Source organism: Arthrobacter sp. HLT1-20, assembly GCF_054510895.1.
The window spans coordinates 1-56794 of the sequence record NZ_JBTNDR010000017.1 but is presented as its reverse complement, the minus strand read 5'-3'; the positions used below and the strand labels follow the sequence as shown (position 1 = coordinate 56794).

Genomic DNA, 56794 nt, shown 5'->3' with positions numbered 1-56794 from the left:
AGGTGGGCATGCCCAGGCGGACTCCGTTGAGGTCCTCGAGGCTGTACACCGGGTACGGCGCCTCGCCGTCGCCGCCGCGGAAGTACTTGTCCTCGTAGTAGCCCTCGGTGACCGGGATGTGCAGTTTCCGGGTTCGGCCCGCGAGTTCCCCGGCCGGCGAGACCAGGATGGCGGTATTGAATCCCAGCCCGTCTCCGGCCTCGGCCCTTTCATAGAGGGATGCATGCACGTGGACGCCGTTGGCCCGCGCCGCTTCCGCGGCGAAGGCAAAGGTGGGGCCGGTCGTCAGATCCTCAGCGGTGTTGCCCGGCGCCGACGTCGGAATGGCATCAGCCGGATAGCGGGACAAGGTGAGTTCGGGCAGGAACACAATCCTGGCCCCAAGCCCGGCGGCGCGGGCAATGCCCTGGCCCAGTTCGGTGCGCAGTGCAGCGGCATCAGCTTGCCATCGGTGTTGCACAACACCAACACGCAGCGGGATACGGCGGGGTTCATTGACGCGGGCGAACGAGGTTGGCGGAACAAGTGCGGTCATTTCGATCATGCTGGTGCTCCTGCGGAGTCGAGGGAAAAGAGAGGTGGATCACATAAAACGAATTGCATTCGTTTAGTATGGAGCCAATGGCCACAGGATGCAAGGTCTTGGCCCCGTAATTGGTAGATTCAACTCTGATACCCCCAACGGTAAGCAATTGCCGTTGGCCAGGAACCTAGTCAAGGAGAGCCATGGCCCGCCCGTTGATGCCCTTGTTATCTGTGGATCGAATCGCCAACGGCGCCTTGGAATTGGTCGACCGCGACGGGGAGTTCACCATCCCCGCCCTGGCCGCAAAGCTGGGAGTCCGGCCGTCCTCGCTCTACAACCACGTTTCTGGGCGAACGGAAATCGTCGAACTCATGCGCGGCTTGGCCTCCGATCACATTCGCCTGCCACGCCACGATTCCGACTGGTACGCAACCATCGCCGAGACCTGCCGCCAGTACCGCAACAGCTATGCCCGCCACCCCAGGCTGATACCGTTGCTGACCGCATATCCGGTTTCCCACCCGGCCACCACCCGGATGTACAACCTCATGGCTGAGGTGCTCACGGAGGCTGGGTTTGATCCGGCGGAAGTGTTGAAGGCCATCACCACCCTGGACAGCTTCGTGCTCGGCTCGGCGCTGGATGTTGCCGCGCCGGAAGTGGTGTGGACGCCGGGAGACCAGGCCGAACCCGCCTTGGCAGCCGCCCTGGCCACGCCACCTCCGGGCACGCAGCAGCGTGCGGATGAAGCGTTCGAATACGGGTTGCAAATAGTGATGAACGGGTTGGCTCGGCGGCTGGCGGAGGTTCAGCTCTTTCACTAGCCGTGTAGCGTCACCACCGCAAGCCGATTGGCAGCAAAAAGTGGTGTTTGCTTTGGTCGTCTAACAAAGCAAACACCACTTCCATTGCCAGCGGGCACCAGCCTGCAGGAGGTAGCTTGTGAAAAGCTGTTGGGCAACCCCGGCATCTCCACGACCATTACTCCATGACCATTGGCCAGCGGACTGTGCCTGGACGTGGGCACGGGAAGCGCCCTGGCCGGCTCCCTGCTGGCACAAGGGACCATCTTGGCAACCGCGGCCAGCCAGGAATGGACAGTCGAGGGGGAGGTGTAGCCCGGCCCTAGTCCCCCGCAGGGACAACGAGAAGGTCAAAGAAGCTGCGCAGACCTTGGGCCACATCCAGGGTTTCCGGCGCCAGCAGCCATTGGGTTTGGAGGCCATCCCACAGTGCCACGAGCTGTACTGCCGCTTGTGCAGGGTCAACACCGGGGCGCAAGCGGCCGTCGCGCGCCAATACCGCAAACTGGGACGTGTAGCTGGCGCGCAATCGTGCAAACCGTTCCGTGAAGTAGTGCCGACCGGGATGGCCTTCCGTTACGGATTCGGCGCACAGCACGGTGTACAGCTCAATGACCCCGGGGATGCCCTCGTTGTAGAGGGCGGTGCGGAGCACCGTGTCCATAAAGTCGTCGCGCGGCTCTGCGGGCATGGCTGCGGTGATCTCGTCCCGCCGCTCAAGCACCGCCATGAGGAGGGCGCTCTTGGACGGGAAGTGGTGCAGGAGGCTGGTCTGGCTCATGCCGGCGTGGCCGGCCACGTCTTGCAGTGAGCCCCCACGGTAGCCCTTGGCGGCAAACACGGCATGGGCGGCGTCAAGGATGGCACGGCGCCGTTCCTCGGACTTGGCGTAGGGCCCCCGGCGTCCCGGCCTGCCGGCATCTGATGTGCTCATGACAGGAGAGCCTACCGGAGCGGCCGTCACACAAACCCCAAACACGAGTGATCGTTCGTGTTTGGTGTTACGCTGGCCGCAACGAAGGAGCAAACCACCCATGATTCCCACCGCCGCCGCGGACGCCAGCTACATCACCGATCAGGGACCAGGCACCGGCAGGCGATGTCCGGCCCGCTCATGGCTGCACAGTGATGCTCCCTCACTACAGCTCAACGGCGAATGGGCGTTCCGCCTGTTGGCTGGGGCGCCTGGCACACCGGGTGGCCGCGGCGTACTCCCGGCCGGAGAGCCGCCGGAGGGTGTTGCCGATCCGGACCTTGATGACACGGACTGGGACCGGATCACTGTGCCTGCCCATTGGGTCCTGGAGAACGACGGACAGTACGGGCGCCCCATCTACACCAACGTCCAATTCCCCTTTCCCATCGATCCGCCGCACGTCCCCGATGAAAACCCCACCGGAGACTACCGCCGCACCTTTGACCTCCCCGCGGAGTGGTCAAGCGCGGAGCGGATTGTGCTGCGCTTTGATGGAGTGGAATCACGCTACAAGGTGTGGGTCAACGGAATCGAGATTGGTGTTGGCACCGGCAGCAGGTTGGCGCAGGAGTTCGACGTCAGCGATGCCGTCCAGCCCGGCTCAAACCTGGTGGCGGTCCGTGTCCACCAGTGGTCGGCTGGAAGCTACCTCGAAGACCAGGACCAGTGGTGGATGCCGGGCATTTTCCGGGATGTGACGCTGCAGGCCCGCCCGGCGGGAGGCATTGACGATCTCTGGCTGCGGACACACTTCGGCAGCGACGGGGCGGGAGTCATCGACCCGGAAATCACTGCACTCCCGGCGGCCTTTCCGATCCGTTTGTCAGTTCCGGAGCTTGGCCTTGATGTCCAGTGGCACTCCCCCGAGGATGTGGCACCCGTGTCCATTCCCGCCGTCGAGCCGTGGTCAGCTGAGATCCCCCGGCTGTATGCCGCCACGGTATCCAGTGCGAGTGAGGGCATTTCAGTGAATCTCGGTTTCCGCACGGTGGAGATTGTGGGTGATCAATTCCTGGTCAACGGCCGCCGGGTGGTCTTTCATGGCATGAACCGCCATGAAACCCATTCCGAGCGCGGACGCGTGTTCGACGAGGATTTTGCCCGGGCCGACCTTGCCCTGATGAAGCAATTCAATGTCAACGCGATCCGCACCAGCCACTACCCGCCACATCCGCGCCTCCTGGATCTGGCCGATGAACTAGGTTTCTGGGTGATCCTGGAGTGCGATCTGGAGACTCACGGCTTCCATCAGAACGACTGGGCCAACAACCCCAGCGACGATCCCGCCTGGCGCGAAGCCTTCGTGGACCGGATGGAGCGCACGGTGGAACGCGACAAGAACCACCCCAGCATTGTGATGTGGTCCCTGGGCAATGAGTCGGGCACCGGCGCCAACCTTGCCGCAATGTCCGCCTGGACCCACGCCCGGGACACGGGCCGACCCGTCCATTACGAGGGCGACTACACGGGCGCCTACACCGACGTCTACTCACGCATGTACTCCTCCATTCCGGAGACCGATTCGATCGGCCGCAACGACTCCGGCTCCCTGCTGCTTGGCTGCTCACCGGCTGAATCGGCCCGCCAGCGCACCAAGCCGTTCATCCTGTGCGAATACGTGCACGCGATGGGCAACGGCCCGGGCGCCATGGCCCAGTACGAGGATCTGGTGGACCGCTACCCGCGTCTGCATGGCGGGTTCGTCTGGGAGTGGCGCGATCACGGCATGCGTGCCACTACTGCCGACGGCACGGAATACTTAGCCTACGGCGGGGACTTCGGCGAGGCGGTCCACGACGGCAACTTCGTCATGGACGGCATGATCCTCTCCGACTCCACCCCCACACCGGGCTTGTACGAGTTCAAGCAGATCGTGGCACCCATCCGCTTGTCCTTTGAGTCAGCAACGTACGACGGCGGAACGCACCTGAGCGTGACTGTCACCAACCTGCGGCACTCGGCCGACGCCTCGGACATTGCCCTGCGGTGGCGCACCGAGGTGGCTGGGATGCCGCATGAATCCGGCTCCCTGAATGTGGCTGCCTCCACCGGCGGGCCTTTGGCTGCGGGAGAAACTGTGCGCATGGCACTGCCCCGGCTTGCTGAGGCGGCTGACGGTGAGCTATGGCTGACAGTGGAGGCGGTTCTGCGCCACGACACGGCGTGGGCCAAGGCTGGGCATAGTGTCTGCGCTGCCCAGCATGACCTTTCGTCAAGAGCCGCGCCAACTGGCCAGCAACGTGGACCCCGTCCCGTGCCGGCCGGGTGGGCGGGGGCAGCCACATCGTTGGCCGTGGCCAGTGGCACAGTGTCACTGGCCACGGCACTTTTTGAGAACGGCCGGCTGGTCTCCCTGGCGGGGCTGCCGGTCTCCGGGCCGCAGCTGGAGTTGTGGCGCGCCCCCACGGACAACGACAAGGGTGCGCACTTTGGCAGCTACAACCAAACGGACCCCTGGCTGAACAATGGCAACGGAACCCCCGCCCCGTCCAATGAAACAGTGTGGCGGGCCGCGGGCCTTGACCGGCTCACGGCCCGCGTGGAAAAGATCGCCGCCGATGAGGCAAACGTCCTTGTTCAAAACCGCTATGCCCCGGCCGACAGCCGGCACTGGGTGTCCGTCCAAGAGCACTGGCAACTGGCGGACGGCGAACTCTGGTTGCGCGTGGACATCGCCCCCAGTTCCGGCTGGGACATCGTGTGGCCACGGGTGGGTGTCAGCTTCGCGTTGCCCTCCACGGTGGACGGCGCCAGCTGGTTCGGTGCGGGACCACGGGAGTCCTACCCGGACAGTACTCATGCAGCAACGATTGGACGCTATACGGCGAGCATTGACGATCTGTCCGAGACCTATTCAATGCCACAGGAAACCGGCCACCGCAGCGCCATCCGGACACTGGAACTTAGCAGCGCCGGTGAACCGTGGCTGGGACTCCGTGCCATTGCCGATTCCCAGGGCCGGCTGCCGGGGTTCACACTGTCGCGGCACACCTCCCACCAAATCACGGCTGCGGCCCACCCCCATGAACTACCCGCCAGCCGGCACAGTCACCTCTACCTGGACGCCGCCCAGCACGGCCTGGGGTCGCGCTCCTGCGGGCCCGATGTGTGGCCAGACTACGCCCTTCGCCCCGAGGCCCGCACGCTGACGTTGCGGATTGCTGCGGCGCGCTAGGGGATGAACCTAGCTGAAGGTCTTGCCCAACAAGTCAACGAGCTGGGTGGAGCTGTAGTAGTCAAGGCGGAACGAGGTGGGACCCATGGCGTAGACAGAGCCGGACTTGACCGAGGGTAGGTTGGCGAGCACCTTTTCGCTTTCAAAAGTCTTCACGAGCGAATCGTCGGCGCTGAGCAGGAACACGGTGTTGCCATTGGCTGCCTTGGTCAGGTTCTCAAAGGAGACGAACGCAAAGTCTTGGCGTGCCTTCTCGCTGGTGTCCAGTCCTTCGGGGACGTCGGCAATCTTGAAGCCCAAGGACTCCAGGACGGCCGCGTGACTGCCGGTCTTCTTGGCGATGCCGTTGTCCTGGCCCGCGCCGTTGAAGCTGACAATGTTGGATTCGCCCGCAGGCAGCTTGATCTTGGCGGCTACGTCCTTGACGTGGACGTCGTAGTTGGCCACGGCGGCACCGGCAGAGCTCTCAGTTCCGGTGGCCTTGCCCAATTCCAGGGCCAGGTCCTGCCAGGACTGGCTGCCATAGTTCACCACAATGGTGGGGGCAATGGCGCTCAGTTCCTTGTAGTGATCGGCCGCACTGTCAGCACCCGAGGTGGACACCACAATCAAATCGGGGGCCGCGGCCACCACTGCTTCAAGATCGAACTCAAGGTTGGGGTAGAGCACGCCCACGTTGCGCTCGGTGGCCACATCGGCCCACTGGGAGAAGAAGCCCTGCTTGTCGGTGATATCGCTGGGGTTGGTGGCCGCCGAGGCGGTGACCGGGGCGTCAATGGCCAACAGCGTGCCCGTCACGCTCAGTGAGGTGGAGGCAATGTTTTTGGGCTTGGCGGGGATGACTGTTTCGCCGGCCTCATGGGTGATGGTGCGGGGCCATGACGCCTCACTGGCCACGGCGGTGGCGCCGGCATTGGCGGTGCTGGCCTCGCCTGCCCCGGAGCAGCCACTGAGGGCTATGCCGGCCGCAGCAAAGGCTGCGAACAGGGGAAGGATGGTGCGCTGGAACTTCACAGTAACGTCTCCTCGAAGGGTGGTGCGTGATGGGACTGATGTGTCCTGAAGGGTTCGAGCGCCGCATTCTCGCGCGCTCGCCGTTGAAAACTTAGCATAGCCTACCCTTACTTCCTAATGGGCCATATTCTTGTTGCGTAATTCGTGATGTGGGTAGCTGAGAATGACGCTTCATGACCTACGACGGCGGCAGCTCCCCTCACAGCCAACGCCGCCGAGTAGCCTGGCGGAGCCTGAACAAGCTGCACAGCAAGCAGCGGATGACCAGAAATTTCCGCGGTGGAGCAGGCGCCGGCAGCAACAAAGTCCAGCTGGGCAGGGTCTCGCAACAACCCCACCCCCAACGCCTTGAGCACGGCTTCCTTACGGACCCAAAAGTCCGCCCGCTGCCGGGCACGCAATCCTGGCGGCAGGCTGGCGACGAGCCGACGTTCCTGAGCGGAGAGTGCCACGTCATCGAAGCCGGCAAAGGATGTGGCTCGATGCTCCTCGACGTCCACACCAACACCGGCTCCCTGGGTCACGGCCACAATGATCTGCCTGCCGGCGTGGGAAACGTTGGCCTGGAGCGGCGTGGTCAGTCCGGGCACGGGGGCATGGCGGAGCACCGGCTTGCCGCCTGCCCCGGCCGGCGGCAGCAAGCTGACGCTGCATGGATCAACGTCAAACTCTTGGGCCAGCAGGAGTTTCAACAGCACCCGTGCGGTGGCCGAGCGGTCCCGGTCCACGGTGTCCCGTTTGGCCCCCACCATGGACCGTTCCGCCGGACTCAGAAGTAACGACTGGGCTGCCGATGGTTCAACGGCTGCTTGGGCAAACCACACGTGGCCAGACGGCAGGAATGCATCCTCGGTCATGGCGTTGCGGAAGCTGGAGTAGTGGAGAGAGCCGCCTGCCCGGGATCGGGGCCGAACGTCTGCGGCGAAGGTGCATCGAGGGACCCGGTGCGGCGTAGGGCACCGAATCCGATGAGTCCGGCGGTGCCCAGTACCGTGGCAACTGTGCCGAAGATCAGCACCGCCAGGGTGGCCGGTACGGCGCGGCCCAACCCGCCCAAGCCCAGTGCGCCCACGGAATCCCCGCCCACTTCCTGCGCCATCCACAGGGCATTGACCCGCCCCAGCAGGTGATCGGGCGTGTGGGCCTGTACCAGTGCGTATTGCAGAACGCCGCTGAGGGAACTCAGGGCCCCAAAAAGTGCCAAAAGAATCAAGGCACTGGCCAGATCCCGGCTCAAGCCCAAGGCGGCCAGGGAGACGAAGGAGGCAATGGAGAACACGGCCATGGCTCGGCCCGGATGCCGTGCCTGGCCGATCCAACCACTGAACAAGGTGGCCACAACCGCTCCGCACGGCACGGCCGCATACAGGAGCCCCGTGCCCTGGGCGCCCACACCCAAGGCCACAACACCGAGCGCGGGTAGCATGATGCGAATGCCCGAGGCCATGGTTTCCAGTGTCCCCAGCACCACGACGGCGCGGACAATTGGCTGCCGGTACACAAACGCGGCACCCTCGGCGGCAGCCCGCACGGGGTGGCTGCGCGGCCCTGCCTGCTCCGGCTTCAGCGACGGCAGGCCCGTCAACAACGTGATGGTCAGCAGGGTGGCCGCTGCAGCGCCAGCATAGGTCCAGCCCACCCCGGCCGCGGCAATGATGACCCCGGCCAGTGCGGGTGAGGCCATGGTGCCCAGCCGGACAGTCAGCATGTTCAGGGCACCCGCGGCAGCCAGTTTGTTCCGTGGCACCAGGGTGGGTGTGAGCGCCATGAGTGCCGTGACGCTGAGTGCTCCGAAGAAGCCGTCCACTCCGCCCACCACGTAAATGGCGGCCACGGAGGGATCCGGCAGCCACGCGTTGACTGCCAACAAGGCAAAGCCCGTGCCGCCGATCATGCGTGAGTAGAGGATGATTTTGCGCCGATCGAACCTGTCGGCCAGGTCGCCGCCCACCAGCAGCCCGGCAAAGGCGCAGAGCCCTTCCACGGTGGCTGCAATGCCCACCTGCAGCGTTGATCCGGTCAGTTCAAAGATCTGCACCGGCACGGCCACGGCCAGCATGCCCAGGCCAAAGATGGAGATGGTGCGGGCAATGAAGATGCGCCTGAATGCGGCACTGCTGCGCAGGGGGCTGGTGTCGATCACGAGCCCGGCGAGGAACCTGCTTGTGGCCGGTTCAGTCATCGTCGTCTTGCTCGTGGTGGTCCAGCCCGGCTGTCCCTTGCTTCCAGTAGCCGTCAATGTCCGCATGCTCCGCCGGGATTGCCAGTACGTCACGCACATGGCGGCGGATGGGTTTGATGGCAGCGGCCTCCCCCGCCACCCAAACGAACAGCTCCCCCTGGGGCCTGACAAAGTTCTCGATAGCGTCCAGCAATACGGCCGGACCCTGGGCTGAACGATCCAGATACGTGACCTCGATGCCCTGGCGATCCGCCAAAGCGATCCTTTCACCCGGGTTGGCGACACTGATGAACACCTGGGCCCGGGCGCCGCTGGGCAGTTCCTCAACCCAGCGTGCCATGGCCGGCAGGGCCGTCTCATCACCGGCTATCAGGTAGTTTTCAAAGTCGCCCGGGTAGAGCTGTGAGCCCCGCGGACCCAGCACCCCCAGCGGATCGCCCGTGGCTGCGTGCTGCGCCCAGCGCCCAGCAACCCCGTGGTCGTGGAGCACAAAGTCGAGCGTCAGGCGGCGGGCGGCGGCGTCGTACGAGCGAACAGTATAGTCACGGAAAATGGGCCGCGGCCGTCCCTGCGGCATCACCAAACGGTCATCGGTAACCGTGGGCAGATGAATTTCGCCCGACTCGAGTTCGGGAAACACCACCTTGACGTGGTCCGAGACCGTCAGGGGCTCAAAGGGGCACGGCTGCGCCAGATCCTCACCGCTCAACACTATCCGGCGCATGGCGGGGGCCAGGGTTTGCGCATCAACAACCCGGAGCAGGCGCGGCACCAAGGGATGCATGCGCAGTGTGATGCGGGGTTCGTTGGTGATGGGGGTTCTCATGCTGGAGCCTTTCGATGGGTGGGACTGGGGATCTGCGCTAACAACGCGGCCAGTTGCGGGCCGAGCACTGACAGGGTTGCCGGGGACAGGATGTCTTCGTGGGCGCAATCCACGGGGTGGACCCGCAAGCTGTCCACTCGCTGAGACCAGGCGCGTTCGGGGTCAAAGCCCTCCGGCACAGTTGCCATGGCCACGAAGAGCTCGGCCCGGCCGGGGAAATGGTCTGTGCTAGCGGCCGAGAGCAGCCGCACAGAGTCCTTGTAGTTGGCAATAATCTCCGCAGTCATGGCGGCCTGTTCCGCGCGGGACTCGCTGTCCCCGCCGTCGAGACCCAACTGTTCGCGTTGCGCCTCGGCGGCAATCTCCGCCTCCGCACCTGCGCCCCAGTCCTGGTCTTCCGGCGGGTAGGTGTCCAGCAGCCCCAGGAACGCCACCTGCTCCCCCTCGGCGGCGAGCCGTGCGGCCACGGCCTGGGCAATGGTGCCGCCCAGCGAGTAACCCAACAGCTTGTACGGCCCGTGCGGCTGCACGGAGCGAATGCTGTTGTAGTGCCTGGCGTGCACCTCTGCAAGATCGTGGGCTGTGGCGAGAGGGCCCGTGGGGCGCGGCGATTGCAAGCCAATGAGCGTCTGTTCAGGGTCCAGATAGGGTGCCAGGGACCTGTACTGCCAGGCGAATCCCGACGCCGGATGGATGCAGAACACCGGGTCGGTGCTGCCGCTGCGAATCGACAGGATCTCGGCAAAGGCTTCCCGCCCGTCCGAGGCGCCCTCGATCCGCCGCGCCAATGCCGCCACGGTGCCCGTTGTCATGATGGTGCCCACGGCCACTTTGCGGCCGAGGGTTCGGCCCAGCTCGGCGGCGAGCCGCATGGCCAGTAGCGAATGGCCGCCCAGGGCGAAGAAATCGTCCCCCGCACCTGCCACCGGAACACCCAACACCGTGGCGAAGGCGCCGGCGACGGTTTCCTCCAGCCAGCCGGCGGGTGCCCGTCCGCTCGATGCTGCCAGCGCTGGTAGGGGCAGGGCGTTGCGGTCCAGTTTTCCGTTGCTGGTCAGGGGCAGTGCCGCTAAAACCATGAACGACGCCGGGATCATGTGGGCGGGCAGCCTGCCGGCGCACTGCTCCCGACAGAGCGAAAGAAGCTCCTCCGGGCCGGCATCGCTGGCCGCGGCGCCGGGCACCACATAGGCAATGAGGGACCTGTTGTCCGCTCCCGCCAGAGCGGTGCCACCGCCCAGGGACTTCGCGGCCACGACTGCCGCCTCCACACCCGGGACGGATGCAAGCACGGCCTCGATCTCGCCGAGTTCAATGCGCTGGCCCCGGATCTTTATTTGGTCATCGCCGCGGCCCAGGTATTCCAGGTCCCCGCTGGGCAGGCGGCGCACAATGTCACCCGTGCGGTACATGCGGGTGCCGCTATCAAAGGGGTTGGCAATGTACCTGCTGGCAGTGAGGGACGGCCGGCCCAGATACGCCGTGGCCAGCTGCTGCCCGGCCAGGTACAGCTCCCCTGCCACCCCCTGGGGCACCTGGCGCAGCGTCCCGTCCAAAACGTGCAGCTGCGTGTTCCAGACCGGGGCGCCGATGGGCACCGAGGTGGAGACCTGGCCGTCAACTGGCTGGGCACCGGCAAAGAAGCTCACATCGATGGCTGCCTCCGTGGGGCCATACAGATTGTGGACGGGCACCCCAAAGCGATCCTGGGCTGCCGCGCTCAACTCACGCGAGAGCGCCTCGCCGCTGCAGAACACCTGGCGCAGCGCCGGCAACACGCCCGCTGGCACCGTACCGGGGGCATCAGCGAGGAAGGCGGCCAGCATGGACGGCACAAAGTGCACGCTGGTGACCGCCCCACGCTGCATCAGCGCCTGTAGTTCCACCGGATCCTTGTGAACCTCGGCGGGGGCCACCAGCTGGGCGGCACCGGCGATGAAGGGCCAGAAGAATTCCCAGACGGAGACGTCAAAACTGGAAGGCGTCTTTTGAATCACCACATCCGTGGCGTCCAGCGGATAGGCGTCCTGCATCCACAGCAGCCTGTTCACAATGGCGGCGTGCGACACCACCACTCCCTTGGGCAGGCCCGTGGATCCGGAGGTGTAGATGACGTAGGCAGGATGCGCCGGCGACAGCTCCGCAGCCACTTCCTCACACCACCGCAGATCAGTGTCCGTGGGCTGCATGCAGGGCTCCTCGGGGACCACAATGGTGACGACGGACGCGGGGAAACCAGCCGCCAGGGCAGGGGTCGTCAGCACCACTGCTGGCCCTGCGTCGGCCAGCATGTAATCCAGCCTCTCCCGGGGATAGCCGGTGTCCAGGGGCAGGTAGGCGGCGCCGGCCTCAACCACTGCCAACAACGCAATGCTCAATTGGGCGGAGCGCGGAATGCTGACGGCCACAAGGTCTCCGGTGCGCACCCCTGAACGGCGCAGGCGTGCGGCCAGCTGCGCCACGTGGTGGCGCAGCTCGGCATGGTTCAGCGTTGTCTCGCCGAAATGGAGGGCCGGAGCCGCGGGATGCGACAGTCCCCCCTGATTGAGTAGATCGCGCAGCGTCACCTGGGCCACTGGACGCCCGGTGGCGTTGACCTTGTCAAGGGCGGCTTTCTCCGCTGGCAGCAGCGCATCCATCGCCGCCAGACTTTCCGCAGCAGGGCAGGTGATGCGCGCCAGGGCGGCCAGGAAGCGCGGCAGCAGGGTGGAGCCGGTGGTGGCGCCCAGCCTGTGCTCCACAACCACCTTGTAGCCGTGGTTCTCGGGCAGGATCAGGACAGTGAGTGGGTAGTGGGTGTAGCCGCGGTTGCCCAGGGCCGCCACCCGCAGATCGGCGCTGCCCGCATCTGGCGATTCTTCATCGGCCGGATAGTTCTCCATGACAAACAGGGAGTCGAACAATGTGCCGGTGCCGGCCAGTTGCTGGATCTCGGCCAGGCCAAGGCGGGCGTGCTCGCGCAGTTCCACCTGGTGTTGTTGCAGCGGGGCCAGGTGCGCGGCCGGAGGCAGGGCCGGGTTGAAACGCACCCGCACGGGCACGGTGTTGGTGAACAGGCCAATGACGTTGTGGCTCTGTTCGTCTTCGCGCCCGGAGACTGTGGTGCCGAAGACGACGTCGGGCCTTCCCGTCAGCTCGGAAACCAGCAAGGCGTGGGCCAGGGCAAAGAGGGAATTGTGGGTCACGCCGTGCACTAACGCCGTGGCGGACAGTGCGGCACAGAGCGAAGCATCCAGCGTGTCGGAGGATTCCAGCGGTCCCCCCTCGACGGCGCGGGGAACCAGGGTGCCTTCCAGCAAGGTGGGTGTGGCGCCGGAAAGCGCCTGCTGCCAGGCTGTCCTGTCTGCCTCAACAACGCGGCGGGAGTTGGACGCGGCCACGTACTTTTGCAGGGCATTGGCGGTGCCCGTGCGGCCGGAGTTGTAGCACTCCAGCAACGCCGTGACGATCAGCGGCGTGGACCAGCCATCCACCAGGAGGTGGTGGGCGCTGAGCAGTAGCCGGGCCGAACCGTCGGTCCACCACACCAGCCGGGCGGCCAGCAGGGGCCCGCGCTCCACATCGAAGGCACGTGCAGCTTCCTTGCGTTCCAAGTCCAGCGTGGCGCCCGCGGGATCGGTGGTGTCGGCAATCAGGATTTCGGCGAAGTCGAGGGGCGCCCTGAACGCCGGGTGCGGTATGACTTGGACGGGGACGGGGCCCGCGCCCGTGTTGAAGGACGCACCCAGCTGCGGGTGGGCATCCAGCATCAGCTCCAACGCAACACGCATGCGCTCGCCGGACACTTTCCCGGCCAGTTCCAAAACAGTCACCGAGCTGTAGTTGCCACCCTGGGCGCCGAGCTGGTCGTGGAACAGCAGGCCCAACTGCAGCGGCCCCAGTGGCAGCACTGCCAGTGCGGGGCCGTGGCCGGACTCGATGCGGGCCACCGCTGCTGCGTCCAGGCCCGTGCCGGGTACATCGGCTGGCACCAGGGTTGCCGCCGCCAGCGCAGGCGTGGCACGGGCGCATTCCGCCAACGCGGCGGCGATGCTTTCCATGGCCGCTGTCACGGCCGCAACATCCGCTGCGTCCAGCAACCGGGCTGCCCAGGTCCAGCCCAGGGCGAGCTGTTCGCCGTCGAGGAAGGCATTGAGTTCCAGCGGGTGCGTCAGCGGCATGGCGCCGTCCTGGCTCACGGCAAAGGCATCGGCAAAAACCGTGCCCTGCTGGACGGGGGTGAAATGGCCCTCCGCTAGGGAGAACCGGCCCAGGCAATTCACCAGCAGGGACGGCGGGTTCTGTGCCGCGGCGGCGCGCAGTTCGGGCTGGTTCGTCCCGTCCAAGTAGCGCAGTATGCCGTACCCCATGCCGTCTGCAGGGGTGGAACGAACCGCCTGCTTGACCACACGCAGTAGGGGCGCGGGATGGCCCTTGCCCTCCGACAGCGGCTGGTCAACCATGCCTGCAACATCAAGGAACAGCGGGTGCTCATCCGTGAGCCAAGCAACGGTGCGTTCCAGATCGTCAACCTCACTGTGGCGGCCGTGGGATTCACGGGTCAGCTGCAGGGAATGCTGGCCAAAGTGGCTGGCAACTGCCAACGCCGTCACGGCCAGCAGGGTTTCCTCGACCGTTGCGGCGCAGGATTCTGGCAGCGTGTGCAAGATAGCAGTAGTGGCTTCTTCGCTGAGCAGGATGCGGGCAGTCCCGGCAGTGTGGTGGGTGTCCAGCGCCGGATCGAGGGCGCCGCGCCCCAAGGGATCCATGCCACCCTGCAACTGCGCCAACCAGTGGCCCAGTTCTGCGCGGCGTGACTCCTGCTGGGCACGCAGCCGGTGGCCCCACTGACGCAGGGAGGTTTGTTCCGCCTCAAGCTGCGGGCGCCGGCCGGCCAGCAAAGCCGTCACGGCCTGGTCCAGATCGGGGAGCAGGGTGCGCCAGGAGACGCCGTCCACCACCAGGTGATGAATGGCTAGCACCAGCTGCCGGTCCCCTTCGCCGGCGAGCAGCACGGCCTGGACCATGATGCCTTGGGCCGGATCCAGCCTGAGTGCCGCAGCCGGGAACTCAGTGTCCGCTGTGGCCAGGGGCTGGTCCGTGCGGTCCGTGACTGTGCCGCGGACGACGCCGGGAATCACCTCGGGGGACGGAATCACCATTTCCCCGCCGCGAGCCATTGCCCGCAGAGCCGGGTGGACACGGAAAAGTTCGGCCAGCGCTTCGCCGAGAAGATCCGCCGTGAGCCCCGCGGGCACGGCGACACAGACGCCTTGGGCGTAGTGGGCGTCCAGGCCAGCATTCTCGGCAAACCAGTGCTGGATGGGCAGCGCGTCAACAACACCAGTGGCGGCCACGGTGTGACGCTGCTGGGACTCCAACGGGACCAAGGCTGTTGCCATGGCTGCGGGCGTCCGCTGGGCGAACACGTCGCGGGGGCGCAGCTGGTAGCCGGCCCGCCGGGCGGCGCCGCACACTGCCATGGCAGAAATGCTGTCTCCACCAAGCACAAAGAAGTCATCGTCGGGCCCCACTGAAAGCTGGCCCACCACAGTGGCCACGGCCTCACACACCAGGGCCTCGAGGTCATTGGCCGGGGGCCTGCTGCGTCCCACCGCCGGGGCAGTGGGGGCAGGGAGTGCTGCGCGGTCAACTTTTCCGTTGACCGTCAGGGGCAGTGCCGTGATCCGCACCAGCACAGCGGGCACCATATAGTCCGGCAGCGACGCCGCCAGCAAGGCTCGCAGCTGCGCCTCGGGGGCCTGCGCACCGGCCAGATCGCTGCCGGCGGCCGGCACAAAGTAGCCGATGAGCCTGTTGGTGTGGCCCAATGCCTCGGCAATGACCACGGCCGAAGCCACATTGGGCAAGCAGCCCAGGGCGTCTTCCACCTCGCCCAACTCCACCCGGTGCCCGCGCACCTTAACCTGGTCATCTGCGCGGCTGAGGTAGTCAATGTGGCCGTCGTGCTGCCAACGGACAAGATCGCCGGTGCGGTACATGCGCCCGCCGGAGCCAAACGGGTCCGCCACAAAACGCGACGCCGTCAGCCCGGGGCGGCCCAGGTAGCCGCGGGCCAGGCCGTCGCCGGCAATGTACAACTCCCCCACCACCCCCACAGGCACCTGGCGAAGTTGATCGTCCAGAATGTGGACACGGGTATTGCCAATGGGCCGGCCCACCACGGGGTGGCTGGACTCAGCCACGGAGGCCCCCAGCGTGTCCACGGTGTATTCGGTGGGGCCATAGAAGTTGTGGCTGTGCGTGCCGGAGTTGCTGTGCGCGCGCAGGGCGGCCCACAAGGCCGCCGAGGCGGCCTCCCCGCCAAAGAGGATCAGGGCCGGGTGGTGCTCCCCCGGCGCCAGCAGACCACAGTCGAGCAGCTGTGACCCCAGGGACGGCGTGACATCAATGGCGTCGATGCGCTCCGCACACACCAGGTCCACAATGGCCTGCGGGTCGCGGCGCTGTTCATCGTCCAGGACGTGTAGCTGGTGGCCCAGGTACATCCAGATCAATTGCTCCCAAGAAGAATCGAAGGAGAACGACGCACTGTGGGCTGCCCGGACCGTCCGGCCTGCGAGCGCGTCCACTGCTTCTCCGAATACTCCTGCTTCATGGGTCGCGACAAGGTTGGACAGCCCGGTGTGGGGTGTCATGACGCCTTTGGGTTTTCCTGTGGAGCCTGAGGTGTAGATGATGTAGGCCAGGTCGTTGGGGGTGACGGGTCGCAGCCGTTCGGCTTGTTGGATGGGTCCGCCGGGTTCGCGGGCGATGGCGTCGTGGGTGACCGGTGAGTCGATCAGGACCACGTGTGCGGTGAAGGGCAGCTGGGTTTGGAGCTCGCAGGTGGTGATGAGGACGTGGGGTGCTGCGTCGCGCAGCATGTAGGCGAGGCGTTCACTGGGGTAGTCCAGGTCCAGGGGCAGGTAGGCGGCGCCCGCGGTGAGTACTGCTGCGATGCTCACCACTGTTTCGATGGAGCGGGGAAGTGCGACGGCGACTACCTGGCCGGGTCCTACGCCGTGGCTGATCAGGTGCCTGGCCAGTGCGTTGGATCTCTGGCCTAGTTCGGTAAAGCTCAGGGTGTCTGTGCCTGCCACCAGGGCGGTGTCCGTGCCCTGCCGGGACACGAGCCGGTCCAGGCGTTCCATGACTGTGGAGGTGGGCGCACCGGAGGGAGCACCCACAGTGGGTCCGGTGCCCCATTCGCCGGTGATGGAGGCGAGTTCATTGGCCAGGGGTAGTGGCGCTGTTGCGGGTTTGACCTCATCGCTGGCTGCGAGCGCAGTGATCCAGGCGTGCAGGCGTTCGCCGTGGAGTTGCAGGTCTTTGTCTGTATACCGTGCCGGGGCGGCTTCGAATTCGATGGCAATGCTGCCGTTGTTCTTGTATACGGCGAACTCCAGGTCATCCACGGGTCCGGCGGACAGATGATGGGTGGAAAGCGTCACTCCGGGCAGTTCGAACATGTATTCGAAGATCTTCAAATTGAGCACGGGACCGTGCAGGGCAGAGTCACTACCCACCAGCCCGGCGTCGCGGCGAATCTGTTCTGCGCCGTAGCGGCTGTGCCCTCGAACTGCGCCCAGGGCTGCTGCCGTTGCTGCAGACAGTTGGCCCAGCGAGTCCCCATGGGGGACATGAAGCCGCAGGGGCATGACGGCAACTACGGGTCCCGCTGCCCGCAGGGCCGCCGTTCCCATGCGTCCCATGAAGGGAATGCCCAGCATCACCTCGGTGGTGTTGGCCATCCTTGCCAGGTAGCTGGCTATGGCTGTGGTCAGTACATCGGCCCAGCTGACCTTGTGCGAGGCTGCTATGCGGGAGAGCCTGGCCGTGAGGGCGGTGTCAAGGCTGATCCCGCTGCGCCGGGCCGGACCTGCTGCGGCACTCAGGGATTCGGGGACTGCCAGGGTCAGTGCCGGTGGCAGCTGTGCACAGTAGCCACGCCAGAAGGCGGCGTCCGCCTCCTCAGCGCTGGAACCCCGGTAGCTGGCCTCTGCCGCAACCACCTCCGCAAAGGACGTGAAGGCAGGGGCCGGTTCGGGTGTGCCTTGCACCAGGGATGCGTAGTGGGCGCCGATGTGCCGGGTGATGGCGCTGAAGCTGTAGCCATCCACCAGGATGTGGTGATAGCGCTGGTACCAGAACCATCGGTGCTCCCCCACCCGCAGCAGCAGCTGCCGGTAGAGGGGATCCTCCCCCGTGAGGGACACTTCTGCGGCAAGGTCTGTGCCCATCACCTCATGGGCCCTGCTTTCACCCTCGGCACGCAGGTCAATGACTTCCAGCGCCTGTGGGCTGGCACTGTCCTGCCATTGCATGGGCGCCCCTGCCACCTCGCCAAAGCGGAAGGCCACTGTGTCCACGGCAGACAGGCCCCGCCGAACAGCCTCAGCCAGCGCCGCGGAGTCCAGCTCGCCGTCGATCTGGGCATAGCGGGCAACGTTGTAACTGCTGCTCTGCTCCCCCTCCAACTGATGGGCATACCAAATGCCCGGTTGTGCGCCAGCCAGGGGCATCAGGGTGAGGGCATCCAGTGGGTGCTGGTGTTGGGCAAGGGTTGGCGATGACGGCATGGAAGTTCCTGTCGGTAAGGAGTGGGCTAGGACGTGCTGGCGCGGGCGTGCTCGCGTAGGCTCAACGGCCGCAGGTCGCTCCACTGCCGTTCGATGTACTCGGTGCATGAGGTGTGTGAATCGGGCCCAAAAATGGTGTGCCACCCCATGGGTACGGGCACAAACTCAGGCCACAGGCTTTGTTGCTGCTCCAGGTTGCTCAACACCAGGAACACACCCTCCTCATGGTCAAAGGGATTGCTGGACGCACTCATGCGTTGACCCCCACTGCTGTCAGCTCTGATGTGGCCAGTTCCAGGGCTGTGGCCCATGCGTGCACCGTGGAGGCTCCGGCCAGCACCTCAAAGGAAGCTGCCAGGCCATCCCCGCGCAGGGTTTCCACCAGATCCATGATTCTGATGGAGTCCAGGCCAAGGTCCAGCAGGTCGTCGTGGTCGCCAATGCTGGCTGCCTCCACGTACATGAGCTCGGCAACGTATGTCCGCACCCGCTCGCTGATGTTTTCGACGGCGCTCGCAGCTGATGCTTGCCCCGGCGCCCAGGTGGCAACCAGTGACTCCGTTGGGATGACAACTCCACAGCGTCCTGCCACCCATGCCAGCGCCTGGGCGTGGTGGTCGGCGCTAAAGTCGGCAACGGCGTCGGACACCAGGAACGGCTGGAAGTCATTCATGAAGGCGTCAGCGGCTGAAACCTGGCAGCCAATGTGCGCGTAGACACCTGTGATGATGAGCTGGTCCCGCCCCTTGGCCCGCAGCGTCTCGGCAAGGTCCGAGCGCTGGAATGCCGAATAGCGCCACTTGGTCAGCACCGTGTCCCCAGGTTGCGGCGCCAGCTCGTCAATGATGCGGGCGCCGTCCTCATTGGAGCCAATGCCCGGACCCCAAAAATCGTTCAACAGGGCCCTGTCCGCGGGCTGCTGGTGGGCCGGCTGGGCTGTGTAGTACACGGGGATGGCCAGCTCACGGGCCAGCTGGATGAGCCTGGCAACGTTGGCCACCAGTGTGGTGGCTGGTTCCTGGCCTGCACCGAACGGGCGCAGGAAATGCTTTTGCATGTCATGGACCAGCAAGGCTGACCGGCTGGGGTCAGCTGTCCACGGCACAGAGGGCTGAGGCAGCTGCTCAGGGGTGGGCATGGCGTAGGCGATGCTCGGGGGAAGGTCATTGTGCATGGGAAATCCTTTGTTGGTTGCGAGTGATGTTAGGCGCTTGGGGTGAGCTGATCTTTGAGGGTGCGCCGAAGTTCTGCCCGGCTGTTCTTGCCCACACCTGTTACGGGGAACGCCGCCACAATGTGCACCCGGTCAGGGATCTTGTGGGCGGCCACGCCACGGCTGCGAATGAAGGCATGAACATCCTGCCGTGAGGGCGGCTGACCTTCGGCCACGATCACGGCGCAGGAGATTTCACCCAGGAACTTGTCCGGGACGGCCACCACGGCTGCATCGAAAATGTTGGGGTGCGCCAGTAGGTGGTCCTCAACCTCCTCGGCGGAGATCTTCTCCCCGCCCCGGTTGATCTGGTCTTTGCTGCGCCCCTCCACCACCAGGTGGCCACTGGGCAGCTGCCGGGCAATGTCACCGGTGCGGTAGTAGCCATCGGCAGTGAATGCGGATTTGTTGTGTTCGGGAGCCTTGTAGTAGCCGCGGATGGTGTACGGGCCGCGGGTGAGCAGCTGCCCGGGGTCTCCGGGTGCTACGGGGTTTCCGGCGTCATCAAGAATCAGCACCTCATCATCGACACTCATGGGGCGCCCCTGGGTTTCTGCCACGGTGAACGGATCGTCCTCGGCCCGGGTGTAGCAGACAAGGCCTTCGGCCATGCCAAAGACCTGCTGTAGCCGCACCCGCAGTACCTTTTGAAGCTCGACGGCGGCACCCGGCAGGAACTTGGCCCCACCCACCGAGACGGTGTCCAAACTGCTCAAGTTGGCTGTGCTGTTGCGGGCGGCACGTGTCCACGCCAACGCCAACGGCGGCACGAGCGGTACGTGGGTGACTTTTTCCTGCTCAATGAGGGCAAAGGCCAACTCGGGGGCACCATGGGCCGCCAGCACCACACGCCCACCAGCCAGCAGCGCACCCAGGAACCCCGGTGAACTCATGGGGAAATTGTGCGCAGCCGGCAACACCAGCAACAGGACAGTGTCACTGGTGTAGCGGCACACCTGAACACTTTGGCGTACCGAGTAGAGGTAATCGTCATGACTGCGCGGAATGAGCTTGGGCGTGCCAGTGGTTCCGCCGGACAGCTGCAGGAACGCCAGCTCGGAGGTGTCCACCACGGGGGCCTTGCGGGGGCTCACGGCGCCAAGCCGGGCCACAGACGCCAGCTCCAGCTGGGAGGTGCGCGGGGCGCCGTCGATCATCACCATCAGGCCCCCGGGAATGCCCTGGGCCAGAACTGCTGCCATGTCCCTGAAATCAAAGCCGTCATGAACGGCCGGGCCAATGTAGGCAACCGGATCCGCCTGCGCGGCAATGGCCCTGAGCTCGCTAATCCTGTGGGCCGGCAGCAGGTACACCGGGATGGCTCCTGCCCGCATGAGAGCCAGGGCGCTCACCACCAAGGAGACCCGGTTGGGCAGCTGCAGCAGGACCCTGTCGCTTGGGCCAATGCCGAGGGCCGCAAAACCCGCGGCAAGCTCCGCAACGCGGCGCTCCAACTCGGCATAGCTGACACGCTCGGCGGCATCCACCAGCGCAACCGCATCAGGCCGGTCCAGAGCATGACCGGCTGCGATGGCGTCCAGGCGCTCGCCGGCCCAATAGCCCTGCTGGCGGTAGTAGTCGGCATTCGCTTGCGGCCACGCCACGGTTCCTAAGGTCCTCATGGCGCGGTCACGCCCAAACCGGCAAGAATGGTGCGGAACTTGGCTTCAGTTTCGGCAAGTTCCATTTCCGGATCGCTGCCCGGGACAATGCCGGCTCCCGCATGCACGCGCAAGTCGTCATTGGAGACGTCCGCGCAGCGAATGCTTACAGCCCATTCGCCGTCGCCGGCGGCATCCATCCAGCCCACAGCACCGGCATAAAAACCCCGATTGCTTTCCTCCAGCTCCGCAATGAGATCGCACGCCATCTGGGTGGGCCAGCCGCACACGGCAGGGGTGGGGTGCAGGGCAAAAGCCAGGTCAAGGGACGTGGTTTCGGGATCCTTCAGCCGTCCGGAAATCTTGCTGGAGAGGTGCCACATGGATCCGGTGCGCACCAGCTCGGGAGTGGCCGGGACCAGCAAGTTGACGCACAGAGGGCCGAGAACCTCCGCCACCATGTCCACCACAATGGCGTGTTCGCGCAGATCCTTGGCTGACTCCAACAGCGCGGCCGCGCTGGCCAAGTCCTGCACCGGATCTGCGCAGCGGGGAACGGAACCGGCCAGCGGGTTGCTCAGGGCCATGATGCCGCTGCGGCGGATCAACAGTTCCGGGCTGGCCCCCACCAGGGTTCGCCCTTCCGGTAGGGGTGCGGCAAAAACGTAGGCCGTGGGGTTCTGCCGAATCAGGCGGGCCAGCAACTGATTCATGTCGAGAGGCTCCGGCAGGGTGGTGCTCCTGGATCGGGCCAACACCACTTTCTGCAGACCATCGGCCGAGAATTTGGTCAGGGCTTTGGCCACGGCATCCGTGTAGTGCGGGTCTGGGGCATTGGGTGCCATGCCTGTGCGCGTGCCTTGTCCTGTCCGCGCGGCTCCCGACGGGGCCAGGCGGGGGCCGCGAAGAGTTGAATCCATGACCACAAACTCACCGCTGCCGCCAGGGGCAAACGGCAGGACCCCCGCAATGGCCGAGCGCCGCCCCGCAGCGGCGAAATGCTCAGCCAGGATCCGGCGGCTGTTGTGGGCGCCCATGCTCAGCCGGCTGCCGCCGCGGCCCAGGATGCTGCCAGCGGTCCCGGACATCAGGAAGTCACCCTGCCGGTACTCGGCTAGGGGGTCGCGCAGCCACTCCGAGGCCGGGATTGAATAGTCTGCTTCTTGCAAAGTCATGAGATGCCTTTCAGTGAAAAGTTCGCGTAGTTCAGGCACGCAGCGTTGCGCCGCCGTCAACGTAGATGTCCTGCATGGTGATGTGCCGGGCCTGCTCCGAGAGCAGAAACACTGCGGCGTTGGCAATGTCCTCGGGTTCTGCCATCCGGCCCAAGGGGATGCCCACACGGAACTGGGATAGGTCGCCGCTGAGCACTGACTGCTCTCCGGCCGCCTGGTCATCGCCCCAAAAGTCACGTTGCATGGCGGTGTTGGTGGATCCCGGGCACACGGTGTTGGCCCGGATGCCGTGCGGGGCCAGCTCCAGGCCAACGCAGCGCAGCAAAGCAGCCGCTGCCGCCTTTGAGGCTGAGTACAGGGGCATGGAGGCCCGCGGCACACCGGCAGCGTTGGAGCCGATCAGCACCATGGACCTGTTGGCTGCAGCGCCATCCATCAGCAGCCTCGCGGCCGCTGTGACAATCAGGAAAGTGCCGTCGGCATTGACAGCCATGGTGCGCCGCCAGGCACCAATTCCGGCACTCAGGGCCGAGCCCGTGGCAAGGACGCCCGCCGCGTGGATCAATGACCCCAGCGGTTCGGGGCGTCCGGCAATGAGTGAGAACAGAAGCTCAACGGACGCGGGGTCGCTGACGTCCGTGGGAACGGCAATGATGCGCCGGCCCGTCAGTTCCTTGGCCAGCTCAGTCAAGCCCGGCATGTTCGTATCTGCCAGCACCAGCACATCCGCTGGATCATTCTGCTGGTGGATGGCCCGGGCGCAGGCCCGGCCAATGCCGCTTGCTGCTCCTGTCACGAGCACTACTGTCGGGGACTCCATGGTCTTGGCCTCGCTGGTTGTCGTCGGTGCCCGTTACTTTCGAGCAAGTGAACAGAAGCGAGCATAGCCTTACCTAAGTTCTTTAAGTCATATTTTCCTTTCGTTATTTCCTTTTTTGGCGCTTGACAGGCGCAAGTGTCGCGAGATAGTGCGGGTCCCGCGCCGTTCCGTATGGGCCCGGCCCCCGCAGAAGCTCAAATGTGCCGAGTTTCAGGGATTTTCCCCGCGATCCTCCGCGATCTTCATCGCGGCGGGTCCCCTCCGTGACGGTGCGGCCGGGGTGACAAAAACCCGCAATGCGTCACCAAATCGTCCACAATGTGAAACATCTCACTTTCTGAAGGACGCTGACAGTGGGGGGAAATAGTTCGCCTCCGCCACCAAATGGCCCCGGTCGGCACTTTTCTTAGGTTAGGCTTACCAACGCCGCGCCCGTGCGTGGCCACAATCTTCCTCACCAGCCCCAAGAAACGAGAACCACCATGATGTCCCCTGCCGGATGCGGTGCCTAGAGGTGTTTCAAACCCGGCGCAGGCGCGCCCCCCTGACCCTGGCGTGGGCTACCAGCGTGGTCCTGCTACTTGTTTTGAGCCTTCTCAGCCTGTCCACGGGCAGCCGCGCCATCCCTCTATCCGACACCTGGAACGCCATAGCGGCATTCAACCCCGCCGAAAGCACCCATTTGCTGGTCCTGGAGCTGCGGCTCCCCCGCACCATCCTCGCCATCGCTGTGGGTGCCGCCCTGGCCTTGGCCGGCGCACTGATGCAGGCGCTGACCCGCAACCCCTTGGCGGAGCCGGGAATCCTGGGCATCAACGCCGGTGCCGCGGCGGCCGTCGCCGTGGGGCTGGCCTTCTTTGGCGCCACGTCCCCTGCCCACTACATGTGGTTTGGTTTTGCCGGGGCTGCTGCGGCGTCCCTGGTGGTTTATGCCTTGGGCCGTGCCCACGACGCCGGCAATAACCCCATCCGGCTGGTCCTGGCAGGTGCGGGACTGAGTGTCATGCTCGGTTCTTTCACCGGCATCATCATCATTGCCGGTGATTCACGCCGTTTGCGCAATTTTGTCAATTGGGCCAGCGGGTCCCTTCAGGGCCGTGGCTATGACGTGGTCCCGTGGGTGTTGGGTGCCGCCCTGGTGGCCATCATCATGGGACTCGCCACAGCAAGGAGCCTGGACTCGCTCTCACTGGGAAATGACCTGGGCAACGCGCTGGGGCTGAAAATGCGCACCACCTGGCTGCTGGGTACCGGCGCCATCCTCTTGCTGGCCGGCGCGGCCACCGCCGCTGCGGGTCCGATTGGATTTCTGGGCTTGGCTGCACCCCACATGGCACGCATGCTGGTGGGCCCCAACCACAGCAGGCTCCTGCCCTTCTCCATGATCCTGGGCGCCATCCTGCTGTTGCTGGCAGACATCCTGGGACGCTTCATCGCGGCGCCGGGTGAACTCAGCGCCGGAGTGATGAGCGCCGTCATTGGGGCGCCGGTGTTCATTGCCCTGGCCCGACGACGAAAGCTGGTGCAGTTGTGAGCGTCATCAAAGACACGTCCAGGACGCGCATGCGCCGCCTGGCCGGCAACCGGACAGCGGCGGTGGGGCTGGCGATCGCCGCCGCCACCGTTCAGCTGGCACTGGTGTCCATGCAGACGGGCACCATTTCCTTCTCGTTTTCGGAGGTGATGGCTGCCGTCTTCGGATTCTCCGATGATCCCAAGGCCGCCCTGGTCATCCAGCGCATCCGGCTTCCCCGCACGGTGACGGCCATCGGCGTGGGGCTGTGCCTGGGCGCGGCGGGGGCCACGTTCCAGTCGATCTCACGCAATGCGCTGGGCTCCCCCGACATCATTGGGTTCACCACGGGTGCCGCCACGGGCGCGGTAGCCCAAATCATGCTCTTCAACGCCGGCCCGGTGGCCACGGCCGTGGCAGCCATTGCCGGTGGCCTGCTTGCGGCCGCCGTGGTGTACCTGCTGTCAGTGCGCGGTGGCGTGAGCGGTGGTTACCGCCTGGTCCTGGTCGGGATTGGTGTTGGTGCACTTCTGGCGGCCGTGAACACTGTGCTGCTCAGCAAGGGCAATGAAGACTTGGCCGCCCAGGCCCAAATGTGGCTCTCGGGGTCCCTCGCGGGGCGAAGCTGGGACCACGCCATCCCCGTCACACTGGCAGCAGCCTTCTTGCTGCCGATCCTGCTGATCCAGGGCCGCAGCCTGGGCCTTTTGGAGATGGGCGACGACGTGGCCCGCGCCTTGGGTGTGCGGGTTGAGACGAGCCGGCTGACGTCCATGGCTGCCGCCGTCGGGCTGACGGCCGTGGCAACGGCGGCGGTGGGTCCCATTGCGTTCGTGGCGTTGGCGGCGCCGCAACTTGCTGCCCGCTTGACCCGCTCCGTACACGTCCCCCTGGGCACCGGCGCCCTGATGGGGGCTGCGCTGCTGGTGGCCTGCGATCTGCTCACCCAGCGTCTGCCGTTACAGGTGCACGTCCCGATCGGCCTGATGACGGGGCTGGTGGGCGGCTGCTATCTGCTCTGGCTGGTCACCCGCAGCAAACACATCTAATGCTCTCAACCTTTGAAACGTCGCTGAAAAGAGAAACCGCGTGAAGACACCAAGCACCGCACCCGCCCCGGGTGATGTCCTCTCAGGCCTGGGCCTGGACCTTGGCTATGACGGGCGCCAAATCTCCGTTGGGTTGGATGTGGTGATCCCGCCCGGATCGTTCACAGCCATTATTGGACCCAACGCGTGCGGCAAGTCCACCCTCTTGCGGGCCTTATCCAGGCTCCTGAAACCCACCTCCGGCCAGGTCCTGCTGGAAGGGCGTGACATCCACGGCTACAAGACCCGCGATGTTGCCCGCCGCTTGGCCCTACTCCCGCAGCAGTCCTCCGCACCGGACGGCATCACGGTTGCCGATCTGGTGGCACGCGGCCGGTTCCCGCATCAGGGCTTGCTGCGCCAGTGGTCCGAGGACGACAGGGCGAAAGTTGCCGAAGCCCTGGCAGCCACGGGCGTCACGGACCTGGCCGAGCGGGCTGTTGGTGAACTGTCCGGCGGGCAGCGCCAACGGGTATGGCTGGCGCTGGCACTGGCCCAGGACACCCCCATTTTGTTGTTGGATGAGCCCACAACGTTTCTGGACATAGCTCACCAACTGGACGTGCTGCGGCTGTGCAGGAGGCTGCACCGCACCGGGGAGTACACTCTGGTGACGGTGTTGCATGACCTGGCGTTGGCGTTCAGGTTTGCCGACCACGTGATTGCCATGAAGGACGGCAAAATTGTGGCGCAGGGACCACCTCGCGAGATTGCCACCCCAGAAATTATGCGCGAGGTTTATGGCATTGAGTCGGTGGTCATCGAGGATCCTGCCACGGGCGGGCCTCTGGTGGTGCCCTTGGAACCTGCGGATGAGGCGGGCGGACACGGTGTGGTGCAGCACCCCGGCGTGGGGGTGACGGCATGAGCGCGGTGACCGGCGGCTCCCCGGCGCAGGTTTTCCCGGCACCCAGGGACCCGGTAGCAAGTCCCGCTCCCGTGGTGACGGTTTTGCGCGGCCATTTCGCCGCTCAATGGGCTGCCCTGGACGCTACAGGGCGGGGCAGTTTGCTGCTCGGATCTGACGGCGGGATGCCGCGGGTGCAGCCCTCCCCCCAGGGCAATCCCTGGGAGAAGGCCGTGACATTCCTGCACCTCGCCCCGGAGGCCTCGGCAGTGGTGTTGTCGGCCAACGCGCTGGTCAATCAGCGCGACGTGGGTGCGAGCGAGTTTGAAAAGGTTGACGCCGCCGGATTGTGGGCGCTGACATTGCTCATGCCGGCCGGCTGGGAATGCGGGTACAGAATCACGGCGCACCTGGGCGCCGGGGCGGCGCCGTGGCGAGCCAGCACGGACCGCCGGGCCATCCGCATGGCTGCCGATGCCGGCGGACCAGACCCGCTGAACCCCATCCTGGGAGCCGGCATGAACGGCGGCGCCCTCTCGGTGCTTCGGCTGCCAGGGGCCCCGTCAACTCCGTGGCTGGCCCCTGCTGTGCCCCTGAGCTCCGCCGGAAGCCCCACAATGGGCGACACTGCCCAGGCTGGCACGGCTGACACTCGGCCCTCTCCGGGGCTGGCGGAACTGACTCTGAGAGATTCCATTTCCGGGCGCGTGCGCACGGTGTGGGTCTATGCCCCGCCGGTGGAGATGTACCGCGGCGACACACCCCTTTTGCTCCTGCATGACGGCCAGGTGTGGGCCAAGTACCTCAATCTCAAGGACACCCTTGATGCGGCCATTCGCTCCGGTACAGTCCCGGCCCTGCATGTGGCCATGATTGATTCCCTGAATGCGGAGACCCGATCCGACGAGCTCAGCGGGCCCACCGGAACCGTGGATTTCGTCGCGAATGACTTGCTGCCGCTGCTGCGTAGGCGCCTGCCCGTACGCTGCGATGCCGCCGGCACCATTGTGTCTGGAGCCAGCTACGGCGGACTTGCTGCGCTGTGGCAAGTGGCCCGCTACCCACAGATGGTGGGTGTGGCGTTGGCGCAATCCCCGTCGTTGTGGCGGTACGACCTATCCCAGCCCCTTGAAAAGGTACTGGACCGTGTGGTGCTGCGTGTGCAGGCGGGCATTTACGAGGGCGACATTCACCAGGAGTCGCAGGATCTCTTCAACCATTTGGCGCCGCTGGGGGCGGACATCGGCTTCAACTCGGTCACGGGCGGGCATGACTGGACCTGGTGGAATCCGTGGCTCATTCACGGCCTGCGGGAGCTGCTGCAATTCCCAGCCGCCGCTGCAGCCACTGCGCGGGCCCTTGCCTAGCGGTAGTCGCCGTTGGCGAGTCTTACCCCGGGGGTGTTGGCCCAATTCCCAATGAAAGTTGCGGCGGCCCCGTTGGTGATGTCCCAGCCACCCGAGCCATTGGCGAAAGCGACCGGGATGGTTGACCAGCCGGGTGTTTGGCGGACCAGGGCGATGTCGGTAAGCCCGTTGCCATTGAAGTCACCGGTCACGATGCGAACCCCTGGCGTGTTGGCCCAGTTCCCGATGAACGTGGCGGCGGCCCCGTTGGTGATGTCCCACCCACCGGAGCCATTGGCGAAAGCGACCGGGATGGTTGACCAGCCGGGTGTTTGGCGGACCAGGGCGATGTCGGTGAGCCCGTTGCCGTTGAAGTCACCGGTCACGATGCGAACCCCTGGCGTGTTGGCCCAGTTCCCGATGAACGTAGCCGCAGCGCCGTTGGTGATGTCCCAGCCACCGGAACCGTTGGCGAAAGCGATGGGGATGGTGGCCCAGCCAGCCGTTTGGCGGACCAGGGCGATGTCGGTGAGCCCGTTGCCGTTGAAGTCGCCGGTCACGATGCGAACGCCCGGGGTGTTGGCCCAGTTCCCGATGAACGTTGCGGCGGCCCCGTTGGTGATGTCCCAACCACCCGAGCCATTGGCGAAAGCGATGGGGATGGTGGCCCAGCCAGCCGTTTGGCGGACCAAGGCCACGTCCGTGAGCCCGTTGCCATTGAAGTCACCCGTCACAATCCGCACCCCCGGGGTGTTCGCCCAATTCCCAATGAACGTTGCGGCAGCACCGTTGGTAATGTCCCACCCACCGGAGCCATTGGCGAACGCGACCGGGATGGTTGACCAGCCCGGTGTTTGGCGGACCAGGGCAATGTCCTTGCCCCGCACGTGGGACACCGAGTCAACGGCTAATTCGGCGGCTTCCAGGCACAAGGCGATGAGTCCGGCCGAAACTTCCTTGATGATTTCCTCCGCCTCCATCCAGCCCGGCTGGAAGCTGTGCCCGCATTCCACCGTGAATGCGTACACCTTGGGCCGGGTCGGGTCGGCAAAATGGCGTGCGAAGGCATAGTCGTCGCTTGCACCGGAGGTCGGGTACAAGTCATACGCCTGTTCAACCCCATAGTTGTCACCCCGCACGGCCCTTACCGCTTCATTCATGCGCGCACTAGCGGCGGCGAGTAGCGACAAGTCATCGGATGGAATGAACTCACCGTATGCGGTGTCGTTGGGGCGCCCGCGCACGGCGTCGAAGGCACTGTTGAGAAATGTCTGGGTTGGTTGCGTGCTCTGGTTCTGATCGCTGCCCCAGCTGTGCAGGATGACCGGCACGGCGCTGTGCACATCCATGTGCCAGCGGATCGAAGGAGTGTTATCCAGCATCCACACAACGTTGCGGGTTTCAGGTTCCGATCCGGCAGCGGGTCCGCGGTACACGTTGGCGTCACAGGGGTTATCCGAGGCACTGACGCCGGAGTCTGCGGCGAACTTTGCCAGATGGTCCCAGAGGAAGTCGAAATTGCGGTTGATATCCACGCCGAGACAGCTGCCGCCGCCACTGCCGGGGCGCCGATTCTTGCGCCACATCGCCTGACTGGTTTGACTGAAATTCCGTCCGTCCGGGTTGACGCAGGCAAAGACGAATATGTTCACCGATTCAAGGATGCTGCTCACCTCAGCGGCAGAGAATGTGGCCCCGCCATAGCCTAATCCGGTGCCGGTCTCATAGGCCTCCAGAAGGTCGGCGCTGAAAGCGATCAGGGCATCCGGGGGAACCCACTCCCGGGCGTGCATGCCGCCGAGGATGAGGACTCCGTCCGCTGACGGATCACCAGCACCCAGCCGCAGGATGTGGCTGGTTCGGCCCTCGTGAGTGGTGTTCGGTGCCGTCATGAGGGTGGTCATGGCCGGATAGGCGGCCGCCAGGTTTTCCAGGGCGGACTCTATTTCGGCAACATTCAGGTAGGGCATGGCGTCTACTCCTTCCGCCCCAGACCCCGAGGGATCTCACCCCTGGCCGCGTACCGGTTGCCGCTGCCAACTTCCTGCTGCCGCGCCCGGCCCACCTCTGAAGCATTTTCCAGGACCTGCAGCGAAACACTAGCGGCACTGCGAACGTCCCTCGCTGCCTGCAGCCGAGTTTCGGGCAGGTAGGCGTCAATCACGAAGCCCCCCTCGACCTGCCGGGCTATTGCCCGGCAGCCAAGATCCGGCTGAATTTCGTCCGTGAACTGCTTGAGCTCCGCCAGGGTGGCCGCACGGATTTCAATGTGGATGATGGGATCTTCACTCATACTCAACGCTCCCTTGTTGACTGTTCCCCTGCCAGTGAATCTCGACGGCGGGCCCTTGCCTAGCGGTAGTCGCCGTTGGTGAGTCTTACCCCGGGGGTGTTGGCCCAGTTGCCGATGAACGTGGCGGCGGCCCCGTTGGTGATGTCCCAGCCACCGGAGCCGTTGGCGAAAGCGACGGGTATGGTTGACCAGCCAGCCGTTTGGCGGACCAGGGCGATGTCGGTGAGCCCGTTGTCGTTGAAGTCGCCGGTCACGATGCGAACCCCTGGGGTGTTGGCCCAGTTGCCGATGAACGTTGCGGCGGCCCCGTTGGTGATGTCCCAGCCACCGGTGCCGTTGGCGAAAGCGACGGGGATGGTGGACCAGCCAGCGTGCTGGCGCACCAGGGCGATGTCGGTGAGCCCGTTGCCGTTGAAGTCACCTGTCACGATGCGAACCCCTGGCGTGTTGGCCCAGTTGCCGATGAACGTGGCCGCAGCGCCGTTGGTGATGTCCCACCCACCGGAGCCGTTGGCGAAAGCGACCGGGATGGTTGACCAGCCAGCCGTTTGGCGGACCAGGGCGATGTCGGTGAGCCCGTTGCCGTTGAAGTCACCCGTCACGATGCGCACCCCTGGCGTGTTGGCCCAGTTGCCGATGAACGTGGCCGCAGCGCCGTTGGTGATGTCCCACCCACCCGAGCCATTGGCGAAAGCGACCGGTATGGTGGCCCAGCCAGCCGTTTGGCGGACCAGGGCGATGTCGGTGAGCCCGTTGCCGTTGAAGTCACCCGTCACGATGCGCACCCCTGGCGTGTTCGCCCAGTTGCCGATGAACGTTGCGGCGGCCCCGTTGGTGATGTCCCAGCCACCCGAGCCATTGGCGAAAGCGACGGGTATGGTTGACCAGCCAGCGTTCTGGCGCACCAGGGCGATGTCGGTGAGCCCGTTGCCATTGAAGTCACCGGTCACAATCCGCACCCCTGGCGTGTTCGCCCAGTTGCCGATGAACGTTGCGGCGGCCCCGTTGGTGATGTCCCAGCCACCGGAGCCATTGGCGAAAGCGACAGGGATGGTGGCCCAGCCGGGTGTTTGACGAACCAGGGCCACGTCCGTGAGCCCGTTGCCGTTGAAGTCACCCGTCACGATGCGAACCCCGGGGGTGTTCGCCCAGTTGCCGATGAACGTTGCGGCGGCCCCGTTGGTGATGTCCCAGCCACCGGAGCCGTTGGAGAATGCCACAGGGATGGTGGCCCACCCCGGCGTTTGGCGGACCAGGGCAATGTCCTTGCCCCGCACGTGGGACACCGAGTCAACCGCCAATTGGACTGCCGCGGCGGCGTTGACCCTGCCAAATCCGTAGTCGTCATTGTGACCGTTGGCGTCATAGGCCACCCCACCGATCTTGTCCGCTGAGTCGCGCATGATGGCACGCAGCTGGTCTCGGCTGAGATCGGGGTTCATGGACAGTGCAAGCGCCGCGCAGCCAGCAGCGCAGGGGGCCGCAAAACTGGTGCCGGTGCTGGGGCCGTAGCCACCGGCGCCTGTGGTGCTCACCACGCCAACCCCTGGCGCAATCAGTTCAACCTCGGGTCCGCGTGCTGCGTTGTCTTCCAGATCCATTCTGGTGGAACGGACCACAGCAATAACGTCAGCATGGGAGACCACCTCGTCCTGCATCACATCGACGTTGTTGCCATTGCTGGCAGCCCAGAAGATGGCCAGCCCACGCCCGCCGCGACCGTTCGCGGCGGCGAATTCGATGGCAAGTTCCAAGACAACGGTGAGGTCCCAGGCGGCCCCGTTGGGGCCAAGGCTCGAGACCAGGACATCGGCCCCGGTGGATGGGTCCGCTCCAGGTACTTCGCGGGATGGATCCGCGGCATAGGCGACCGCCCGGGCCAGGGTTGTCTGAGTTCCTACTTGGTCACCGAGGCAGGCCACCAGCATGAGCTCACACTCCGGCGCGGCACCGCACCCTCCCCTGCCGTTGTTGTGGCGAGCGCCGACCATGCCAGCGCAAAACGTGCCATGGTCTCCTGCGGGAATTGCAGCCGCACCCTGTGTGAAGGTTGGTGGGCCCGAGCCTGCGGTCTGGAATGCACCCGAGACGCCCACCACGGCGGCCTGGAGGTCTTCGTGGGCGGTGTTGAAGCCATTGTCAATCACGGCGACCCTGATGCCCGCCCCAAAGGTCTGCTCCCACGCCTCTTCCGCATGAACATCGGCCCCCGGTGTGCCGCCGCCTTGGCCGGTATTGCGCCACTGCCACTGCTCACCGAAACGCGGGTCCGACGGGATGAAGCGCGGCGGCACATGCTCGATGAAGCTGGGCTCCGCCAGGGTGAATCTTGGGTCCTCGTGCAGGTCAACCGAGGCCTCCAGCGCGTCCTCGTGGACCGTCGTGTCCACCTCGAATAGGTTTGGTGCAAACGTCAACCGCGTCAGCAGCGTCAGGCCGCGTTCAGCCAGGATCGCTTCGGCATCCTTCTCGGAGTAGTCCGCGCTCAGCTGCACAGTCAGGCGTTTGGTGACGATCCCGAAACGCCCATTTTCCCGCTTGACCAAGGCTCCGGCGTCGTCCGCCTCGGCAAAATCAGCCAGCGCGCCCAGCGAGCGGGACGTGTCAGCGGAGGGCTCCACGAATACCCAGTGCGCTGCGCTGAAGGCTGCCAAGCTGTCCTCCGCCAACCCCAACTGTTCCGGCGCGGCCTCAGCCCCGAAACTGCTGGCGTCCGTGGCATTGAATCCCCTCGCAGTGGCGGCTACCTTAATCGCCACGACGTTTTCAATCCGTTCTACTGTTTTCCGCTGCCCCCGCGCGAAGTATTCCCGGTTCATAGCGTGTTCCTTATCTGTGAAGAAGTGAACAAAGAATCATGGATCCGATGACTCCCGCAGGCAGACTTTCGATCCCGCACTCCCATTTCACAGCACCGTGCGTTACGGGCGCGTTACTGCCCCACAACCGAGCGGCGGTGACAGCCGTGAGCCAGTGCCTGCGTGTGTCCGCACACGCCTTCCTCAGGAATAGGGGCAGCATCGCATCCCGCTTGGCAATACCTAGTCGCGACGTCGCCACCCGTTTTTGCTTGTTGATGGCCCGCGCATAGCCCACCACAGCCTCTGCGCGAGCCTGCCGGAGCCGCTGGTACTCGCTGAAGGCCGTCCCCTGGCCGGATGCGTCGCGCAGACATCGCGCCAGGGTGATTGCATCTTCGAGGGCCAGGGACGCCCCCTGCCCGGCGCTGGGCGAGGTGGCATGGACCGCGTCATCAATCGCAACAACACGGCCGCGACTCCACTGCGGTACGTGTGTCAGGTCCTCGATCGGGTACCCGCCAAGCTGTCCGGTTGCGTAGTGGAGAATCTGCGGAACCGGGTGAGGGTCATCGGCGTGCAACACGCGCAGACGCGAGAGCCACAGCTGTGCAGTCACGCTGCGCAGACCGCCACGGTCCACATCCGGGCGGGTGATGTTGGCGAACCAGTAGACTTCCCCATCCTCACGCACCAGGTAGCCGAAAAACGATCGCCGTCCGAGGACCATGTGTTGCGTCAAGGGAGTTGGGGCCAGACCCGGCACACGGGCAAAACCGCCGAGCCCGACGAGTCCTGAATATGTTGGCTCGGGGGCCTGTGGATCAATGTGGCGGCGGCTCGGGGAGCTGATGCCGTCGGCGCCGATGAGTACATCCGCCGTGGTGGCACGCCCGTCAACGAAAATAGCACGCACATGCTCAGCAGTCGGCTCGATCCGTTCCGGCCGGGCGCCAAAGGTGATGGGGCTGCCAGCTGCCTGGGCAGACTCCCGTAACACCTGATGCAGGATGGCATGAACCGCCCCGACGCTGCCACGCTCGGGTTCTCCCGCGGGCCCGTTCGGCACGGTTCCGAGCATCTTGCCGGCGCTCGAGCACATCACCAGATTGGGCGATCGATGCCCCTGGTCTACGAGGTGGCCACGTTCAGGAAGAGGCCTTGGAAGTCTCTGGGCTCGCCGTCGGACTCAAAGATCTCCACCACCCAGCCGTCAACACGTGAGCACGAATTGGACCGCCCTGCCGAGGTGATGCGGGAGTTCATGGCACGCGCTGTCCTCTTTCAGGACGCCGTGGCGAAATGGGGAGGCCTCAACAGCACGGATCTGCAGTGCGCCAGCTTGCTCATGAGCCGGGGGCCAGCGACTCCTGGCGAGCTCGCCGAACTCACGGGCCTTACCTCAGGCGGAGCAATCACGACCGCGATCGACAGGCTGGAGCGGGAGGGATTTGTTGCCCGTCTGCGTGATCCGAATGACCGCTGGAACTCGTACCTCGAAACCCTCAGCGATGAACAGCTCGCCTTTGCGAACGAACTATTCGCACGCGCCGCCGAGGTGAACCGCCAGGAGATTGAATTGTTGCGACAAAGCGGTGAGCGTTCTCCCGCGTAAGGCCCGCTGACCGGGACTTCTGCCGCCGCCCACGTGCGGAGGAGTGAGCTACTGCGCTGAGGTCAAGTGCGCAGTTGGGTACTGAGATTCCGGTCCCCCGACGCTTTCAGCTGGTGGGCGGTGTTGCCGCGCCAGTGGTGATCGTCGCTGTTGCTTGCGAGGCAAGAATCCTGTGGTTGCTGACAGTGCCGCGACACGAGGAACCGGTGCTGCCCAGCATTATGCGCAGCGCTGAGAACGAGGATGGCGCATAGACCATGAAACCGAGGCCACCCTCACCCGCGCCGCCATGCTCACCCTATTTACGTAGTAGATCTGCAGTGGGCAGACTAGCATGGCAGGTCTCCATCGGCACGGGCCGAAGCGCTCCGGCCACGGGCATCATCGCCGGTGGCTGCTTCTTGACTAGAATTTCAATTCTGCCGCGGCGAACGAGACCGCGAACCTGGCGCACCAAATGCTGACCGAACTATAGTCACCCAACACCGTCTCGGGTGGGATCTCATAGTTCTGATCACCCTTGTTGGCTTTGAGCGCACCAAGACTGAGGTAACCGCCGTCGTCAAAGAGATGCCAACCCGCTGTTCCCTCAATCACGGGGGCATCACTGAGCCAGACCTTAAGATCCGGCCCATCGGACGTGTCAAGGCCCTCAAAGCGCAGGATCCGTCTGCCATCCGGGAGCTGGAGAATCCGCACGGATCCTGAGCTGGCGTGTTCATGACTGATGAGTTCACCGCTGGCCAATTCAAGAGGAGCAGCGGGGGTGGGTGCAATCGCGGCTGCGGTGGTAGCTACAGCACTCGAAGAGGAACTCGGAATTGAGCTCGGAACTGAGGTGGGCGCGGAGCTGGGAATTCCCTCGGTCACCGTGGAACTGGTGAAAATCCGCCACGGCTGGAACAAGTACAGTCCCACAGCGGCCACCGCAATAACAACGAGCAAAACGACAGGAATCACGAACCTCCTGCTCATAAACTTACTCATACGGCTGAGCATAACAACTATCCCTTGGCACCGATAGAAGCCGGTAGCCGGCGCTTTCTATGGACTCGCCACCGTGGGTGCAGTGGCGGCCGGACTGGCGAACGCCGGCCGCCGTTTCGCGGCGCCGGCACCTGAAATTTCAGGCCGCTACGACCGGCGGGCCGGGCGGGTCTTTCGCGGCGCCTGCAGCCAGGGTTTCAGCAGGCGCGTACTCAGAGGTAGCAGGAAATAGGTCATGATGGGCGTCAACAGGCAGACGTTCAGGAGCACGGCAAACGGCAGTGGCCAGTGTCCGGTCACCGAGTGCAGGAGGAAGTTGGACAGCAGGCTCAACGGGAAGAACGGCAGGAAGATGCTCACGGCCTGTTTCCACCGCGGGGGCACAACGGTTTCGGGCACGCTGATGGAGACGTCTCCTGGCTGATCGAACCAGCCCTCAATGCCAGTCCGGTGTTCCACGCGGGTGATTTGCATGAGCCCGCCGGCGCTGTCAATCCACCAGCGGCGCTCGTGCGAATCGTCCCAGGCGCGCAGCGAAGCCACCTCGGTAAACCGGTACATGACATGCCATTCATCCGAGTCCGGGCCCGTCCGCACCCAACCGGAGCCCAGGTAGCCGGGCCACTCGCGCGCCAACTCCTGGCCGGCGTGGGCCCATGCGGCAAATTGGCGGTGATACCCGGGCTGAACCGTGCGGGCGATGGAAACTGTTACGGGCTGGAGATCTGGCACCCAGCAATTCTAGGGGCAAGACGCAAGCCTCATCCACCATGTGGACTCCCGTATGAGCAAGGACACCACGCGGCCCGACGGCGTGACCGCGCCTGCCAGCGGCAGCCAGGCCACGGCGTCGAACATCAGTGCGGGGCCATCAGCGACGCCGGACTAGGTCAAGGGAGTTGAGCGGCCACGAAGCGTTCGCGTCCGACATACGCGAACGCTCGGCCAAAGAGTTCCGACTCCGCTGAGGGCTCGCCCGGATCGCGCGGCACGACGCCCGAAGCCGCCCACAGTGTCTCGCGCAACCACTGACCGGCGCCGTACACCCGAAAGTTCCCCAAGAACTCTTCCGACTCTGGGTCGCGTTCAAGAACCACAACCAGCCTTGCGAGCGTCTCGATCTCACGGGCTAGGAGTGTCCATTCGGCCCGTTCAGCACCGTATTCCAACGGGTCGAACGTGTCATTGGGGGAAGCGGTGAAGTTCTCCTTCTCTTCGGGCGTTGCCCGTCGCCGGAGGAGCGAGGGCTGTGCCAAAGTGTAGGCGCCGATCACGAGGCTCGGATCGACAAACTCATCAATCAGATCATCCCTGTGGGTGTCGAAGCTGAACGCCACGGCACCGAGAGATTCAAGAAGTGAGATCGCATCCGTACAGGTCACCGCAGGCTTGACACCGAAGTGTCCTCGCGCCTCGCCGAGCAGGGTGTCATAGCTGGCCATCAATTTCTCCTCTAGTTTCTTTTCAGGGGTGCGGGATCGGCTATCGACGCCGGGCCTCTCCTGGGCGCCTGGCGAGACTGGCCGCGGGAGCCCGCATCTAGTCAAAGCACCTCCTGTTATTCCCCTGCGTGGCCATGGGCACCAAGACCAGCGTGACAACACCTATGAGGCCATTCGCCAGAGCCAAACCCATCTTGCGCCTGCCGGAGTCATGTCTCTCGACCCCGGCAGACACACAAATGGCAAGCCACGCGTCGTACCGTAGGGGGCTGCTACTTCTTGGCCAGCAGGCGCTCCACGCGGGGCTTGACCTCCGTGGCCAGCAAGGTGATGGATTCCAGCAGGTGCTCGTGCGGCAGGCCACCAATGTCCGTCTGCAGGAAGTGGCGCATGTGCCCCATGTATCCGTGCAGATGGACAATCCGCTGGGCGACCTCGTCCGGATCGCCAACGTAGTAGGCGCCGGGCGCCTCGGCCTGGGCCAGGTAGGCCCGCTTGTCCGGGGCGGGCCAGCCGCGCAGTCGGCCCATTTCCACGTTCAGGTTGTGCCACCCCTGGTAGAAACGATCCAGGGCTTCCTCCTTGGTGGGTGCCACCAGGCCAAGTGCCGCCACGGAGATCTTGATGTCATCCCCTGTATGCCCGGCCTGTTCCGCCGACTTCCTATACAGCTCGGCCAGCGGGGCAAAGCGGTGCGGCGCACCGCCAATGATGCCGTAGGAGACCGGCAGCCCCAGGCTTCCGGCACGGGCGGACGACGCCGGGCTGCCGCCGGTTGCGATCCACAGCGGCAGTTTCCCCTGCACGGGGCGGGGCACCACGGCCAGGTTGGCAATGTTGGGCCGTACGGAGCCCTCCCAGGTGACATTTTCATCGGCGGAGTTGTTGATGGTCATCAGCAGCTCGAGCTTCTCGGTGTACAGCTGGTCGTAGTCACGCAGATCGTAGCCAAACAGCGGGAACGTCTCCACGGAGGAACCCCGGCCGGCGGTGATTTCTATCCGGCCGCCGCCGGAAATGGCATCGGCGGTGGCGAACTGCTGGAAGACGCGGACGGGATCATCGGTGCTGATGATGCTGGCGGCACTGCCCAGCTTGATCTTCTTGGTGGCTGCGGCGGCGGCGGCCAGCATGGCGCCGGGCGATGACGCCGGCATGGTCACGGTGTGGTGCTCGCCCACACCAAAGTAGTCCAGTCCTGCGTTGTCGGCGTGGACAATCGCGTCAAACAGGTTCCTGACTCCCTCTGCGGTTGTGCGCGATGATCCGTCCGCGTTCAGTGGGGTGTCGCCAAAGCTGTATGCACCGATTTCCATGTCTGCCTCCAGGTGGTCAAAATGTGTTGTTTTTCAGATCATATTCCAAACAGATCATTTTTACAAAAGCGTTCGTGTCTAGCGAACAATTCCGCGCTTCCTGCAACAGAATTGCAGGTAGGCTCCGCCGTTCCGTCCCGGGGTGACCCGCACGGGAATAGCGCCACTTCACATCACCTCGTGTCCGAAAGGCTAAAAATGAACCCGCAAAGCACCTCAAGTTCGCCCGATGAAAGCTACAGCCACGCTGTGCAGCACCCGCCCGTGGACCACAAGGAGTTCGAGCAGCCGCTGCGCCCGGCATTCAGCAAGCAAGCCATCTCCGGATTTATTGTGGCCTGCATCAGCATGCTGGTGTTCGGCTTCATGTCCATCGTTGGCGTGTACTTTTGCGTACGGGCTTTGAGGGAGGTGCGTTCCGGAGCGGCTCGAGGCCGCGGATTGGCCATCGCCGGCATCACCGTCGGGAGTTTGAGTTTTGTGCTGTACGTGGCCAACATGTTCATTCGGGCCTAACAGACGGTAGCAGGCTCACCGCTGGGGCCGACAACGCGTGCCCGCCGGAAGGGCCGCTGCCGCGGGGTGACAGCTTTTGGGTGGACTGCCCTTGGGGCAGGCCGTTCGAGCCTCAGTAGCAACTAGCCCTGTGCATCCGCATTGCTGTGTCAGTGTGTTGCGTGGGCCGCTGCGTGATCGCCGGCGTGCAGGTGGGCCCGCCCGCCGTCGTGGTTGAAAATGGTGAGAATTTCCACGGGCCCCTCGTGGGCGCCAATAAAATGGGGGACCATGGTGGAGAATTCGGCAACCTCGCCCGGGTGAACCAGGATGGTCCGCTCCCCCAGCTCCAGCCTGGCAATCCCGGAAAGAACCGTGAACCAGTCCCGTCCAGCATGAACACTGCGCTGCTCGTCCCCATGGGGCCGTTCGGGCGTGATGCGCATTTTCGCCACGGTCTTGCCGTGCATGCCGTCCTCGCTGGAAAGAATCCACGCGGTCAGGCCCTGGGAATGCCCGGCCTCCGGACGGATCACCACGTCTTCATCGCCACCGGATTCAACCAAGGCGTCCAGGGTGGTGCCCAGCGCCCGGGCGATCGGCACCAGCTGATCCAGTGCAATCCTGCGGTGCCCGGTTTCAATGCGGCTCAGCGTTGAGGGGCTCAGCCCACAGCGCGCAGCAAGATTGTCCAGCGACCAGCCAAGGGCCAACCGCAGTCCGCGAATGCGTTGCCGAATTACACTGTCTACATCCAGTTCTTGCGTCATGCGCAAAAGCATATGCCATTTCTGCACGGAATGGCTAGTGTGGAACACATGACTACTCACGGACACCACCAGCACGGCCACGACAACCACAACGGACACCAACACGGTGCAGGCCTGGCGGAATCGCTGACCCTGGACGCCTTGATTGTGGGCTCCTACCTGGAGCGGGCAACAGCACTGGCCGCCGAACTGTCCCCGGCCGCCGGCACCATCATCGACGCCGGATCAGGGTCGGGCGTGGGCACCGTTGCATTGGCTCAACGTTTTGAGAACGCCCACATCATTGCCCTGGACAAGTCGGCGGACATGCTGCGCCAGACGCTTGAGGCCGCCGGTCAGGAGGGCCTGGCCGGGCGGGTGACAACAGTTCTTGCCGACCTCGATGGGCCCTGGCCCGCGGTTGCGGCGGCCGATCTCATCTGGGCCTCGTCCTCGCTTCACGAGGTTGCCAACCCCGAGCAGACCATGCGTGAAATGTTCGCGGGCCTCAACGGAGGCGGACTGTTGATGGTCATCGAGATGGACGGCCTGCCCCGCTTCCTTTCCGCAGCGGCACTTGCCGACGGGACTGAACTTGCCGCTCTGGAAGCCAGGCTGCACACAGCCCTGGCCCACATGCGCTGGAACCACCACCCCGACTGGCGGGCCGGGCTGGAAGCCGTGGGCTTCGACGTCGTCGATCAGCAAACGTTCACGGCCGTTGGCAACTCGACGCCGGATCTCGCCGCCCGCTACGCCCGCATGTTCCTGGAGCGGATCCGGACAGCGATGGACGGCGTGGCAACGCCTGCAGATCTGGCCATCTTGGACAGCCTACTGGCCAGCGCTGGTCCCGAATCCCTGAACCATAGGAGCGACCTGGAGGTGCGGGGCAGCCGCACTGTATGGGCGGCGCGCAAGCCCTAGGCCGACCGCCAAGGGGCCGGTCCAGGGGCGCGGCCCTGACGCAACTACATTGCGCGCAATTAAGTTGTGTACAGTAGAGTCATGCCCAACAGTGAGTACAGTCTTGATTCGATGGTCTGCTTTGCGATCTATGCAGCGTCAAACGCTGTAGCCAAGGCGCACCGGGTGGTTCTGGCGCCATGGGAGCTGACGTACACGCAGTACATTGTGCTGCTGGAGACAAATGCCTCCCCCGTCGGTATCACCGTCAGCGAGCTCGGCGCCAGGATGAATCTCGATTCCGGCACACTCTCCCCCTTGCTGCGCCGGCTCGACGCGCGGGGGCTGGTTTCGCGGCTGCGAAAGTCCGCGGATGAACGCGTGGTGACGGTGGAGATCACTGCCGCCGGTGCGGAAGTGCTGGAAGAACTGCGCGGCACGCTGCACGGGCTGCGCGGCGCCTATGGCTTTGGCAGCCAGGACCAGGCCAATCATCTTATTAAGGAACTGAGCCGCATCACCGAAGGCATGCGCCATTTGACGGCATCCGGGCAAGGCGAGGCAATCATGCCTAACAGCGGCCCGGGCACTGCACCCTCCCCTGCTCCGAAAGGCACCTCATGAATTCCCTTTACACCGCAGAAGCTCTCGCCACCGGCGAAGGCCGCAACGGGCACGTCCGATCCTCGGACGGCCGCATTGACCTGGGCCTGTCCGTCCCGAAGGAAATGGGCGGAATGGGCGCTGGCTCCAATCCCGAGCAGCTCTTTGCCGCAGGATATGCCGCCTGCTTCCACTCCGCCTTGCAGCTGGTGGCCCGCACGCAAAAAGTAGACATCACTGACTCCTCGGTGGGTGGCCAGGTCCAGATTGGCTCCAACGGCAAGGGCGGCTTTGAACTCGCGGTGCTGCTGGAAGTGGTGCTTCCGGGCGTTGAAACAACAGCCGCACAGGCCCTAGCCGACGCCGCGCATCAAGTCTGCCCCTACTCAAACGCCACCCGGGGCAACATCGACGTCACCATCTCGGTGTCCGAGGACTAAATCCCGCACCAGCCCCCATGGCGGCGGGCCGCGGCCTACAGCTCCGGACCGGCCGCCATGGCTGAGGCTTGGGCAACGACGGCGGCACGCCGGGCACCGCCTTCCCCGCCCGCCATGATTTCACCCAGTTGCGGCAGGGCCCACCAGCCCGTGGCCAGCGTAACTATGGACAGTAAAAGCTGCTCCGAGGCCTGAATATCCAGCTGCGGGCACGCCGCCCGAATGAGCGCAGCATTCTCCGCGCAGGCCGCCGCCCTGGGATCTGGACCGCCTACACGTTCCCCGCGCTCCAGGCCCTCCCACGCCAACAGGCGCGGCAATTGCGGATTGGCGCTGTATTCATCGAAGAGGCATCCCGCAAACTCACCAACAGCGGCAACGCCATCGCCCTCCAGCGGGACAGCCATGAGGAAACACTCCAAGGCGCGCAAGAGGACGGCATCAAACAAGCCCTCCTTGTTGCTAAAATACTGATAAATCCGCTCCTTGTTGACGCCCGCATCACGTGCCACCGCATCAACCCGCGTACCAGCGAGGCCCTTCTGGGCGAACTGCTCCGTGGCAGCATCGAGCAGCAGTGTCCGAGTTCGCGCTGTATCCCAAGCCATGCCTCCACCCTAACCCAGCTCCCAACTGTTTAGTTGCAAATCACTGGAGCCGCGTCTATCGTGAAGGGATTACCAACTAAACGTTTGGAGTTTCATGGACAACGACCAGCACAGCCACATCAGCGGGCACAGCTCAGGGAATGCGACGCTGCGGGTTTTGCTACTGGGCGCACGGGGCGCGGTGGGCGGGCATCTCCACACAGCGCTCATGGCCGCCGGCCACCAAGTGACCAGGGCCGGCCGCACCGCGGCCGATGGCTGGGTGCGCGTCGATGCCGCTGCCGAGGACCTCGGCGAGCTGCAGCGCGCAAGCCAGCAGCACGACGTCGTGGTGAATGCTTCCGGCGTGGAAAACCCGGCACTAGGAACGGCCCTGGGGGATGCCACACTCGTGGACATCAGCGCCAGCGCCGGCTACCTAAACCAGCTGCGCCAGGAGTCGCCCCATGCGTCCATGATTCTTGGGGCAGGCTTGGCCCCTGGCCTCAGCACCCTGATGGCCGCGTCACTGGGAAATGCACCGGGCGACGACGTGGACGTGGCGCTCATGCTCGGTGCCGGTGAAAAGCACGGCCCGGCGGCTGTGGAATGGACCCAGCGGCTCATCGGTGCGCCTCTTGTGAGCCCCGCGGAAAACCATACCGTCATGAACCTGCACGAGCGGCGGATTTTCAACGACGGCGGTCACACTCGCGGCTACCTGCGCGCCGACTTTCCGGACCACCTGCTCCTTGGCCCGGACCAGGGCATCAAGGTGCGCAACTACTTTGCCCTGGACTCCCCCGCCGCCACCCGGGCACTGGGTCTTGTGGCCCATTTTCCTGTGGCGCGCCGGATCATCGCCTTAGTTCCGCCCATGGGCAGCGAGGACTGGTCGATCGTGGCCGTCAATCGGAGGACAGGCCAGCTGCGCCGAGCCTGGGGCAGCAATCAGTCCAGCGCCACGGGAGTGTTGGCAGCCAAAATTGTGCACGCACTAGCCATCTCACGTCCGTCAACGCCCGTGACCATCACCTCCGTCATGGGCCTGGATGACATAGCCACTGCCGGGATCAACGTGGACTAGGTCATGGTGTCCGAATTTGTCGCGGAGTCCCTAGGCCAAGTCGTCCGGAGCAGCGTGCAGCATGCGGCATGCAGTATGCGACGCGCAGATCCGCGTGGCTTTTCAGTTGGGCTGCGGTGGCCAAACCCTGGGCGTAAAGCACTGTGGCCGGCAGGGATGCCCTCCACCGCGCCTCATGAAAGTAGTACGTCTCGTTGAAGGACAGCGGATCCAGGGAAGACATGTCCTGCCGACTGGTGGCCTGCCTGAACAGAATCAACGCGTGGGCACGCCCACGCCGCGATCACCGCGGCCATGCCTCAGCTTACGTCCGGGGCTGGAGTGGCCATCTTGGGGTGAGGTCCCGGCGTCGAACGGTTTCACAGGACGCACCGCTGAGTGAGGGAGCAGGCTCACGTCCTACAGCCGCCACACACAGACCAAGACCCGCCAACACTAACCAGTGCTGGCGGGTCCATGAATCATCAACACCGGACGCTGATCCGGCTCGAGGCCTATGCGAGGGAGTTGGTGCTGTCTTGCACCTCACCGACCAGCTCTTCGATGATGTCTTCCAGGAAGAGGACCCCCGTGGTGTTGCCTTGTTCGTCGAACACGCGGGCAACGTGGGCGCCCGTGCGCCGCATGGACGCCAGCGCATCCTCCAATTCGGCGCCACTGAACGTGGAAGCCAGTTTCCGGATGCGTTTCATCGGAACGGGTGCGTTGAACGCCTCAGCCTCGGTCAAGTCCATGACATCTTTCAGGTGCAGGTAGCCGGTGGGTTCGCTGTCCTGGTTGGTCAAGATGTATCGAGAATAACCGTGCTCCGCGACGGCCCGCTGAATATCTGCGGGAGAGGAATCTTGGGCAAGGAGCACCATCTCAGCCAACGGGACCTCAACATCGGCAACCGACTTGGAGGTGAATTCAAAGGCCTTGGTCAAGGTTCCGCTGGCATCGCTCAAAACGCCGTCCCGGGTTGACTGTTCCACAATGTTGGCCACTTCATCGAGTGTGTAGGCGCTGGTGGCCTCGTCCTTGGGCTGGACCTTGAAGAGGCGCAAGATGCCGTTGGCTATGCCATTCAAAACCCAAATGACTGGATTGACAATTCGGGCAACGAACACCAACGGTGGGGCGAGAATCAGCGCGGCACGTGTAGGAACGGAGAAGGAGATGTTCTTGGGCACCATTTCACCGATCACCACGTGCAGGAAGGTCACCAGCAGAAGCGCCGTAATGAAAGCGATAATGCCAATGGCTTCCGCCGACAGGGACGTCAGGCCCAGGGGAATTTCCAGCAAGTGGTGGATTGCCGGTTCCGAAACATTCAAGATGACGAGTGAACACACAGTGATACCGAGTTGGCTCGTGGCCAACATCAAGGTTGCGTGTTCCATGGCCCACAACGTTGTCTTGGCTGCTTTGCTGCCGGCCTCCGCCCTGGGTTCGATCTGTGAGCGCCGAGCCGAAATGACGGCAAATTCGGCTCCCACGAAGAACCCGTTGACTACCAGCAAGACGACGAGCCAGATGATTCCGGGTAGGTACTCACTCATGGGTTAGCTCCTGCGTCAGCTGGTCAATAATGTGATCATGGGGACTTTGGGGTGTTTCAGCGGTTTCACTGGGTGTGAACCTCAAACGTTCAACGTGCGTGCCCACCACGCGTTCCACTCTGAGCGTTCCCTCGTCAAGGGAGACTTCGTCCCCCATTTCCGGGATCCTGTCCAGCCTGTCCGCAACAAAGCCAGCCACAGTGTCGTACTCCTCGCCGTCTGGCACTTTGATGCCTGTCCGGTCGAAAAGTTCATCAGGGCGAAGGGCTGCATCGAAGGTAGTTGATCGGCCGGTCGTGACGAATCCAACGCGCGCCCGATCGTGCTCATCCTCGAGTTCGCCAACAATTTCTTCCACCAGGTCTTCCAAGGTGACGATTCCGGCGGTTCCACCGTGCTCATCGGAAACAATTGCCACCTGCAGTCCTTGTTTGCGAAGTAGCCCCAGCAGGGAGTCCACCCCCATGGATTCTGGGATCATGAGTGGTTCAACCATGAGTGAGGACGCCAGCACATGGTTGCGGTCGTCCAGGGGAACGGCAAACGCCTGCTTCACGTGCAGGACACCCAACACCTCGTCACGGTCCCGGCCAATGACCGGAAAACGTGAGAAGCCTGTCGCAGTGCCCAGCTTGACGATATCTTCCGCAGAGTCACTGGCATTGACAGTGCTCATGCGCACTCGCGGGGTCATGACGTCTGCCGCACTGTGCTCGGAGAAGCGAAGTGTGCGGTGAAGCAACACGGCATGGTCCAAGTCCAGCATGCCTTCTAATGCTGACCGCCGAACCAGCGAACTGAGCTCCTCGGCGCTACGGGCGCCGGACAGCTCCTCCTTGGGCTCGATCCCGAAGGACCTGATGATCCTGTTGGCTGTGTTGTTGAACAACAGAATGACTGGTTTAAACACCGTGGTGAACAGAGTTTGGAAGGGAATGACGATCTTTGCTGTGGCAAGCGGCAGCGCCAGGGCAAAGTTCTTGGGCACCAACTCCCCAATGATCATGGAGAACACGGTGGCGATGAAGATACCGATCACAGCGCCGATGGCCGGAATCACGGACTCGCTGAACCCGGCGGACAACAACGGTCCTCGCAGCAGGGAGCTAATGGCCGGTTCAAAGGTGTAACCGGTAAGCAGCGTTGTCAGCGTGATGCCGAGCTGGGCGCTGGAAAGGTGTGTTGAGGTGATCTTGAGCGCTTTAATCGTCGGACCGAGGCGCTTTTCGCCACGCGCCGCTCTCGCTTCAAGATCATGCCGGTCCAAATTGACCAACGCAAATTCGGAGGCAACGAACAATCCGGTGCCGACCGTGAGGACAAGACCGATTCCGATCATGATCCATTCATACATTCGGGCGCCCCTCTCTCACTATTTCCGGCGTACCGGTTTGTTCGAAGAGGGGCCTGGGCATGCGTGAGGGGGGGTCATCCATAGTGAGACTGAGTATATCCGGTCACGATGACCGTTACCTGTGAGCTTCCCTGCCTGGACCGGTAGGTTTCAGCAAAGCGTCAGAAAAATTCAGTCGTTGTCTTTGGGGCTGGACAAGCGGAGTTCGGCAACCAGATCCTCAACCCGGGAGTTGATGTCGTCACGAACCAGACGCATCCGCTCCATACCTTCGATTCCTCGTAGAGAGGGCTCGTCGGTGTCCCAGTTGCGGATTTCGAGCCCGGGAACAGCTTCCACGACAGCCTCGCTGCCCAGGGTGATGATCAGGTCAACGTTGGCGAGCATGTCCGCACTGATCGCCTTGGTGCGTTCTGCGCTGATGTCGATGCCAAGTTCGGCCAGGGACTCCACGGATTGGGAATTCAAGGACGCTCCTGGCCTGGTGCCGGCGGTATAGATCGTTACTGCTTCGCCCGCCAGATGGCGCATGAGGCCGCCAGCCATCTGGGATTTTCCGCCATTTTTCACGCAGACGAACAGGACGCCGGGTTTGCTGGTCATGGATAGTTGTACTTTCAGCCGTGAGAATGGAAATGCCGTTGGACGGCGTGGGAAGGAATACCCAGCACAGGAACAGTTTGGGTGATGAGGAGCCGGTGCAGCATCGAGCCGGAGACCAGCTCATCAACCTTGGCAATGAATCCGGGGCGTCTGGCTCCCACAACTATGGTGGAGGCCCCCACCGCGGCAGCCAGGCGGCCGATGGCCAGGGCCGGGTCGCCGCCAACAATCCGCAGGGACCATTGCGTGGCATGGTTGACGGCGCCGGCCGTCAGAGTTTCCTTGAGCTCTTCCGCCGCGAGGGACGTTTCATCTTCCGGCTCAACCACGGGGTTCAGGGAAATTGGCAGAACATCGCTGCCGGGGGTCCACTCGATCAGGTAGCTGGCCGGGTCAACGAACGCGGCGATCAGGGGCGCATTCAGGCTCAGCGCCAAGTCCAAGGCACTCGTCCACACCCCTGGGTCCTGATCGGGCATTACTCCTACGACAACGGGGGAACCACTGAAACTTGTCTTGCCTGCTTGCTCGCTCATGACGACACCTTGTTAGCTCTCCGTTGTGACAATTTTTGGTTTTATCTACAAATTCAAGACGAGCATCTTCATCTCGTCGCGAATTTCCCTCGCCCCGGCTAACTCCTTCTGGGCCGGATCTTCGATCTTCCAATCAAGATACCTCTTGCCAGGGTATATCGGGCAAGAATCGCCGCGCCTCACGGTGATCACCACATGGGCAGCCCGCACCACGTCATCGGTCAAGGGCTTGGGAAACTGCTCGGAGACCTAGCGCTCCGCCGTCTCTGAGGCCGGTGAGTAAGTTTTCGCGGTGCTCGCTCATGGCAGTTTCTTTCTCTTAGCCGGCGGTGGCGGATCGGCCGTGGGCCAATCCGGTGGGGATGCCCATGAGGACGGGTTCAGGTGTGACGCAGCAGGAATCTGCTTCCTCTTCCTGTTCTGTGCCGTTGGCTGCGGGCAGATCGCAGCTGCCGCCAAGGTCGGTGGAGCAGACCCCGGTTTCGGGTAGCTCAAGGTGGACCTGGTTGGCTGCCTTTTCATTTCCAGCCAAGGCGGCAACGATGGAGCGGACTTGCTCATAGCCGGTGGCTAACAGGAAGGTGGGTGCCCGTCCATAAGATTTCATTCCAGCGATGTAGAAGTCCTTGTCCGGGTGGGCTAGGACCTTGTCGCCGTGGGCTGGGACGGTGCCACAGGAGTGGAATTCGGGATCGATCAACGGTCCCAGCTCCAGGGGAGCTTCCATGATGGGATCCAGTTCCAGCCGGATCTCACGCAGGATCTCCAGCTCGGGGCGGAAACCTGTGGCGGGGATGAGCAAATCAACATCCAGGGTCACGTCCCCGTCGGGGGTGGCCCCCGTGACGGCCAAGCCGGCGCCAACAGTGAATGAGGTGGTGGTGAAGGACGTGTGGAGCGCGATATGACCGTCGTCAACCAGTTTACGTAGCCGTGTGCCGAGCTGGCCGCGGGCCGGGAGACCATCCAGGTCCCCGCCTCCGTAGAGACGAGAAGCATCCGAACCGCGAACAGCCCAGCTGATGCGTGTGCCCGGCTCGTTCTTGGCCAGCTGCCCCAACGAGATGAGCGTGTTGGCCGCTGAGTGGCCGGCACCGATGACCAGCACATGCCTGCCAACGAAGAGGGACCGGTCAGCGCCGGTGACATCCGGCAACGGCGCTGTGATGAGCCCGGCCGCGATGGCTTCCGCCTCGCCGGGCGCAGCCAGACCTGCTTGGCCCAGGGGGTTGGGTTGAGCCCAGGTGCCGGAGGTGTCCACCACGGCGCGCACGTGGTGGTCGGTCACTGTCCCGTCCGCGGATTCCACGCGCACTAGGAAGGGCTGCTCGTCCCGGTTCCGGGAATGGGTCTTGTCCATGCCCACCCGGCTCACAGCCGTCACTGTGGAGGAGGTGTGCAGAGCAGAACGGATGGCTGGAATGGCGGCCAACGGGTCGAGGTATTGGTCCACGAGCTCAGCACCGTACGGCAGGGAGGTCAGGCGGGGCTCGGCCCATCCTGTGGGTTCGAGCAGGCGCCGGGAGGCCGGGTCGATGTTGTGTTCCCACGAGGAAAAGAGACGGATGTGTCCCCACTTGCGAATGGCCGCACCCACATCAGTGCCCTTTTCAAAGATCAAGGGCTTGAGTCCACGTTCGATCAGGTTCGCGGCCGTTGCCAGACCTACCGGACCAGCTCCGATGATGGCGACTGGCAGGCTGTGTTGTTCATGCGTCATGTCCGCGGTTCTCCTTGAGGTGTTCATTCGGGACTTCCTGAAGCTCTAGTTGACGCCTACGCGTGCGTTGGCGCTTCCACCAAGGCGGTGGCAATGCTGTCGGCATCTTCCAGAGCGGCAAGGTAGCGTTCAGCGTCCAAGGCGGCGGCGCAGCCGGTTCCGGCGGCGGTGATTGCTTGGCGGTAGCGGTGGTCCACAGCGTCCCCGCAGGCAAAGACCCCGGTGAGGTTGGTGACCGTGGTCGGCGCATCAACACGGATGTAGCCTTCATCATCCAAATCAACCTGACCGACCACCAGCTCCGTCCGCGGCACATGACCAATGGCCACGAAAATACCGGTGACAGCCAGCTCGCGGGTTTCCCCGGTGACGGTGTCTTGCACGGTCACACCACTGACCTTGGCATCGCCGTTAATGGCGGTGATAGCGCTGTTGTAGGCGAAGGCGATCTTCGGGTTGTCTTGGGCGCGCTGAGCCATGATCTTCGAGGCGCGCAGTTCCCCGCGGCGTACGACTACTGTCACTGACTTCGCGAAGCGGGTCAGGAAGGTGGCTTCTTCCATGGCGGAGTCGCCACCGCCGACGACGACGATGTCCTGTTCGCGAAAGAAGAACCCGTCGCAGGTGGCACACCAGGAGACGCCATGGCCGGAGAACTTCTTCTCCTCGGCCAGTCCTAGTTCCTTGTAGGCAGAGCCGGTAGCCAGAATGATCGCCGGCGCTTCAAAGCTTTCCCCCGCCGCGATCGTAACGCTTTTGAGGTGACCGGTGAGAGTGGTGGAGGTGACGTCATCGAAGATGATGCGGGCGCCAAACCTTTCGGCCTGCTCCTGCAGGCCGTCCATGAGCTCCGGCCCCTGAATGCCGGCAGGGAAGCCGGGGAAGTTCTCCACCTCGGTGGTGTTCATCAGTGCACCGCCAGCGGTGACGGCACCGGCGATGACCAGCGGGGACAATCCGGCGCGGGCTGCGTAGATGGCGGCTGTGTACCCGGCAGGGCCGGAGCCAATAATGATGAGCTGTTCAGTCATGACAGGATCCTGTTCTAGCTGGCGGGGAGGAGGCTGGCGATGAGCGCCTGAATGCGGGCCTTGATGTCGTCACGAATCGGGCGGACGGAGTCCACGCCCTGGCCTGCGGGGTCTTCAAGATCCCAGTCCTCATAGCGCTTGCCGGGGAAGATGGGGCAGGTGTCGCCGCAACCCATGGTGATGACGACGTCGGATTCCTTCACCGCATCGGTGGTGAGGATTTTGGGGATTTCTGCGGACATGTCGATGCCCTCTTCGGCCATGGCCTCCACGGCGGCGGGGTTGACCGAGGCTGCTGGTTGGGACCCGGCGGAGCGGACCTCAATAGCCCCGTTGGAGAGGGTAGTGAGGTAGGCGGCGGCCATCTGGGAACGACCGGCGTTGTGCACGCAGACAAAGAGAACGGAGGGCTTCTTGGTGGTTTCAGTGGTGCTCATGCGTTGATACTCCTGAAGATATTGGTGGATGTTAGTTGGTGAAGAATCGTTTGCGTGCCCACAGGGCAACATAGACCAGGGCGACTAGTACTGGCACTTCAATGAGTGGGCCAACGACGCCGGCCAGGGCTTGGCCGCTGGTGACACCGAAGGTTCCGATCGCCACGGCGATGGCGAGTTCAAAGTTGTTGCCCGAGGCCGTAAACGCCAGGGTGGTGGTTTTTGCATAGCCCAGCTTCAGGGCCCGGCCGATCACCATACTGGCGCCGAAGACAACAATGAAGTAAACCAACAGCGGCAAGGCGATTCGTGCCACATCTAGTGGGTTGGAGGTGATCGAGTCGCCCTGGAGTGCAAACAACAGCACAATGGTGAACAGCAGGCCGTAGAGTGCCCACGGTCCCAGCTTGGGCAGGAACTTGCCCTCGTACCAGTCGCGGCCTTTTGCTCTCTCGCCGATGGTGCGGGTCAGGAAACCCGCCAGCAAGGGGATCCCGAGGAAGATCAGCACCGAGGCGGTGATGGCCCAGAAGGAGAAGTCGGCAGCCGTCGTCGGAAGCCCCAACCAACCCGGCAACACCTGCAGGTAGAACCAACCCAGGGCACCAAAAGCGAAGACCTGGAACACGGAATTGATCAGCACCAGCACCGTAGCGGCCTCGCGGTCCCCGCAGGCTAGGTCGTTCCAGATCATGACCATGGCAATGCACCGGGCCAGGCCCACAATGATCAGTCCGGTCCGGTACTCGGGCAGGTCTGGGACGAAGATCCACGCCAGGGCAAACATGAACGCCGGCGCCGCCACCCAGTTGATGATCAACGAGGTGATCATCAACCTGCGATCCTCCAGGACCCTGCCGGTCTCGTTATAGCGAACCTTCGCCAACACCGGGTACATCATGACCAGCAGGCCAAGGGCGATCGGAAGGGAGACTGACCCGACCTTCACTGCGTCTAGTGCGCTGTTCAAGCCGGGAATGAACTTGCCCAGCAAGAGGCCGGCGGCCATGGCGGCAATAATCCACACCGGCAGGAACCGGTCCAGGGTGGAGAGCTTGCCAACAACGGCAGCCTCTCCAGGTGCAAGGGGTGTGACTGTCTTGGTACTCATACGGCTCCCGGGCAGCGGATCTAAGATTGACGATTGTCGATATTAAAAGTATCGACCGATATATCGACAATTGTCAATCTATGGGCATAATGGGTACATGAACACTGCATTATCGATCGAGACAAACCCCGATCAACTCTGCTGCGAACCCAGCTCACGCCCCGTGCTCAACGCTGCCGACGCCCAGAACGCTGCCCGAATCCTTAAGGCCCTTTCTGATCCGAACCGGCTGCGACTGCTCTCGATCGTCAAGGCGGGCGACGGCGGCGAGGCCTGCGTGTGCGACCTCACCGAACCCTTGGATCTGGGCCAGCCCACCGTCTCCCACCACTTGAAGATCCTGGTCGACGCCGGACTCCTGGCGCGGGAGAAGCGTGCCACTTGGGCTTACTACTCGCTGGTCCCGGGCGCCCTCGAAAAGGCAGCAACGATCATCACGGGGCTATGACAGCACGCCAAGGCTCCGGCGAGCAGGTGAGTCTCATGGCCCGATTTCTTCACCTCCCGGATCCCCCGAGCAGAACCTAGTGGCCGAGGACTCAAAACGCACCATCACTGGCTGGGCAGTGGCGGCCCACCCTTCTTGACATAGCGACTCTAACCACCACATATCGAGGCCGCACCTTGACGACGGGACGCATTGTCAGCACGGGCTGATTGTGTCCGAGCTATGGCATTCCCGCCCGTCCTGATGCGGCTCGATCTGCGCTAAGCTGACGCCTCCCCCGGCGTGCGGCCACCCCGTGCAAGACTTGCTTCATGGACCTAGAGGTGACGCCAACGCTGACCATACCGGCCTCGGAATTGGACTGGCGCTTCTCACGGTCGTCCGGGCCCGGCGGCCAGCATGTCAACACCTCGGACAGTCGGGCGGAGCTGTCCTGGAACGTGGCCGAGTCAACCACACTCACTGACGAACAGCGCGAATTGCTGTTGGCGCGGCTGGATCGTCGCTTAGCCGGTGGAACCGTCACGGTGGCCGCCTCCGAGCAGCGCTCCCAACTACGCAATCGCGAGATCGCCCTAGCTAAGCTGGCCCAAATCATTGCAGCCGGACTTGCCCCGGCGGCGGCTCCGCGGCGCCCCACAAAGTCCAGCCGCGGTTCAAAGCTGCGGCACATGGCTGCCAAGCAGCAACGCTCCGCCACCAAACGGCAGCGCCAACGGCCTTACGCCGAATAGTTCGGCCGGAAATATGTCAGCGGCTCCAAGTCAATGGTCTGCCATGTTGAGGGCGGCAGCACCACGCAGCTGGGCAGAATGGTTTCAAGAGCGTAGAAAAAGGTCAATACCGTCACGGCAACCAAGGAATGGCAATGCAAATTACCTACGACTCACAGGCGGATGCTGCCTATATCAGGCTGGGCGGGCCCACCGCTGCGGGCCAAGCCACACAGCAGCTTCATTCGATCAACACACCGGGAGGCAACGGAGAAATCATCCTTGATTTTGATGACGGCGGACATCTGCTTGGCATTGAAGTGCTGTTCGCCTCCTTGGTGTTGTCCCCGGAGGTTCTTGCCGATGCGATCGAGAGCGACAAGTCCGGTGATTCATTCGGCCCGGCAAACATGCAGGAGAGTTAGGCCAAGAGACTGCGGTGCGTTTGGTGACAATGGCGGCGGCGATGGAACCAAGGACAACCAGGATGCCCAACGTTTGCAGGGCGGTGAAAACTTCACCAGCCACTACCCACCCGAGCACGATTGCCACGATAGGGCTGAGGAGCCCCAGGAAGGCAGCGGTGCTTGCCGGGAGCCGGGCGACACCGCGAAACCACATGACATAGGCAAACGCCGTGCCCGCCACCGAAAGATACGCGTAGCCCAGGAGGTTGGGTCCGGTCAGCGGATTTACGGGGATCCCCTCGAACGCCAGCGTCGCGATCAAGAGCGTTAGCCCTCCGGCAATGAGCTGCCAGGCGGTCGTGGTCAGCGGAGGTGCGCCTTGGCCCCACTTTTTGGAAAGCACTATCCCCCAGGCCATGGACAGGGTCCCTCCCGCGGCGGCCAGGATGCCGACTGCATCCAGGCGGGCCTGGGCCTGAAGCGTAATGAGAGCCACTCCTAGAACGCCTGTCACGCCGGCGACAACAACGCGCGGGGTAAGCCGTTCACGGAGAACCCTACTGGCTAGGAGTGCCACGATCAGGGGTTGGATACCACCAACGATCGCCGCCACGCCGCCCGGAAGCCGGTAGGCCGCAATGAACAGCAGCGCAAAGAACGCCCCAATGTTGAGAACCCCAAGGAGCCAGGATTTCCACCACCACTCGCCGCGCGGCAGCTGGCGGCAGATCACCAGAAGCAGAATTCCCGCCGGAAGCGCGCGGAGTGTCGCGGCAAGGAGTGGACGGTCCGCCGGAAGGAACATTGTTGTGGTCAGATACGTGGTGCCCCAGAGTGTGGGCGCCAGAGCCGTGGTGGCGACGAGGAGACTTCGATTGCTAAGCACTTAGCTATTATAGCTAAGCGCTTAGCAATCGTCTAGTCTTGGACCATGACAGACCACGTGGATCGCATTCTTGAACAGTGGCACGCGGAGAAGCCGGGCCTCGACGTCTCCCCCATGGCCGTCATTGGCCGCCTGAGCAGGGCGGCGCTCAGCGTTGAGTCCCACTTGGCCAACACCTTTGCACAGCATGGCTTGGACGCCCCGCAGTTCGACGTGCTCGCCACGCTGTTGCGTAGCGGGCCCCCCTACCGAATCACTCCGGCAGAACTTGCCCGTGAAGCCATGATTTCCACGAGCGCCGTGGCACAGCGGTTGAACAAACTGGAGGGACGCGGTCTTGTCCAGCGCCGGGCAAATCCGAACGACGGGCGCGGCACGCTGGTTGCCCTCACCCCCGAGGGCAAAGACCTGATCGAGCGGGCATTGCCGGAGCACCTCGACACTGAACGAGCAATCCTCGCAGCACTCAACCCTCAGGAACAGGCCACCTTGGCGCACCTTCTTGGCCGGATACTGGGGTGAATCCCGTGGACAGTGCAGGGCAGCTGACCGTGGGCCTAGAACCGGAAGCCGTGAGCGAGGCGGCGGAGATTTGGGCTCGCGCCAAGGCCCGGCGCGACCATGATCTTATTCCAGTCAGCACTGAGGCAACCATGCCCGGCATCCTGCGGCGCCTTGGCATTGACGGAGCTAGGTTACTGATGGCCAGGCGGGACGGCGCCGCTGCGGGGTTCACACTGCTTGCACCACGCGAGGAGACCCTGGAGATCTTCTACCTTGCCGTGGCTGACGATTCTTGGGGCACCGGAGTGGGACGCCTCCTCCTGTCTTGTGCCGAGGAGTATGCCCAAGGCATTGGCTGCACCAGCGTGGAACTGTGGGTCATCAGCACCAACGAACGTGCCATAAACATCTATGAACGGGCTGGATTTGCAGGCAGTGGACAGGTGCAACGGGATGCCACCACGGGTCAAACTGAACTGCTTTTACTCAAGCAATGTGGCTCATTCTCGAGACCCTTGTGAACCTGACTACCGGCCGGGCGTGCAGGGAGACACAGTGCCCCGGCAGAAATAGGCGCCGCCGTTTTGCAGGTCAATTCCATGGAAGAGCTGCGGCACCGTCACCAAGTGATAACCCAGTCCCCGCAGGGAACCGATCAGCTGATCCTGCCCGTCGACGGTGCTCGCGTGGATGTCGTGCTGAAGAATGACCGCCCCGGGCTTCACGAGCTGGAGAATTCTAGGTAGGAAGATGTCCTTGTTGCGGGACTGCCAGTCCAGAGAATCGACAGACCAGTTGATGATGGGCATCCCCGCATCACCGTTGACCCGTGCATTGCTGGCGCCATATGGGGGCCGCAGAAATGACGGGACAACGCCCGCCGCCTGATTGATAATGGCCGATGTGCCTTGAATTTCCGCCCCTACCCCAGCCGCGGAAAGCTTGGTCAGATCCGGATGGTGCATGGTGTGATTGGCCAGCACATGGCCGCCAGCCGCCACGGCAGCGGAAATTTCCGGGTGGGTGGCCACGTAAATCCCTTGTTGAAAGAACGTGGCATGGACCTTGCGAGTGGCCAGGATGCCCAATAGTCGTTTCGTTTGCTCGTTGGGCCCGTCATCGTAGGTCAATGCGGCACAAGGCACAAGATCGCAATTGACGTGTTCCGCGCCTGCCGGAGCAGGTTTCAAAGGAGTCAGCGGGCGGGGCGCGGTGGCGAGTTGCTGCATCCGCCGGCCAAGATCGGATAGCAGCCGAGTACTGGCCTTGGCAGTGATATGGACAGTCACGGGGGCGTCCAGCGGGGTTCCGGTGGTGGGATCGACACTCAGGGGCACCACCAATTCTCCGACCGGGCTCAACGCGGCACCACTCAGAATTGCCTTGGCCACAGGAAGCGCGGCAGCCGGCGCGCTGGAGGCCAGCGCGCTGGAGGCCGGCGCGCTGGAGCTGAGTGTGGCACGGGTAGGTGATGGGCTGCCGCTGGCTTCCGACGGTTTGACCTCCGCATGGACTGCCTCGCCCAGAAGGTGGCGGATCTTTTCAGTGCTGTCGGGTGAAATTAGTGCCATTCCCGGCAGAACTTCTCCGGTGGACAGGTTGGTGTACTCGGTGTTGACGGAAATTAGGGATTCGGTACCCCCAGCCACCTTCCACCGGGTCAAACGGGTCCCGATCATCGCGTCGCCGGTCGCAATGATCTCGTGGTCGAGTTTGAGGCCCTTCATCATCGCGGGCACCGCCGGTTCAGGCACGGACGGGCTATACCGCCCCCCGGAGTATTGGTCAAGAATTCCCAACAAGCCGGTATCAAGTCGGTTGTTGTAGGGCTCCGCGCCATTGAGATAAACCCAGCGGGCCAGCACAGGCGTGGCGGTTCCTGTGCGCAGCAATGTGGGCGAAGCTCCTGGAATGCCGGCCGGATCCAAGGCTGGCACGGGTTCCCCCAGGACGGCTTCCGGCGGCAGCGGGGGCGGCAGATCGGGGGCAACCACAGCAGGTAGAACAATGCACGAGGTCAATGACAAGGCCAACACAGCCAACAGCAACGGACTGTGTTTGAGCGAAAACGGCATGATCTAAGCGTCCCCAAATCGTCTAAGAAAAGTTCGTTCCCAGTTTAGGCCAACCGCAGGACGCTCTGCGTAACACAGCGGCAGCTCCGCCTTGCGTGGCCTCAGTCGGCTGACGATTCCACTGAGTTGCTGGCCGACAACACCACTACCGTTCCACGTCAGCTCGGGCCAACATTCACAGCATCCATCGCACTGATTAATATACCGAACATATATTCGAGAAACTCTTCCTTTGTGGGCTGGGGGCGCCTAAAATTGATGTATGGGCATCACCAAGCAGCCCGGTAGCAAGAGGGCTTCCATCCCTTCCGGACCGTCTTTTCTGGATCAGGACCCCGGCCTCGGGCCGGGGGCCAGTGACGGTGGGTGCGGGGACGGTGGGTGCGGGGATGCCGAGTTGGCCAGGCTGATGGCCAGTGACCCTTTTGCCGAGGACCCTCACAT

The 56794-nt window shown here is 63.9% G+C and carries 52 protein-coding genes and 1 pseudogene (1 of these 53 cut by a window edge); 20 read left to right on the top strand and 33 right to left on the bottom strand.

Annotated elements, in window-relative coordinates; all coding sequences use genetic code 11:
- On the bottom strand, positions 1-544 hold the 5' portion of the coding sequence (locus ACX80Q_RS10920) for a nitrilase-related carbon-nitrogen hydrolase (RefSeq protein ID WP_459330559.1). The gene continues 449 nt to the left of window position 1, outside the view; the window shows 544 of its 993 coding nt (coding positions 1-544); the start codon lies at positions 542-544; its stop codon lies beyond the left edge, outside the window.
- A gap of 182 nt (positions 545-726) precedes the next feature.
- On the opposite strand from ACX80Q_RS10920, the gene ACX80Q_RS10915 reads away from it, so the two are divergent.
- Both ACX80Q_RS10915 and ACX80Q_RS10910 read left to right on the top strand, forming a co-directional pair.
- A complete protein-coding gene (locus ACX80Q_RS10915) occupies positions 727-1350 on the top strand; it encodes a TetR/AcrR family transcriptional regulator C-terminal domain-containing protein (RefSeq protein WP_459330558.1) in 624 nt (207 codons plus the stop codon).
- Positions 1351-1521: 171 nt separating this feature from the next.
- A complete protein-coding gene (locus tag ACX80Q_RS10910) occupies positions 1522-1644 on the top strand; it encodes a hypothetical protein (protein WP_459330557.1) in 123 nt (40 codons plus the stop codon).
- A 7-nt stretch (positions 1645-1651) separates the two neighbouring features.
- Here the strand turns inward: ACX80Q_RS10910 and ACX80Q_RS10905 are convergent, their stop codons facing one another.
- Complete coding sequence (locus ACX80Q_RS10905) at positions 1652-2263, bottom strand: TetR/AcrR family transcriptional regulator (protein ID WP_459330556.1); 612 nt, start codon at positions 2261-2263, stop codon at positions 1652-1654.
- Between the two features lie 100 nt (positions 2264-2363).
- Between ACX80Q_RS10905 and ACX80Q_RS10900 the strand changes: the two genes are divergently transcribed.
- Positions 2364-5480: a glycoside hydrolase family 2 TIM barrel-domain containing protein gene (locus tag ACX80Q_RS10900; RefSeq protein WP_459330555.1), complete on the top strand. Its 3117-nt coding sequence runs from the start codon at positions 2364-2366 to the stop codon at positions 5478-5480.
- 9 nt (positions 5481-5489) lie between these two features.
- Here the strand turns inward: ACX80Q_RS10900 and fepB are convergent, their stop codons facing one another.
- The 10 genes from fepB to ACX80Q_RS10850 all read right to left on the bottom strand — a co-directional run bounded on the left by fepB (position 5490) and on the right by ACX80Q_RS10850 (position 22848).
- The gene (gene fepB, locus ACX80Q_RS10895) at positions 5490-6494 is read right to left on the bottom strand and encodes a Fe2+-enterobactin ABC transporter substrate-binding protein (RefSeq protein ID WP_459330554.1); all 1005 of its coding nucleotides are present in this window, start codon (positions 6492-6494) and stop codon (positions 5490-5492) included.
- A gap of 107 nt (positions 6495-6601) precedes the next feature.
- Positions 6602-7351 carry a 4'-phosphopantetheinyl transferase family protein gene (locus tag ACX80Q_RS10890; protein ID WP_459330553.1) on the bottom strand — a complete coding sequence of 250 codons (750 nt, stop codon included), beginning with the start codon at positions 7349-7351 and terminating at the stop codon, positions 6602-6604.
- Entirely contained in the window at positions 7348-8676 is a 1329-nt protein-coding gene (gene entS / locus ACX80Q_RS10885; RefSeq protein WP_459330552.1) for an enterobactin transporter EntS, read from the bottom strand. The genes ACX80Q_RS10890 and entS overlap by 4 nt, the downstream gene beginning before the upstream one ends.
- Positions 8669-9502 (bottom strand): siderophore-interacting protein, encoded by an 834-nt coding sequence (locus tag ACX80Q_RS10880; RefSeq protein WP_459330551.1) that lies wholly within the window; start codon positions 9500-9502, stop codon positions 8669-8671. The genes entS and ACX80Q_RS10880 overlap by 8 nt, the downstream gene beginning before the upstream one ends.
- Positions 9499-18063 (bottom strand): amino acid adenylation domain-containing protein, encoded by an 8565-nt coding sequence (locus ACX80Q_RS10875; protein WP_459330550.1) that lies wholly within the window; start codon positions 18061-18063, stop codon positions 9499-9501. Before ACX80Q_RS10875 ends, ACX80Q_RS10880 begins: the two co-directional genes overlap by 4 nt.
- 26 nt (positions 18064-18089) lie before the next feature.
- Positions 18090-18317 carry an MbtH family protein gene (locus ACX80Q_RS10870; RefSeq protein ID WP_459330549.1) on the bottom strand — a complete coding sequence of 76 codons (228 nt, stop codon included), beginning with the start codon at positions 18315-18317 and terminating at the stop codon, positions 18090-18092.
- Positions 18314-19237, bottom strand: coding sequence for an isochorismatase family protein (locus ACX80Q_RS10865; protein ID WP_459330548.1), 924 nt, complete (start codon positions 19235-19237; stop codon positions 18314-18316). The genes ACX80Q_RS10870 and ACX80Q_RS10865 overlap by 4 nt, the downstream gene beginning before the upstream one ends.
- 29 nt (positions 19238-19266) lie before the next feature.
- Positions 19267-20880, bottom strand: coding sequence for a (2,3-dihydroxybenzoyl)adenylate synthase (locus ACX80Q_RS10860; RefSeq protein WP_459330547.1), 1614 nt, complete (start codon positions 20878-20880; stop codon positions 19267-19269).
- 14 nt (positions 20881-20894) lie between these two features.
- Complete coding sequence (locus ACX80Q_RS10855; protein ID WP_459330546.1) at positions 20895-22052, bottom strand: isochorismate synthase; 1158 nt, start codon at positions 22050-22052, stop codon at positions 20895-20897.
- 31 nt (positions 22053-22083) lie between these two features.
- On the bottom strand, positions 22084-22848 hold the full coding sequence (locus tag ACX80Q_RS10850; RefSeq protein ID WP_459330545.1) for an SDR family oxidoreductase: 765 nt from the start codon (positions 22846-22848) through the stop codon (positions 22084-22086).
- 592 nt (positions 22849-23440) lie between these two features.
- On the opposite strand from ACX80Q_RS10850, the gene ACX80Q_RS10845 reads away from it, so the two are divergent.
- From ACX80Q_RS10845 to ACX80Q_RS10830, 4 genes are read left to right on the top strand one after another with little or no spacing between them, the layout of a single operon-like run.
- Complete coding sequence (locus tag ACX80Q_RS10845) at positions 23441-24406, top strand: FecCD family ABC transporter permease (RefSeq protein WP_459330544.1); 966 nt, start codon at positions 23441-23443, stop codon at positions 24404-24406.
- A complete protein-coding gene (locus tag ACX80Q_RS10840) occupies positions 24403-25434 on the top strand; it encodes a FecCD family ABC transporter permease (RefSeq protein ID WP_459330543.1) in 1032 nt (343 codons plus the stop codon). Before ACX80Q_RS10845 ends, ACX80Q_RS10840 begins: the two co-directional genes overlap by 4 nt.
- Before the next feature lie 40 nt (positions 25435-25474).
- Positions 25475-26341 (top strand): ABC transporter ATP-binding protein, encoded by an 867-nt coding sequence (locus ACX80Q_RS10835; protein ID WP_459330542.1) that lies wholly within the window; start codon positions 25475-25477, stop codon positions 26339-26341.
- Complete coding sequence (locus tag ACX80Q_RS10830; RefSeq protein WP_459330541.1) at positions 26338-27687, top strand: alpha/beta hydrolase-fold protein; 1350 nt, start codon at positions 26338-26340, stop codon at positions 27685-27687. Before ACX80Q_RS10835 ends, ACX80Q_RS10830 begins: the two co-directional genes overlap by 4 nt.
- Here the strand turns inward: ACX80Q_RS10830 and ACX80Q_RS10825 are convergent.
- From ACX80Q_RS10825 to ACX80Q_RS10805, 5 genes are all read right to left on the bottom strand, one after another.
- A complete protein-coding gene (locus tag ACX80Q_RS10825; protein ID WP_459330540.1) occupies positions 27684-29636 on the bottom strand; it encodes a M14 family metallopeptidase in 1953 nt (650 codons plus the stop codon). The two genes, ACX80Q_RS10830 and ACX80Q_RS10825, sit on opposite strands and share 4 nt — an antisense overlap.
- Positions 29637-29641: 5 nt before the next feature.
- A complete protein-coding gene (locus ACX80Q_RS10820; protein WP_459330539.1) occupies positions 29642-29959 on the bottom strand; it encodes a hypothetical protein in 318 nt (105 codons plus the stop codon).
- Between the two features lie 59 nt (positions 29960-30018).
- Positions 30019-32718 carry a S8 family serine peptidase gene (locus ACX80Q_RS10815; RefSeq protein ID WP_459330538.1) on the bottom strand — a complete coding sequence of 900 codons (2700 nt, stop codon included), beginning with the start codon at positions 32716-32718 and terminating at the stop codon, positions 30019-30021.
- A gap of 70 nt (positions 32719-32788) precedes the next feature.
- Positions 32789-33757, bottom strand: a complete 969-nt coding sequence (locus ACX80Q_RS10810) for an FAD-dependent monooxygenase (RefSeq protein ID WP_459330537.1) — start codon at positions 33755-33757, stop codon at positions 32789-32791.
- 131 nt (positions 33758-33888) lie between these two features.
- On the bottom strand, positions 33889-34023 hold the full coding sequence (locus ACX80Q_RS10805; protein ID WP_459330536.1) for a hypothetical protein: 135 nt from the start codon (positions 34021-34023) through the stop codon (positions 33889-33891).
- On the opposite strand from ACX80Q_RS10805, the gene ACX80Q_RS10800 reads away from it, so the two are divergent.
- Both ACX80Q_RS10800 and ACX80Q_RS10795 read left to right on the top strand, forming a co-directional pair.
- Complete coding sequence (locus tag ACX80Q_RS10800; protein WP_459330535.1) at positions 34022-34372, top strand: MarR family transcriptional regulator; 351 nt, start codon at positions 34022-34024, stop codon at positions 34370-34372. The genes ACX80Q_RS10805 and ACX80Q_RS10800 overlap by 2 nt on opposite strands.
- A 74-nt stretch (positions 34373-34446) precedes the next feature.
- Entirely contained in the window at positions 34447-34626 is a 180-nt protein-coding gene (locus ACX80Q_RS10795; RefSeq protein WP_459330534.1) for a hypothetical protein, read from the top strand.
- 151 nt (positions 34627-34777) lie between these two features.
- On the opposite strand, the gene ACX80Q_RS10790 is transcribed toward ACX80Q_RS10795, so the two are convergent.
- From ACX80Q_RS10790 to ACX80Q_RS10775, 4 genes are all read right to left on the bottom strand, one after another.
- A complete protein-coding gene (locus ACX80Q_RS10790) occupies positions 34778-35359 on the bottom strand; it encodes a DM13 domain-containing protein (protein ID WP_459330533.1) in 582 nt (193 codons plus the stop codon).
- 147 nt (positions 35360-35506) lie between these two features.
- Positions 35507-36091, bottom strand: coding sequence for an antibiotic biosynthesis monooxygenase (locus tag ACX80Q_RS10785; RefSeq protein WP_459330532.1), 585 nt, complete (start codon positions 36089-36091; stop codon positions 35507-35509).
- A 158-nt stretch (positions 36092-36249) separates the two neighbouring features.
- On the bottom strand, positions 36250-36801 hold the full coding sequence (locus tag ACX80Q_RS10780) for a hypothetical protein (protein ID WP_459330531.1): 552 nt from the start codon (positions 36799-36801) through the stop codon (positions 36250-36252).
- 272 nt (positions 36802-37073) lie between these two features.
- Positions 37074-38117 carry an LLM class flavin-dependent oxidoreductase gene (locus tag ACX80Q_RS10775; RefSeq protein WP_459330530.1) on the bottom strand — a complete coding sequence of 348 codons (1044 nt, stop codon included), beginning with the start codon at positions 38115-38117 and terminating at the stop codon, positions 37074-37076.
- Positions 38118-38315: 198 nt separating this feature from the next.
- On the opposite strand from ACX80Q_RS10775, the gene ACX80Q_RS10770 reads away from it, so the two are divergent.
- On the top strand, positions 38316-38633 hold the full coding sequence (locus tag ACX80Q_RS10770) for a DUF4190 domain-containing protein (RefSeq protein ID WP_459330529.1): 318 nt from the start codon (positions 38316-38318) through the stop codon (positions 38631-38633).
- A 149-nt stretch (positions 38634-38782) separates the two neighbouring features.
- Here the strand turns inward: ACX80Q_RS10770 and ACX80Q_RS10765 are convergent, their stop codons facing one another.
- On the bottom strand, positions 38783-39382 hold the full coding sequence (locus ACX80Q_RS10765; RefSeq protein ID WP_459330528.1) for an XRE family transcriptional regulator: 600 nt from the start codon (positions 39380-39382) through the stop codon (positions 38783-38785).
- Between the two features lie 48 nt (positions 39383-39430).
- Here ACX80Q_RS10765 and ACX80Q_RS10760 point away from each other — a divergent pair, with 48 nt between their 5' ends.
- The 3 genes from ACX80Q_RS10760 to ACX80Q_RS10750 all read left to right on the top strand — a co-directional run bounded on the left by ACX80Q_RS10760 (position 39431) and on the right by ACX80Q_RS10750 (position 41310).
- On the top strand, positions 39431-40288 hold the full coding sequence (locus tag ACX80Q_RS10760; protein ID WP_459330527.1) for a class I SAM-dependent methyltransferase: 858 nt from the start codon (positions 39431-39433) through the stop codon (positions 40286-40288).
- A gap of 81 nt (positions 40289-40369) precedes the next feature.
- Positions 40370-40891: a MarR family winged helix-turn-helix transcriptional regulator gene (locus ACX80Q_RS10755; RefSeq protein ID WP_459330526.1), complete on the top strand. Its 522-nt coding sequence runs from the start codon at positions 40370-40372 to the stop codon at positions 40889-40891.
- Entirely contained in the window at positions 40888-41310 is a 423-nt protein-coding gene (locus ACX80Q_RS10750) for an organic hydroperoxide resistance protein (protein ID WP_459330525.1), read from the top strand. The genes ACX80Q_RS10755 and ACX80Q_RS10750 overlap by 4 nt, the downstream gene beginning before the upstream one ends.
- A gap of 35 nt (positions 41311-41345) precedes the next feature.
- Here ACX80Q_RS10750 and ACX80Q_RS10745 read toward each other — a convergent pair whose 3' ends face one another.
- Positions 41346-41918 (bottom strand): TetR/AcrR family transcriptional regulator, encoded by a 573-nt coding sequence (locus ACX80Q_RS10745; protein WP_459330524.1) that lies wholly within the window; start codon positions 41916-41918, stop codon positions 41346-41348.
- 94 nt (positions 41919-42012) lie between these two features.
- Here ACX80Q_RS10745 and ACX80Q_RS10740 point away from each other — a divergent pair, with 94 nt between their 5' ends.
- Positions 42013-42984, top strand: coding sequence for an NAD(P)-dependent oxidoreductase (locus ACX80Q_RS10740; RefSeq protein ID WP_459330523.1), 972 nt, complete (start codon positions 42013-42015; stop codon positions 42982-42984).
- Positions 42985-43478: 494 nt separating this feature from the next.
- Here the strand turns inward: ACX80Q_RS10740 and ACX80Q_RS10735 are convergent, their stop codons facing one another.
- From ACX80Q_RS10735 to arsB, 8 genes are all read right to left on the bottom strand, one after another.
- Entirely contained in the window at positions 43479-44525 is a 1047-nt protein-coding gene (locus ACX80Q_RS10735) for a hemolysin family protein (protein ID WP_459330522.1), read from the bottom strand.
- Positions 44518-45879: a hemolysin family protein gene (locus ACX80Q_RS10730; protein WP_459330521.1), complete on the bottom strand. Its 1362-nt coding sequence runs from the start codon at positions 45877-45879 to the stop codon at positions 44518-44520. The genes ACX80Q_RS10735 and ACX80Q_RS10730 overlap by 8 nt, the downstream gene beginning before the upstream one ends.
- Positions 45880-46050: 171 nt before the next feature.
- On the bottom strand, positions 46051-46482 hold the full coding sequence (locus ACX80Q_RS10725) for an arsenate-mycothiol transferase ArsC (protein WP_459330520.1): 432 nt from the start codon (positions 46480-46482) through the stop codon (positions 46051-46053).
- A gap of 14 nt (positions 46483-46496) precedes the next feature.
- Complete coding sequence (locus ACX80Q_RS10720; RefSeq protein ID WP_459330519.1) at positions 46497-47018, bottom strand: universal stress protein; 522 nt, start codon at positions 47016-47018, stop codon at positions 46497-46499.
- Positions 47019-47337: 319 nt separating this feature from the next.
- A complete protein-coding gene (locus tag ACX80Q_RS10715; RefSeq protein WP_459330518.1) occupies positions 47338-48738 on the bottom strand; it encodes an NAD(P)-binding protein in 1401 nt (466 codons plus the stop codon).
- A 56-nt stretch (positions 48739-48794) separates the two neighbouring features.
- Complete coding sequence (gene trxB / locus ACX80Q_RS10710) at positions 48795-49769, bottom strand: thioredoxin-disulfide reductase (protein ID WP_459330517.1); 975 nt, start codon at positions 49767-49769, stop codon at positions 48795-48797.
- Positions 49770-49783: 14 nt separating this feature from the next.
- Complete coding sequence (locus ACX80Q_RS10705) at positions 49784-50206, bottom strand: arsenate reductase ArsC (RefSeq protein ID WP_459330516.1); 423 nt, start codon at positions 50204-50206, stop codon at positions 49784-49786.
- Between the two features lie 31 nt (positions 50207-50237).
- Positions 50238-51317 (bottom strand): ACR3 family arsenite efflux transporter, encoded by a 1080-nt coding sequence (gene arsB, locus ACX80Q_RS10700; protein WP_459330515.1) that lies wholly within the window; start codon positions 51315-51317, stop codon positions 50238-50240.
- Positions 51318-51414: 97 nt separating this feature from the next.
- On the opposite strand from arsB, the gene ACX80Q_RS10695 reads away from it, so the two are divergent.
- From ACX80Q_RS10695 to ACX80Q_RS10685, 3 genes are all read left to right on the top strand, one after another.
- Positions 51415-51765, top strand: coding sequence for an ArsR/SmtB family transcription factor (locus tag ACX80Q_RS10695; RefSeq protein ID WP_459330514.1), 351 nt, complete (start codon positions 51415-51417; stop codon positions 51763-51765).
- Between the two features lie 311 nt (positions 51766-52076).
- Positions 52077-52499, top strand: a complete 423-nt coding sequence (gene arfB, locus ACX80Q_RS10690; protein ID WP_459330513.1) for an alternative ribosome rescue aminoacyl-tRNA hydrolase ArfB — start codon at positions 52077-52079, stop codon at positions 52497-52499.
- Between the two features lie 134 nt (positions 52500-52633).
- On the top strand, positions 52634-52903 hold the full coding sequence (locus ACX80Q_RS10685) for a DUF2283 domain-containing protein (protein ID WP_459330512.1): 270 nt from the start codon (positions 52634-52636) through the stop codon (positions 52901-52903).
- Positions 52904-52949: 46 nt separating this feature from the next.
- Here the strand turns inward: ACX80Q_RS10685 and ACX80Q_RS10680 are convergent.
- Positions 52950-53771 (bottom strand): annotated as a pseudogene (locus ACX80Q_RS10680) (EamA family transporter); the annotation flags it as partial.
- Positions 53772-53816: 45 nt separating this feature from the next.
- On the opposite strand from ACX80Q_RS10680, the gene ACX80Q_RS10675 reads away from it, so the two are divergent.
- Together ACX80Q_RS10675 and ACX80Q_RS10670 are read left to right on the top strand one after the other, a co-directional pair.
- A complete protein-coding gene (locus ACX80Q_RS10675) occupies positions 53817-54293 on the top strand; it encodes a MarR family winged helix-turn-helix transcriptional regulator (RefSeq protein WP_459330511.1) in 477 nt (158 codons plus the stop codon).
- A gap of 5 nt (positions 54294-54298) precedes the next feature.
- Positions 54299-54796 carry a GNAT family N-acetyltransferase gene (locus ACX80Q_RS10670; protein ID WP_459330510.1) on the top strand — a complete coding sequence of 166 codons (498 nt, stop codon included), beginning with the start codon at positions 54299-54301 and terminating at the stop codon, positions 54794-54796.
- A gap of 6 nt (positions 54797-54802) precedes the next feature.
- Here the strand turns inward: ACX80Q_RS10670 and ACX80Q_RS10665 are convergent, their stop codons facing one another.
- Entirely contained in the window at positions 54803-56350 is a 1548-nt protein-coding gene (locus ACX80Q_RS10665) for a polysaccharide deacetylase family protein (protein ID WP_459330509.1), read from the bottom strand.
- 262 nt (positions 56351-56612) lie between these two features.
- Between ACX80Q_RS10665 and ACX80Q_RS10660 the strand changes: the two genes are divergently transcribed.
- Positions 56613-56794, top strand: a 182-nt coding sequence (locus tag ACX80Q_RS10660; RefSeq protein WP_459330508.1) for a hypothetical protein, incomplete at its 3' end; no start/stop codon positions are given.

Excerpts from the sequence above, each read along its gene's own strand:
- ACX80Q_RS10915 (WP_459330558.1), top strand. The coding sequence starts at position 727 with ATGGCCCGCCCGTTGATGCCCTTGTTATCTGTGGATCGAATCGCCAAC.
- ACX80Q_RS10905 (WP_459330556.1), bottom strand. The coding sequence starts at position 2,263 with ATGAGCACATCAGATGCCGGCAGGCCGGGACGCCGGGGGCCCTACGCC.
- ACX80Q_RS10900 (WP_459330555.1), top strand. The coding sequence starts at position 2,364 with ATGATTCCCACCGCCGCCGCGGACGCCAGCTACATCACCGATCAGGGA.
- ACX80Q_RS10890 (WP_459330553.1), bottom strand. The coding sequence starts at position 7,351 with ATGACCGAGGATGCATTCCTGCCGTCTGGCCACGTGTGGTTTGCCCAA.
- entS (WP_459330552.1), bottom strand. The coding sequence starts at position 8,676 with ATGACTGAACCGGCCACAAGCAGGTTCCTCGCCGGGCTCGTGATCGAC.
- ACX80Q_RS10880 (WP_459330551.1), bottom strand. The coding sequence starts at position 9,502 with ATGAGAACCCCCATCACCAACGAACCCCGCATCACACTGCGCATGCAT.
- ACX80Q_RS10875 (WP_459330550.1), bottom strand. The coding sequence starts at position 18,063 with ATGCCGTCATCGCCAACCCTTGCCCAACACCAGCACCCACTGGATGCC.
- ACX80Q_RS10870 (WP_459330549.1), bottom strand. The coding sequence starts at position 18,317 with ATGAGTGCGTCCAGCAATCCCTTTGACCATGAGGAGGGTGTGTTCCTG.
- ACX80Q_RS10865 (WP_459330548.1), bottom strand. The coding sequence starts at position 19,237 with ATGCACAATGACCTTCCCCCGAGCATCGCCTACGCCATGCCCACCCCT.
- ACX80Q_RS10855 (WP_459330546.1), bottom strand. The coding sequence starts at position 22,052 with ATGACTTTGCAAGAAGCAGACTATTCAATCCCGGCCTCGGAGTGGCTG.
- ACX80Q_RS10830 (WP_459330541.1), top strand. The coding sequence starts at position 26,338 with ATGAGCGCGGTGACCGGCGGCTCCCCGGCGCAGGTTTTCCCGGCACCC.
- ACX80Q_RS10825 (WP_459330540.1), bottom strand. The coding sequence starts at position 29,636 with ATGCCCTACCTGAATGTTGCCGAAATAGAGTCCGCCCTGGAAAACCTG.
- ACX80Q_RS10820 (WP_459330539.1), bottom strand. The coding sequence starts at position 29,959 with ATGAGTGAAGATCCCATCATCCACATTGAAATCCGTGCGGCCACCCTG.
- ACX80Q_RS10800 (WP_459330535.1), top strand. The coding sequence starts at position 34,022 with ATGGCACGCGCTGTCCTCTTTCAGGACGCCGTGGCGAAATGGGGAGGC.
- ACX80Q_RS10805 (WP_459330536.1), bottom strand. The coding sequence starts at position 34,023 with ATGAACTCCCGCATCACCTCGGCAGGGCGGTCCAATTCGTGCTCACGT.
- ACX80Q_RS10790 (WP_459330533.1), bottom strand. The coding sequence starts at position 35,359 with ATGAGTAAGTTTATGAGCAGGAGGTTCGTGATTCCTGTCGTTTTGCTC.
- ACX80Q_RS10780 (WP_459330531.1), bottom strand. The coding sequence starts at position 36,801 with ATGGCCAGCTATGACACCCTGCTCGGCGAGGCGCGAGGACACTTCGGT.
- ACX80Q_RS10775 (WP_459330530.1), bottom strand. The coding sequence starts at position 38,117 with ATGGAAATCGGTGCATACAGCTTTGGCGACACCCCACTGAACGCGGAC.
- ACX80Q_RS10770 (WP_459330529.1), top strand. The coding sequence starts at position 38,316 with ATGAACCCGCAAAGCACCTCAAGTTCGCCCGATGAAAGCTACAGCCAC.
- ACX80Q_RS10765 (WP_459330528.1), bottom strand. The coding sequence starts at position 39,382 with ATGACGCAAGAACTGGATGTAGACAGTGTAATTCGGCAACGCATTCGC.
- ACX80Q_RS10760 (WP_459330527.1), top strand. The coding sequence starts at position 39,431 with ATGACTACTCACGGACACCACCAGCACGGCCACGACAACCACAACGGA.
- ACX80Q_RS10755 (WP_459330526.1), top strand. The coding sequence starts at position 40,370 with ATGCCCAACAGTGAGTACAGTCTTGATTCGATGGTCTGCTTTGCGATC.
- ACX80Q_RS10750 (WP_459330525.1), top strand. The coding sequence starts at position 40,888 with ATGAATTCCCTTTACACCGCAGAAGCTCTCGCCACCGGCGAAGGCCGC.
- ACX80Q_RS10745 (WP_459330524.1), bottom strand. The coding sequence starts at position 41,918 with ATGGCTTGGGATACAGCGCGAACTCGGACACTGCTGCTCGATGCTGCC.
- ACX80Q_RS10740 (WP_459330523.1), top strand. The coding sequence starts at position 42,013 with ATGGACAACGACCAGCACAGCCACATCAGCGGGCACAGCTCAGGGAAT.
- ACX80Q_RS10735 (WP_459330522.1), bottom strand. The coding sequence starts at position 44,525 with ATGAGTGAGTACCTACCCGGAATCATCTGGCTCGTCGTCTTGCTGGTA.
- ACX80Q_RS10730 (WP_459330521.1), bottom strand. The coding sequence starts at position 45,879 with ATGTATGAATGGATCATGATCGGAATCGGTCTTGTCCTCACGGTCGGC.
- ACX80Q_RS10725 (WP_459330520.1), bottom strand. The coding sequence starts at position 46,482 with ATGACCAGCAAACCCGGCGTCCTGTTCGTCTGCGTGAAAAATGGCGGA.
- ACX80Q_RS10720 (WP_459330519.1), bottom strand. The coding sequence starts at position 47,018 with ATGAGCGAGCAAGCAGGCAAGACAAGTTTCAGTGGTTCCCCCGTTGTC.
- ACX80Q_RS10715 (WP_459330518.1), bottom strand. The coding sequence starts at position 48,738 with ATGACGCATGAACAACACAGCCTGCCAGTCGCCATCATCGGAGCTGGT.
- trxB (WP_459330517.1), bottom strand. The coding sequence starts at position 49,769 with ATGACTGAACAGCTCATCATTATTGGCTCCGGCCCTGCCGGGTACACA.
- ACX80Q_RS10705 (WP_459330516.1), bottom strand. The coding sequence starts at position 50,206 with ATGAGCACCACTGAAACCACCAAGAAGCCCTCCGTTCTCTTTGTCTGC.
- arsB (WP_459330515.1), bottom strand. The coding sequence starts at position 51,317 with ATGAGTACCAAGACAGTCACACCCCTTGCACCTGGAGAGGCTGCCGTT.
- ACX80Q_RS10695 (WP_459330514.1), top strand. The coding sequence starts at position 51,415 with ATGAACACTGCATTATCGATCGAGACAAACCCCGATCAACTCTGCTGC.
- arfB (WP_459330513.1), top strand. The coding sequence starts at position 52,077 with ATGGACCTAGAGGTGACGCCAACGCTGACCATACCGGCCTCGGAATTG.
- ACX80Q_RS10685 (WP_459330512.1), top strand. The coding sequence starts at position 52,634 with ATGCAAATTACCTACGACTCACAGGCGGATGCTGCCTATATCAGGCTG.
- ACX80Q_RS10675 (WP_459330511.1), top strand. The coding sequence starts at position 53,817 with ATGACAGACCACGTGGATCGCATTCTTGAACAGTGGCACGCGGAGAAG.
- ACX80Q_RS10665 (WP_459330509.1), bottom strand. The coding sequence starts at position 56,350 with ATGCCGTTTTCGCTCAAACACAGTCCGTTGCTGTTGGCTGTGTTGGCC.